Annotated in this window: 59 protein-coding genes (2 of these 59 cut by a window edge); 24 read left to right on the plus strand and 35 right to left on the minus strand. The window is 71.5% G+C overall.

Annotation, left to right across the window (positions count from 1 at the left end):
• The 4 genes from JYK18_RS28995 to JYK18_RS29010 form a co-directional block, all read left to right on the plus strand.
• Positions 1–1,152 carry the 3' portion of a serine/threonine-protein kinase gene (locus JYK18_RS28995; RefSeq protein WP_206806611.1) on the plus strand. Its footprint begins 129 nt before the window's first position, so the window shows 1,152 of its 1,281 coding nt (coding positions 130–1,281); its start codon lies off the left edge, out of view; its stop codon occupies positions 1,150–1,152.
• Between the two features lie 50 nt (positions 1,153–1,202).
• The gene (locus JYK18_RS29000; protein ID WP_206806612.1) at positions 1,203–1,634 is read left to right on the plus strand and encodes an Rrf2 family transcriptional regulator; all 432 of its coding nucleotides are present in this window, start codon (positions 1,203–1,205) and stop codon (positions 1,632–1,634) included.
• Between the two features lie 67 nt (positions 1,635–1,701).
• Positions 1,702–3,057 carry an MFS transporter gene (locus JYK18_RS29005; protein WP_206806613.1) on the plus strand — a complete coding sequence of 452 codons (1,356 nt, stop codon included), beginning with the start codon at positions 1,702–1,704 and terminating at the stop codon, positions 3,055–3,057.
• Between the two features lie 85 nt (positions 3,058–3,142).
• Positions 3,143–4,786 carry a choice-of-anchor A family protein gene (locus JYK18_RS29010; protein WP_206806614.1) on the plus strand — a complete coding sequence of 548 codons (1,644 nt, stop codon included), beginning with the start codon at positions 3,143–3,145 and terminating at the stop codon, positions 4,784–4,786.
• Between the two features lie 17 nt (positions 4,787–4,803).
• Here JYK18_RS29010 and JYK18_RS29015 read toward each other — a convergent pair whose 3' ends face one another.
• The gene (locus tag JYK18_RS29015) at positions 4,804–5,418 is read right to left on the minus strand and encodes a TetR/AcrR family transcriptional regulator (RefSeq protein ID WP_206806615.1); all 615 of its coding nucleotides are present in this window, start codon (positions 5,416–5,418) and stop codon (positions 4,804–4,806) included.
• 68 nt (positions 5,419–5,486) lie between these two features.
• Between JYK18_RS29015 and JYK18_RS29020 the strand changes: the two genes are divergently transcribed.
• From JYK18_RS29020 to JYK18_RS29055, 8 genes are all read left to right on the plus strand, one after another.
• Positions 5,487–6,062, plus strand: coding sequence for a DUF1453 domain-containing protein (locus JYK18_RS29020; RefSeq protein ID WP_206806616.1), 576 nt, complete (start codon positions 5,487–5,489; stop codon positions 6,060–6,062).
• A gap of 21 nt (positions 6,063–6,083) precedes the next feature.
• Positions 6,084–6,623, plus strand: a complete 540-nt coding sequence (locus tag JYK18_RS29025) for a MarR family transcriptional regulator (protein WP_307796113.1) — start codon at positions 6,084–6,086, stop codon at positions 6,621–6,623.
• A gap of 92 nt (positions 6,624–6,715) precedes the next feature.
• Positions 6,716–8,002, plus strand: a complete 1,287-nt coding sequence (locus JYK18_RS29030; protein WP_206806617.1) for an MFS transporter — start codon at positions 6,716–6,718, stop codon at positions 8,000–8,002.
• Between the two features lie 24 nt (positions 8,003–8,026).
• On the plus strand, positions 8,027–8,986 hold the full coding sequence (locus tag JYK18_RS29035) for an MBL fold metallo-hydrolase (protein WP_206806618.1): 960 nt from the start codon (positions 8,027–8,029) through the stop codon (positions 8,984–8,986).
• Between the two features lie 27 nt (positions 8,987–9,013).
• Complete coding sequence (locus JYK18_RS29040) at positions 9,014–10,588, plus strand: FAD-dependent monooxygenase (RefSeq protein WP_307796114.1); 1,575 nt, start codon at positions 9,014–9,016, stop codon at positions 10,586–10,588.
• Positions 10,585–11,445, plus strand: coding sequence for a hypothetical protein (locus JYK18_RS29045; protein ID WP_206806619.1), 861 nt, complete (start codon positions 10,585–10,587; stop codon positions 11,443–11,445). Before JYK18_RS29040 ends, JYK18_RS29045 begins: the two co-directional genes overlap by 4 nt.
• Entirely contained in the window at positions 11,442–12,617 is a 1,176-nt protein-coding gene (gene fahA / locus JYK18_RS29050) for a fumarylacetoacetase (RefSeq protein ID WP_206806620.1), read from the plus strand. The genes JYK18_RS29045 and fahA overlap by 4 nt, the downstream gene beginning before the upstream one ends.
• Before the next feature lie 2 nt (positions 12,618–12,619).
• Entirely contained in the window at positions 12,620–13,186 is a 567-nt protein-coding gene (locus JYK18_RS29055; protein WP_206806621.1) for an ester cyclase, read from the plus strand.
• On the opposite strand, the gene JYK18_RS29060 is transcribed toward JYK18_RS29055, so the two are convergent.
• The 7 genes from JYK18_RS29060 to JYK18_RS29090 all read right to left on the minus strand — a co-directional run bounded on the left by JYK18_RS29060 (position 13,170) and on the right by JYK18_RS29090 (position 19,396).
• On the minus strand, positions 13,170–14,075 hold the full coding sequence (locus tag JYK18_RS29060) for a short-chain dehydrogenase/reductase (protein ID WP_206806622.1): 906 nt from the start codon (positions 14,073–14,075) through the stop codon (positions 13,170–13,172). The genes JYK18_RS29055 and JYK18_RS29060 overlap by 17 nt on opposite strands.
• Positions 14,072–14,572: an SRPBCC family protein gene (locus JYK18_RS29065; RefSeq protein ID WP_206806623.1), complete on the minus strand. Its 501-nt coding sequence runs from the start codon at positions 14,570–14,572 to the stop codon at positions 14,072–14,074. Before JYK18_RS29065 ends, JYK18_RS29060 begins: the two co-directional genes overlap by 4 nt.
• Positions 14,573–14,592: 20 nt before the next feature.
• Entirely contained in the window at positions 14,593–15,624 is a 1,032-nt protein-coding gene (locus tag JYK18_RS29070; protein WP_206806624.1) for a PDR/VanB family oxidoreductase, read from the minus strand.
• Positions 15,624–16,535 carry a metal-dependent hydrolase gene (locus tag JYK18_RS29075; RefSeq protein WP_206806625.1) on the minus strand — a complete coding sequence of 304 codons (912 nt, stop codon included), beginning with the start codon at positions 16,533–16,535 and terminating at the stop codon, positions 15,624–15,626. The genes JYK18_RS29070 and JYK18_RS29075 overlap by 1 nt, the downstream gene beginning before the upstream one ends.
• Positions 16,532–17,992: an NAD(P)/FAD-dependent oxidoreductase gene (locus JYK18_RS29080; protein ID WP_206806626.1), complete on the minus strand. Its 1,461-nt coding sequence runs from the start codon at positions 17,990–17,992 to the stop codon at positions 16,532–16,534. Before JYK18_RS29080 ends, JYK18_RS29075 begins: the two co-directional genes overlap by 4 nt.
• A gap of 92 nt (positions 17,993–18,084) precedes the next feature.
• A complete protein-coding gene (locus tag JYK18_RS29085; protein ID WP_206806627.1) occupies positions 18,085–18,732 on the minus strand; it encodes a TetR/AcrR family transcriptional regulator in 648 nt (215 codons plus the stop codon).
• Between the two features lie 37 nt (positions 18,733–18,769).
• A complete protein-coding gene (locus tag JYK18_RS29090; RefSeq protein ID WP_206806628.1) occupies positions 18,770–19,396 on the minus strand; it encodes a DUF4232 domain-containing protein in 627 nt (208 codons plus the stop codon).
• A gap of 256 nt (positions 19,397–19,652) precedes the next feature.
• Between JYK18_RS29090 and JYK18_RS29095 the strand changes: the two genes are divergently transcribed.
• Positions 19,653–20,084 (plus strand): nuclear transport factor 2 family protein, encoded by a 432-nt coding sequence (locus tag JYK18_RS29095; RefSeq protein WP_242582194.1) that lies wholly within the window; start codon positions 19,653–19,655, stop codon positions 20,082–20,084.
• Here the strand turns inward: JYK18_RS29095 and JYK18_RS29100 are convergent.
• The 5 genes from JYK18_RS29100 to JYK18_RS29120 are packed head-to-tail and all read right to left on the minus strand — an operon-like array spanning position 20,068 to position 24,317.
• Positions 20,068–20,832: an SDR family oxidoreductase gene (locus JYK18_RS29100; RefSeq protein WP_206806629.1), complete on the minus strand. Its 765-nt coding sequence runs from the start codon at positions 20,830–20,832 to the stop codon at positions 20,068–20,070. The two genes, JYK18_RS29095 and JYK18_RS29100, sit on opposite strands and share 17 nt — an antisense overlap.
• Positions 20,829–21,527 carry an acetoacetate decarboxylase family protein gene (locus tag JYK18_RS29105; RefSeq protein WP_206806630.1) on the minus strand — a complete coding sequence of 233 codons (699 nt, stop codon included), beginning with the start codon at positions 21,525–21,527 and terminating at the stop codon, positions 20,829–20,831. The genes JYK18_RS29100 and JYK18_RS29105 overlap by 4 nt, the downstream gene beginning before the upstream one ends.
• Positions 21,524–22,396, minus strand: a complete 873-nt coding sequence (locus JYK18_RS29110) for an alpha/beta hydrolase (protein WP_206806631.1) — start codon at positions 22,394–22,396, stop codon at positions 21,524–21,526. Before JYK18_RS29110 ends, JYK18_RS29105 begins: the two co-directional genes overlap by 4 nt.
• On the minus strand, positions 22,393–23,010 hold the full coding sequence (locus JYK18_RS29115) for a TetR/AcrR family transcriptional regulator (protein WP_206806632.1): 618 nt from the start codon (positions 23,008–23,010) through the stop codon (positions 22,393–22,395). Before JYK18_RS29115 ends, JYK18_RS29110 begins: the two co-directional genes overlap by 4 nt.
• Positions 23,007–24,317, minus strand: a complete 1,311-nt coding sequence (locus JYK18_RS29120; RefSeq protein WP_206806633.1) for an NAD(P)/FAD-dependent oxidoreductase — start codon at positions 24,315–24,317, stop codon at positions 23,007–23,009. The genes JYK18_RS29115 and JYK18_RS29120 overlap by 4 nt, the downstream gene beginning before the upstream one ends.
• A 90-nt stretch (positions 24,318–24,407) precedes the next feature.
• Here JYK18_RS29120 and JYK18_RS29125 point away from each other — a divergent pair, with 90 nt between their 5' ends.
• Positions 24,408–26,036 (plus strand): class I adenylate-forming enzyme family protein, encoded by a 1,629-nt coding sequence (locus tag JYK18_RS29125; protein ID WP_206806634.1) that lies wholly within the window; start codon positions 24,408–24,410, stop codon positions 26,034–26,036.
• A gap of 160 nt (positions 26,037–26,196) precedes the next feature.
• Complete coding sequence (locus JYK18_RS29130; RefSeq protein WP_206806635.1) at positions 26,197–27,123, plus strand: ADP-ribosylglycohydrolase family protein; 927 nt, start codon at positions 26,197–26,199, stop codon at positions 27,121–27,123.
• Here the strand turns inward: JYK18_RS29130 and JYK18_RS29135 are convergent.
• Together JYK18_RS29135 and JYK18_RS29140 are read right to left on the minus strand one after the other, a co-directional pair.
• The gene (locus tag JYK18_RS29135; RefSeq protein ID WP_206806636.1) at positions 27,104–27,781 is read right to left on the minus strand and encodes a class I SAM-dependent methyltransferase; all 678 of its coding nucleotides are present in this window, start codon (positions 27,779–27,781) and stop codon (positions 27,104–27,106) included. The two genes, JYK18_RS29130 and JYK18_RS29135, sit on opposite strands and share 20 nt — an antisense overlap.
• Positions 27,782–27,808: 27 nt before the next feature.
• Positions 27,809–28,390, minus strand: a complete 582-nt coding sequence (locus JYK18_RS29140; RefSeq protein WP_206806637.1) for a TetR/AcrR family transcriptional regulator — start codon at positions 28,388–28,390, stop codon at positions 27,809–27,811.
• Between the two features lie 42 nt (positions 28,391–28,432).
• Between JYK18_RS29140 and JYK18_RS29145 the strand changes: the two genes are divergently transcribed.
• The gene (locus tag JYK18_RS29145) at positions 28,433–28,930 is read left to right on the plus strand and encodes a pyridoxamine 5'-phosphate oxidase family protein (RefSeq protein WP_206808194.1); all 498 of its coding nucleotides are present in this window, start codon (positions 28,433–28,435) and stop codon (positions 28,928–28,930) included.
• Here the strand turns inward: JYK18_RS29145 and JYK18_RS29150 are convergent.
• Positions 28,892–29,461: a hypothetical protein gene (locus JYK18_RS29150; RefSeq protein WP_206806638.1), complete on the minus strand. Its 570-nt coding sequence runs from the start codon at positions 29,459–29,461 to the stop codon at positions 28,892–28,894. The two genes, JYK18_RS29145 and JYK18_RS29150, sit on opposite strands and share 39 nt — an antisense overlap.
• A 203-nt stretch (positions 29,462–29,664) precedes the next feature.
• Here JYK18_RS29150 and helR point away from each other — a divergent pair, with 203 nt between their 5' ends.
• Positions 29,665–31,887: an RNA polymerase recycling motor ATPase HelR gene (gene helR / locus JYK18_RS29155; RefSeq protein ID WP_206806639.1), complete on the plus strand. Its 2,223-nt coding sequence runs from the start codon at positions 29,665–29,667 to the stop codon at positions 31,885–31,887.
• On the opposite strand, the gene JYK18_RS29160 is transcribed toward helR, so the two are convergent.
• From JYK18_RS29160 to JYK18_RS29170, 3 genes are read right to left on the minus strand one after another with little or no spacing between them, the layout of a single operon-like run.
• Positions 31,843–32,601, minus strand: a complete 759-nt coding sequence (locus tag JYK18_RS29160) for an ATP-binding cassette domain-containing protein (protein ID WP_206806640.1) — start codon at positions 32,599–32,601, stop codon at positions 31,843–31,845. The genes helR and JYK18_RS29160 overlap by 45 nt on opposite strands.
• On the minus strand, positions 32,598–33,584 hold the full coding sequence (locus JYK18_RS29165; RefSeq protein WP_206806641.1) for an ABC transporter permease: 987 nt from the start codon (positions 33,582–33,584) through the stop codon (positions 32,598–32,600). Before JYK18_RS29165 ends, JYK18_RS29160 begins: the two co-directional genes overlap by 4 nt.
• Positions 33,585–33,605: 21 nt before the next feature.
• Positions 33,606–34,712, minus strand: a complete 1,107-nt coding sequence (locus JYK18_RS29170) for a sugar ABC transporter substrate-binding protein (protein ID WP_307796115.1) — start codon at positions 34,710–34,712, stop codon at positions 33,606–33,608.
• A gap of 111 nt (positions 34,713–34,823) precedes the next feature.
• Here JYK18_RS29170 and JYK18_RS29175 point away from each other — a divergent pair, with 111 nt between their 5' ends.
• Positions 34,824–35,555, plus strand: coding sequence for a FadR/GntR family transcriptional regulator (locus JYK18_RS29175; protein WP_307796116.1), 732 nt, complete (start codon positions 34,824–34,826; stop codon positions 35,553–35,555).
• On the opposite strand, the gene JYK18_RS29180 is transcribed toward JYK18_RS29175, so the two are convergent.
• From JYK18_RS29180 to JYK18_RS29200, 5 genes are all read right to left on the minus strand, one after another.
• A complete protein-coding gene (locus JYK18_RS29180) occupies positions 35,539–36,957 on the minus strand; it encodes an NAD(P)/FAD-dependent oxidoreductase (protein ID WP_206806644.1) in 1,419 nt (472 codons plus the stop codon). The two genes, JYK18_RS29175 and JYK18_RS29180, sit on opposite strands and share 17 nt — an antisense overlap.
• A gap of 134 nt (positions 36,958–37,091) precedes the next feature.
• Complete coding sequence (locus tag JYK18_RS29185) at positions 37,092–38,021, minus strand: SMP-30/gluconolactonase/LRE family protein (RefSeq protein WP_206806645.1); 930 nt, start codon at positions 38,019–38,021, stop codon at positions 37,092–37,094.
• A 144-nt stretch (positions 38,022–38,165) separates the two neighbouring features.
• Complete coding sequence (locus tag JYK18_RS29190; RefSeq protein WP_206806646.1) at positions 38,166–39,044, minus strand: Asp23/Gls24 family envelope stress response protein; 879 nt, start codon at positions 39,042–39,044, stop codon at positions 38,166–38,168.
• A 214-nt stretch (positions 39,045–39,258) separates the two neighbouring features.
• Positions 39,259–41,847: a rifamycin-inactivating phosphotransferase gene (rph, locus tag JYK18_RS29195; RefSeq protein ID WP_307796224.1), complete on the minus strand. Its 2,589-nt coding sequence runs from the start codon at positions 41,845–41,847 to the stop codon at positions 39,259–39,261.
• Positions 41,848–41,968: 121 nt separating this feature from the next.
• Positions 41,969–42,367 carry a hypothetical protein gene (locus JYK18_RS29200; RefSeq protein WP_206806648.1) on the minus strand — a complete coding sequence of 133 codons (399 nt, stop codon included), beginning with the start codon at positions 42,365–42,367 and terminating at the stop codon, positions 41,969–41,971.
• A 441-nt stretch (positions 42,368–42,808) separates the two neighbouring features.
• On the opposite strand from JYK18_RS29200, the gene JYK18_RS29205 reads away from it, so the two are divergent.
• Both JYK18_RS29205 and JYK18_RS29210 read left to right on the plus strand, forming a co-directional pair.
• Positions 42,809–43,699 carry a LysR family transcriptional regulator gene (locus tag JYK18_RS29205; protein ID WP_206806649.1) on the plus strand — a complete coding sequence of 297 codons (891 nt, stop codon included), beginning with the start codon at positions 42,809–42,811 and terminating at the stop codon, positions 43,697–43,699.
• Positions 43,700–43,718: 19 nt separating this feature from the next.
• Positions 43,719–44,654 carry a cyclase family protein gene (locus tag JYK18_RS29210; RefSeq protein WP_206806650.1) on the plus strand — a complete coding sequence of 312 codons (936 nt, stop codon included), beginning with the start codon at positions 43,719–43,721 and terminating at the stop codon, positions 44,652–44,654.
• On the opposite strand, the gene JYK18_RS29215 is transcribed toward JYK18_RS29210, so the two are convergent.
• Positions 44,651–45,433 (minus strand): SDR family oxidoreductase, encoded by a 783-nt coding sequence (locus JYK18_RS29215; RefSeq protein ID WP_206806651.1) that lies wholly within the window; start codon positions 45,431–45,433, stop codon positions 44,651–44,653. The genes JYK18_RS29210 and JYK18_RS29215 overlap by 4 nt on opposite strands.
• A gap of 116 nt (positions 45,434–45,549) precedes the next feature.
• On the opposite strand from JYK18_RS29215, the gene JYK18_RS29220 reads away from it, so the two are divergent.
• Positions 45,550–45,939 (plus strand): MerR family transcriptional regulator, encoded by a 390-nt coding sequence (locus JYK18_RS29220; protein WP_206806652.1) that lies wholly within the window; start codon positions 45,550–45,552, stop codon positions 45,937–45,939.
• Here JYK18_RS29220 and JYK18_RS29225 read toward each other — a convergent pair.
• Both JYK18_RS29225 and JYK18_RS29230 read right to left on the minus strand, forming a co-directional pair.
• The gene (locus JYK18_RS29225) at positions 45,846–47,237 is read right to left on the minus strand and encodes an amidase (RefSeq protein WP_206806653.1); all 1,392 of its coding nucleotides are present in this window, start codon (positions 47,235–47,237) and stop codon (positions 45,846–45,848) included. The two genes, JYK18_RS29220 and JYK18_RS29225, sit on opposite strands and share 94 nt — an antisense overlap.
• Positions 47,238–47,280: 43 nt before the next feature.
• The gene (locus JYK18_RS29230; protein ID WP_206806654.1) at positions 47,281–47,928 is read right to left on the minus strand and encodes a TetR/AcrR family transcriptional regulator; all 648 of its coding nucleotides are present in this window, start codon (positions 47,926–47,928) and stop codon (positions 47,281–47,283) included.
• 183 nt (positions 47,929–48,111) lie between these two features.
• Here JYK18_RS29230 and JYK18_RS29235 point away from each other — a divergent pair, with 183 nt between their 5' ends.
• Positions 48,112–48,747 (plus strand): DsbA family oxidoreductase, encoded by a 636-nt coding sequence (locus tag JYK18_RS29235; RefSeq protein ID WP_206806655.1) that lies wholly within the window; start codon positions 48,112–48,114, stop codon positions 48,745–48,747.
• Position 48,748: 1 nt separating this feature from the next.
• Here the strand turns inward: JYK18_RS29235 and JYK18_RS29240 are convergent, their stop codons facing one another.
• From JYK18_RS29240 to JYK18_RS29275, 8 genes are all read right to left on the minus strand, one after another.
• Positions 48,749–49,399 carry a GvpL/GvpF family gas vesicle protein gene (locus tag JYK18_RS29240; RefSeq protein ID WP_206806656.1) on the minus strand — a complete coding sequence of 217 codons (651 nt, stop codon included), beginning with the start codon at positions 49,397–49,399 and terminating at the stop codon, positions 48,749–48,751.
• Positions 49,396–49,770 (minus strand): gas vesicle protein GvpJ, encoded by a 375-nt coding sequence (gene gvpJ, locus JYK18_RS29245; RefSeq protein WP_307796117.1) that lies wholly within the window; start codon positions 49,768–49,770, stop codon positions 49,396–49,398. The genes JYK18_RS29240 and gvpJ (JYK18_RS29245) overlap by 4 nt, the downstream gene beginning before the upstream one ends.
• Positions 49,767–50,003, minus strand: a complete 237-nt coding sequence (locus tag JYK18_RS47650) for a gas vesicle protein K (RefSeq protein ID WP_206806657.1) — start codon at positions 50,001–50,003, stop codon at positions 49,767–49,769. The genes gvpJ (JYK18_RS29245) and JYK18_RS47650 overlap by 4 nt, the downstream gene beginning before the upstream one ends.
• Entirely contained in the window at positions 50,000–50,176 is a 177-nt protein-coding gene (gene gvpJ / locus JYK18_RS29255; RefSeq protein WP_206806658.1) for a gas vesicle protein GvpJ, read from the minus strand. Before gvpJ (JYK18_RS29255) ends, JYK18_RS47650 begins: the two co-directional genes overlap by 4 nt.
• The gene (locus JYK18_RS29260; protein ID WP_206806659.1) at positions 50,169–50,879 is read right to left on the minus strand and encodes a GvpL/GvpF family gas vesicle protein; all 711 of its coding nucleotides are present in this window, start codon (positions 50,877–50,879) and stop codon (positions 50,169–50,171) included. Before JYK18_RS29260 ends, gvpJ (JYK18_RS29255) begins: the two co-directional genes overlap by 8 nt.
• Positions 50,876–51,172, minus strand: coding sequence for a gas vesicle protein (locus tag JYK18_RS29265; RefSeq protein WP_206806660.1), 297 nt, complete (start codon positions 51,170–51,172; stop codon positions 50,876–50,878). The genes JYK18_RS29260 and JYK18_RS29265 overlap by 4 nt, the downstream gene beginning before the upstream one ends.
• Before the next feature lie 12 nt (positions 51,173–51,184).
• Positions 51,185–51,439: a gas vesicle protein GvpO gene (gvpO, locus tag JYK18_RS29270; protein ID WP_206806661.1), complete on the minus strand. Its 255-nt coding sequence runs from the start codon at positions 51,437–51,439 to the stop codon at positions 51,185–51,187.
• A 262-nt stretch (positions 51,440–51,701) separates the two neighbouring features.
• Positions 51,702–53,048 carry an MFS transporter gene (locus JYK18_RS29275; protein ID WP_206806662.1) on the minus strand — a complete coding sequence of 449 codons (1,347 nt, stop codon included), beginning with the start codon at positions 53,046–53,048 and terminating at the stop codon, positions 51,702–51,704.
• Positions 53,049–53,234: 186 nt separating this feature from the next.
• On the opposite strand from JYK18_RS29275, the gene JYK18_RS29280 reads away from it, so the two are divergent.
• Together JYK18_RS29280 and JYK18_RS29285 are read left to right on the plus strand one after the other, a co-directional pair.
• Entirely contained in the window at positions 53,235–54,056 is an 822-nt protein-coding gene (locus tag JYK18_RS29280) for a sugar phosphate isomerase/epimerase (RefSeq protein ID WP_206806663.1), read from the plus strand.
• Positions 54,057–54,082: 26 nt separating this feature from the next.
• Positions 54,083–54,771 carry the 5' portion of an SDR family NAD(P)-dependent oxidoreductase gene (locus tag JYK18_RS29285; RefSeq protein ID WP_206806664.1) on the plus strand. It continues 85 nt past the right edge of the window, so 689 of the gene's 774 nt are visible here — the first part of the coding sequence; the start codon lies at positions 54,083–54,085; its stop codon lies off the right edge, out of view.

Below are 54,771 nucleotides of genomic sequence, written 5' to 3' on the forward strand. Positions count from 1 at the left end.
GTGGACGGCGAGGACGCGGTCGCGCGGGCGCTGCGCGAGGGCCGCAACGCCGGGCGCCTGCGTCATCCCCACGCGGTCGCGGTGTTCGACGTCGCCGAGCACGACGGCAGGCCGTGCCTGGTCATGGAGTACCTGCCGTCGACGAGCCTGGCCGCCACCGCAGGACTGCGTCCGCGCGAGGTGGCCGCGATCGGCGCGCAGCTGGCCTCCGCGCTCGCCGCGGCGCACGCGGCCGGCATCGTGCACCGCGACATCAAGCCGGACAACGTCCTGATCGCGGTGGACGGCACGGCGAAGATCACCGACTTCGGCATCTCCCGCGCCGAGGGCGAGGCCGCGGTGACCGCGACCGGCGTGCTGGCCGGCACGCCCGCGTACCTGGCGCCGGAGGTGGCCCGCGGCCGCGAAGCCGACAAGCGGTCCGACGTGTTCTCGCTCGGCGCCACGCTTTACGCCGTGCTCGAAGGAACTCCGCCGTTCGGCGTCGAGGACAACGCGATCGCGATGCTGCACAAGGTCGCCGGTGGCACGATCACCCCGCCCCGGCGGTCCGGGGAGCTGGCCGGTGCGTTGCGCTGGCTGCTGCACGAGGACCCGGCGGCACGGCCGTCGATGGCCGCCGCCCAGGAGGCGCTGGCCGCGGCCGCCGAGGGCCGGGAGATGGCGCCGCCGTCACCGACGCTCCTGCTGCCCACCCGGCGCGGGCCCTCCCGCCGGACGATCCTGGTGGGGGCGGGCGGCGCGGTACTGGTGGCGGCCGGGGTGCTGGCCGGCTCGCTGCTCACCAGCCCGGACTCCACCGGATCGGCGGCCCCACCGGCGACTTCCTCCTCGGCGGCGGAACCGCCGGCCTGCACCGCGCGGTTCACCGTCGGCGGTTCCTGGCCGGACGGCTACCAGTCGGCGGTGACCGTCCGGAACGAGGGGACCCGCACCATCACCGGCTGGCAGCTGAGCTGGACGATGCCCGACGGGCACCGGGTCGCGAACCTGTGGGGCGGCCAGTTCACCCAGACCGGCTCGGCGGTGGCGGTGACCAACGCCGACTACAACGTCACGATCCCCGCGGGCGGGTCGGTGGAGGTGGGCATGACCGTGGCCGCCTCGACCGAGACCCGCGACGCGCCCGAGGTCCGCTGCACCGAGGATTGACAGCGCCCTCGAACTGAAACTAGGTTGGTTACAGTTCGAAGGGAGTGCGGGTGGGACTCAGCAGCCGGAGCGCGGTCGCGATCCACGCGCTGACGTTCCTCGCGCGCTGGGAAGACCGCTCGATGACCTCGGCGGAGATCGCGGAGAGCCTGGCGGGGAACGCGGTGCTGGTGCGCCGCATCCTCGGCGGCCTGCGTGACGCCGGGCTGGTGGTGGCCACGGAAGGGCGTGGCGGCGGCTGGACCCTGGCGCGCCCGCCGCGGCAGATCACGCTCTACGACGCCTATGCCGCCGTCGAGGGCGGTCCGGTGCTGTCGCGGCACGCGCATCCGCCGAGCGACGCCTGCGAGGTCGGACGGCACATGCAGGCACTGGTGGACACGGAGTTCCAGAACGCGGAGCGCGCGATGGAGGAGCGGCTCGGCCGGACCACCATCGCGGACCTGGTCCAGCAGGTGGTCGCGATCGAGCGCGCGCGGTAACGCCTTTTTTATTTACCCAAACTGTCACCGTCGTGGTTGCAGTTTCAACCTGGGAGGAATCCTCGTCATGACAGCCATTCCGGCCGCGGCCGGTACGCGAAGCCTGCTGGCGGTGCTGCTGCCGTCGATGCTCGTCACGGTCATCGCCAGCGACATGGTCAACCTCGTGCTGCCGTCGATCGGCGCGGAGTTCGGCGCCTCGGAGGCCGAGTTGGCCTGGGTGGTCACCGGGTTCCTGCTGGTGTTCGCGGTCGGGATCCCGTTCTACGGCCGGATTTCCGACCGGATCGGCCTGCGGCGCCTGTTCGCCTTCGCGCTGCTGACCTACGCGGTGGGGAGTGCGCTCAGCGCGCTCGCCCCGGATCTGCTGGTCCTGGTGCTGGGGCGGGTGGTGATGGGAACGGGCGCGGCCGCGATCCCGGTGCTCTCGATCGTCGCGGTGACCAGGCTGATGCCCGCCGACCGGCGGGGGACGGGCATCGGCGTGGTCTCCGCGGCGGCCGGGATCGGCACCGCGGCCGGACCGGCGCTCGGCGGCGGGATCGGGCAACTGCTCGGCTGGCCCGCGTTGTTCTGGCTGATGGCCGGGGCGGCGGTGGTCCTGCTGCCCGCGGCCTGGCGGGTCCTGCCGGACGACGTGCCGCCGGGCGCGGAACCGTTCGACCTGCTCGGGGGTGTCCTGCTGGGACTGGGCGCCGGTGCCGTCCTGCTGGGCATCACGCAGGCGCAGGTGGCCGGGTTCGGCGCGGTGCTGGGGTGCCTCGCGGTGGCGGTGCCGGCGCTGGTGCTCTTCGGGTGGCGCACGGTTCGCGTGCCGCGGCCGTTCGTGCCACCGGCGTTGTTCGGCAACCGCGTTTACCGGGTCGCGGTGGTGGTCGCGTTCCTGGCGATGGTGGTGAATCTGGGCGGGCTGGTCTTCGTGCCGCTGCTCGTGGTCGAGGTCGAGGGGCTGACGCCGGGGGAGGGCGCGCTGGTGATGGTTCCGGCCGGGCTCGCGGTGGCCGCGCTGTCGCCGGTGATCGGCCGCCTCGCCGACCGGATCGGCACCCGGCCGCTGGTGTTGTCCGGGCTGGCGGTGATGGGGTTGTTCGCGGTGTTCCTGGCGGTTTTCGCGAATTCGGTGGTGCTCGCCGGCGTGGGCGTGCTCGGGCTCGGCGCGGGGTTCATTTTTGTGCTGACCCCGATCATCAGCGCCGCGGCGAGTGCTTTGCCCGCCGAGCAGACCGGGATCGGCCTGGGAATTCTGCAGGGCGCGCAATTCCTCGGCGCGGGCACCGGTCCGGCGTTGTTCGGCGCGCTGGTGACGGCGAATGGTGGTGGCCGTGCCGCGTACTCGGTGGCGTTCGCGGTGATGGCGGCGGTCGTGGCGCTCGCTTTTGCCTTCGCCTGGCGAATGCGGGCCGGTCTCCCCGGATCGGGGTAGGGAAATTGCGCGGATCTCGCCCGGTCGGGGGTATTTCCCTCATTCGATTGCGTGCCGGCGGCTCGCCGGGCCGATGATCGTGATCATGCGTGTTCGGCGTTTTGCCTCGATTTCCGCCGGTGCGGCCGCCGCGGTTTGTGTGGTGGCGGCCGTGGTGGTCGCCCCCGGTGCGATCGCGGCACCGTTGCCCGGCGGGCTCGGGCCCTGTGTGGGGGACGCCTGTCCCGGGAAGTACCCGCCGGTCAACAACGGCGGGTTCGCCGGGCGCGACAACGGGATCAACGTCTACGTCGGCGGCGGGTTCCAGGTGCGCGGCTCGGCGGCGGAGGCCGAGGGCCGGGTGGTCGTGCTCGGGGACTTCGACCAGGCGAAGGCGGCCGGAGCGTCCTCTGTGTACAACGTCGGCATCGCCGGGGTGGGGTCCAGGGTGCCGCCGCCGGACGGCGCGGACTTCCTGACCACCGGTGGTGGCGTGAGCGTGGCCGCGGGCCAGCGGTTGCTCGCCGACGGCGGGGTGGTCCGGCACGCGGGCGCGCTGACCGGCACGGTGACCGGGCGGCTGGAGCAGGACCCGGACGCGGCCAAGCCGTACCTCGGCCTGCGGGCGGACCTGGCGGCGGCGAGCCAGTGCTACGCCCACGCGGAACCCGACCCTCGGCCCGCCACCGGCACCGCGCGGAACCAGGGGTACCGCACGCTGTTCACCGGGGACGGGCAGTCGGCGCTGCAGGTGTTCACTGTGGACTTCGACCTGACCGCGGCCGGTGGCGGGATGCAGGGGATCGAGTTCGAAGGCATCCCGGCCGGGGCGACCGTGCTGGTCAACCTGCTCGGCGGGGCCAGGACGATCAACACCTACACCGGTGACCTCGATGACCGGGATCCGCTGAACCAGCTGCGGGAGCGGCTGCTGTGGAACTTCCCGGACGCCACGCAGGTGAAGATCGCCGGGGGCGCGCAGTTCCAGGGGAGCGTGCTGGTCGGGAATCCGGAGAGCCTGACCACGGTCACGGCGTCCGGGGTGAACGGCCGCTTCTTCACCACCGGCTCGCTCCTGCACACTTCCGAGGCGACGGGCGGGGGTGGTCAGGAGTTCCATGCCTACCCCTTCACCGGCGACCTCCCCGACTGCGACCCCACCGAGCCCCCCACCACCACGACCGACCCCACGACCACCACAACCGACCCGACCACGACCGACCCCACCACGACCACTGACCCCACCACGACGACCACCGACCCGACGACCACCACCGACCCGACGACGACCACCACCGACCCGACGACCACCACCACCGACCCGACCACGACGACCACCGAGCCGACCACGACGACCGAACCCACCACGACCACCACGGACCCGACCACCACAACCACCGAGCCCACGACCACCACCACGGACCCGACGACCACGACCACCGAGCCCACCACCACCGACCCCACGACCACCGAGCCGACCACCACCACGGGCCCCACGACGACGGACCCGACCACCCCCACCAGCATCGGGCCGACCACGACCAAACCGACCGGCCCCACCACCCACCCGACCGGCACCGTGACCACCAAGCCGGTCACCTCGAGCAAAACCCCCGCCGCGGTCCATTCCAACGGCCCCCTGGCGTCCACCGGCATCGACGTCCGTGCCCCACTACTCCTCGGCGCGGGCCTGCTCCTGGCGGGCATCGTGCTGGTGACCATCGCGATCCGCCGCAAGCGGAACGGGTGATGCGGCGTGAACGATCCTCAGTGATCCGCGAGGCTCCGGAGGTGCGCGCGCAGCACGGCGTGCATCAGCTCCGGCGTCATCCGGTCCGGCTGGACCACTCCGTCGGTGAGCAGGCCGTCGATGAGCGCGCCGAGCCGTTCGACCTCCAGGTCCAGGTCGAGGCCGTCGCGCAGGCCGCCGTGCCGGGCGGAGCCTTCGAGCACGCGGCGCATCAGCCACCGCGTGCCGTCGTAGAGCTTGCGCAGCTGCGGGCGCAGGCGCGGGCTCGTCCGCGCGGCGTCGGCGAAGGCGAGCCAGACGACGGCCTCGGTGTGCCGCTCCTCGTCCGCGGGCAGTAGTTCGGCGAGCAGGTCCTCGACCGCGGCCAGGCGCGCTTCGGGGGAGGGCGCGCTCTTGGCCAGATCGACCTTGGCCAGCACACGGGCGGAGATCCGCTCGATGAAGACCTCCAGCGCGAACTCGATCATCTCCTCGCTGCCGGTGAAGTAGTGCCGGACCGAGCCGGTGGCGAGCCCGGCCTGGGCGGCGACGTTGCGCAGGGAGGCCTGGGGCAGTCCGCGCGCGGCGACCACCCGGAACACCGCTTCGGCGACGGCGGTCCGCCGGGTTTCGGCATCGACGATCTTCGGCACGGTTGCCTTTGTAGCACACCCTTGCTAATTTAAATGGCACAGCTGAGCTAAAAAACAAGGGGGGCACCTTGCCTGGATGGCTGACCGTCGTACTGGTGGTCGCGGGAATCGGCTACACCATCGCCCGGCGCGCGATCGGCGAACCGCTCGCCGCGCGCGACCTGTTCGCCGCGCCGCTGATCCTGGTGGCGCTCGGCGTGCACCGGGTCGCCGAGCACGGGCACCTCGCCGTCGCCGACTGGTTCTGGCTCGCCTGCACCACCGCGGTGGGCCTCGCCTTCGGCGTGCTGCGCGGCACGACGGTGCGGTTGCTGGTCAAGGACGGCGTGCTCTGGCAGCGCTACCCCGCGAAGGCGTACCTGGTCTGGGTGCTGTCGCTGGCGGGCAACGGCGCGCTCGGTTTCGTGGCGCTGTCCGCCGGGATGGCGGGCGACCTCCGGTCGGTTCCGTTGTCCATGGGTGTCGGCCTGCTGGGGGAGGCGCTGGCGATCGGCGCGCGGGGGCTGGCCGCCGGCGTGCCGTTCGCGCCCAGCGGCACCGGTCATCCCGGGCTGCTGGCGGCCCGCGCCTCGCGACCGGCCGAACTGCCCGACGCGCCCACCCTGCGGCGGTCGTTGGTGACCCTGTCCGGTGGGGCGCGCTGATCCCGCGCCTACCATCGACGCGTGGCAGAGCCCGCCGAACCCAGGTCAGCCGACTTCCTGTCCTTTGTGGAGGTCGCACTCGACCGGACGCAGGAACGGCTGCCCGGCACCGACCGGGCGGCGATGGCCATGGTGCTGCTGACCCACCGGGTGGCGAACGCGCTCGTCTACGACCTGGAGTCGACCGTGCACCGCCCGGCCGGGTGGAGCTGGTCGGCCTTCCGGCTGCTGTTCACGCTGTGGGTGTCCGGGCCGCAGGAACCCAGCCGCGCCGCCGAGCTGACCGGGATGAGCCGGGCCGCGGTGTCCAGCCTCGCCAAGACGCTTACCGCCTCCGGCCTGCTCGACCGCGTACCCGGCGAGCGTGACCGGCGGGCTGTGCTGCTCGGCCTCACCGACGTCGGCCGGGAGCGGCTGGAAGAGGCCTTTCAGCGGCACAACCACCGCGAGACCTCCTGGGCCGGGCTGCTCGAACCCGCCGAGCTGGAGGCGCTGAACCGCATCCTCACCAAGCTCGCCACGGCCGCGCACAGCGAGGACTGGGTCAACCTGCGCTTCTGAACCTGTGACCCGGCTCACCCTGGTGCCCGTGGTCCTGGTCACGTACGTTCCCGGTTAATCAAACCTTTGATTATCTGCCGGGAGGGGTTGCGATGACGCAACTGCGGCGCGTGGTCGGCGCGAGCCTGGTCGGCACCACCATCGAGTGGTACGACTTCTTCATCTACGCCTCGGCCGCCGGGCTGGTGTTCGGCACGCAGTTCTTCCCCGCGCTGGACGACACGGCGGCACTGCTGGCCTCGTTCGCCACGCTCGGCGTGAGCTTCGTGGCGCGGCCGATCGGCGGGGTCGTCGCCGGGCACCTCGGCGACCGCTACGGGCGCAAGGCCGTGCTGGTGGCCACGCTGCTGCTGATGGGCGTGTCCACGGTCGGCGTCGGGCTGCTGCCGCCGTACGGTTCGATCGGCGTGGCCGCGCCCGTGCTGCTGGTCGTTCTCCGCCTGCTGCAAGGACTTTCCGCCGGTGGGGAATGGGGCGGGGCCGCGCTGATGTCGGTGGAGCACGCGCCGCCGGGGCGCCGCGGGTTCTTCGGCTCGTTCCCGCAGATCGGCGTGCCGATCGGGCTGCTGCTGGCGAACCTGGTGTTCTTCGCGGTGTCCTCGTTCACCACCGCCGAGCAGTTCCAGGCATGGGGCTGGCGCATCCCGTTCCTGCTCTCGGTGGTGCTGATCGCGGTCGGGTTCTTCGTGCGCGCCAGGGTTTCCGAGAGCCCGGTGTTCACCGAACTGCGGGACCGGCGGCAGCGGCGGTCGGCGCCGCTGCCGGAGTTGTTCCGCACGAACCGGCGTGAGCTGGTCGTCGCGATCGGGCTGTTCATCGCCAACAACATGGTCGGCTACATCCTGATCGCGTTCATCAACTCCTACGGCACGCGCACGCTGGGCCTGCCGAGCTCGTCGATGCTGCTGGTCGGCATGGTGGGCGCGGTAGCGTGGGGCGTGTTCACCCTGCTCGCCGGACGGTGGTCCGACACCTGGGGCCGCCGCCGCACCTACCTCGTCGGCACGCTCGCGATGGCGGCGTGGACCTTCCCGTTCTTCCTGCTCTTCGACACCCGGTCGATGCCGCTGATGCTGCTTTCGGTGGTCGTGCTCGCGTTCGGGCTCGGGCTGACCTACGGCCCGCAGGCCGCCACCTACGCCGAACTGTTCCCGGCTTCCGTGCGCTACAGCGGGGTTTCCTTCGCCTACGCGTTCGGTGCCATCCTCGGCGGCGGCTTCGCGCCGCTGGTCGGAACCTGGCTGATCGGCGTCACCGGCACTTCTTTGTCGGTGTCGGGGTACATGCTGCTCGCGTGCCTGATCACCTTCGCCGCCGTACTCGCCCTGCGCGAGCGCCCCGCCCCCGAGCGCGAGGCGTTCGTGCTGGCGACCGGCTGAACCCGCACCACGAAAGGGACGACCATGGCCAAGCCGTTCGCATCCTCCGCCGACACCACCGCCAAGGAGCAGACCCTGGAGGTGCTCGCCGACGGGGTCTACGCCCTGACCGCCGAGGGCGACCCGAACATCGGGGCGATCGAGGGCGAGGACTTCCTCGTCTGCTTCGAAGCACTCGCCACGCCCGTCGCCGCGCGCAAGTGGCTGGCGAAACTGCGCGAGCACACCGACAAGCCGGTGCGCTACCTGGTCCTTTCGCACTACCACGCGGTGCGCGTACTGGGCGCCAGCGCGTTCGACGCCGAGACGATCGTCGCGCACGAGACCACCGCCGCGCTCATCGCCGAACGCGGGAAACAGGACTGGGAAAGCGAATTCGCCCGCATGCCGCGGCTGGCCGAGGCCGCCGAGTCGGTGCCCGGCCTCACCTGGCCCACGCTCACCTTCGCCGACCGCCTCACCATCGACCTCGGTGGCGACCGCGGCGAGCTGGTGCTGCGGTGGCATGGGCGAGGGCACACCGAGGGCGACATCACCGCCTGGCTGCCGCGGCGGAAGATCCTGTTCGCCGGCGACCTCGTGGAGGCCGAGGCGGCGCTGTACACGGGTGACGCCTTCCACCGCGACTGGGCCACCGGCACGCTGGACGCGGTGAAGGCACTCGGCGCGGAGCAACTGGTCGGCGGGCGCGGCGCGGTCAGCCGCGGCCGCGAGGCCGTGGACGCCGCGATCGAGCAGACCCGCGGCTTCCTGGAGGTGATGATCCGCGAGGTCGGTGCCGTGCAAGAGCGCGGTGGCACGCTCAAGGAGGCCTTCGAAGCCACGCACGCGGCGCTGGTGGACGACTACGGCCACTGGCCGATCTTCGAGCACTGCCTGCCGTTCGACGTCTCGCGTCTGTGGGACGAGCTGTCCGGTATCGAGCGGCCGGTCATCTGGACCGCCGAACGGGACCGGGAGGTGTGGGCGCAACTGCAGGGCTGAGCCACCGAACCGAATGAGGGGAGTCCCGTGGCCGGACCGTGGCCGCTGGAGCCGGTTCTCGTCGTGGGCGCGGGACCGGTCGGCCAGACCACCGCCCTGCTGCTCGCGCGGTGGGGTGTGCCCTCGATCGTGCTCGACCGGCGCGCCGCCCGGGACGCGGTCGGCTCCAAGGCGATTTGCCAGCAGCGCGACGTGCTCGACATCTGGGAGGCGGTCGGCGCGGGCCGCCGGATCGCCGCCGAGGGCCTCACCTGGACCACTGCGCGCACCTTCCACGGCGAGGCCGAGCTGTTCAGCTACACCTTCGCCGAGCCGGGCGCGCCGGTGTTCCCGCCGTTCGTAAACCTGTCGCAGACCCGGACCGAGGAGATCCTCGACGAGCGGATCGCCGAGGAGCCGCTGGTGGACCTGCGCTGGGGCCACGAGGTCACCGGCATCCGCCAGGACGACGGCGGGGTGACCGTGCGGGTGGGGGGCCGCGAGCTGCGCGGGTCCTACCTGGTCGTGTGCGCCGGGGCCCGTGGTGACGAACTGCGCCGCCAGCTCGGGGTGCGCTTCGAGGGGCAGTCCTTCGACGACCGGTTCCTGATCTGCGACATCCGCGCCGACCTGCCCGGCTGGGCCACCGAACGGCGGTTCTACTTCGACCCCGCGTGGAACCCCGGCCGCCAGGTGCTCATCCACCCGTGCCCGGAGTCGACCTTCCGCATCGACTGGCAGGTCCCGGCGGACTACGACCTCGAAGCCGAGGCGGGCTCCGGCGCGCTGGACGCGCGGATCCGGCAGATCATCGGTGACCGCGACTACGAGATCGTCTGGAAATCGGTCTACCGCTTCCACTCCCGGGTGGCCGACCGCCTGCGCCGCGGCCGGGTACTGCTCGCCGGGGACGCGGCGCACCTGGTCTCGCCGTTCGGCGCGCGCGGCCTGAACTCCGGGGTCGGCGACGCGGAGAACGCGGCGTGGAAGCTCGCCTACGCCGGCCGCGGCTGGGCCACGGAGGACCTGCTGGAGACCTACCACGACGAACGGCACGCGGCAGCACGCGAGAACATCGAGGTCACCACAGCGACCATGGATTTCCTGGTGCCACCGGACGAAACCCGGGCGCGGCGGCGGAGCGCGGTGCTGGCGCGGGCGGCCGCCGACCCGGAAGCGCGGGCGCAGGTGGATTCCGGACGGCTGGCCGAGCCGTTCTGGTACGTCGATTCCCCGTTGACCACACCGGATCCACGACGCCCCTTCGACGGCCGTCCACCCCGCGGCGGGGTGCCGCGGGCCGGGCCGGGCGTGTTGCTGCCGGACGCGCCGGTGGTCGTGCCCGGAGCCGGGCCGACGCGGGCACGGGCGCTCGCGCGGGACGGTTTCCTGGTGCTGACCACCGTCGAGGTGGACAGCCCGGTGCGCGTGCTCAAGCTCGCCGAAATCGATCCGGACGGTGCGCTGACGGCCGCGCTCGGCGCCCGGCCGGGGGAAATCTGGCTGGTCCGGCCGGACGCGCACATCGCCGCGGTGCTCACCGACCCGGCGGAGCTCACGGTGGCGCTGGACCGCGCCACCTGCCGATACAGTGGACCCGTGTCCAGGACGGAGCCGGTATGAGAATCCCTGCTGTGGTAAGGAATTTGTGCGACGACGCGGCGGTGTTTCCCCCGGGGCTCGCGCCGCTGCCGGACGCCGTCCGGGCCTACCTCGACCGGGCGGGTGCCTGGTACGAGGACCTGGTCGGCCCGCTCGTGCTCGCGGCGAAGGCCCTCCCCGAACTCGGCGCGCTGCTGCCGGACGACGGCAGGCGGCTGCCCCTGTCGCTGACCCTGCCGGACGGGCCCGCCGGGCTGCCCGGTGCGCTGGCCGAGCTGGCGCCGCTCCCGGTCGACCTGCGGTCGATCGAGGTCGCCGTGCCCGCCGAACTGGGCAGCCGCGAGTTCCTGACCCAGCTCGACGGCGCGCCCGACGTCGACGTCTACGTCGAGATCCCGCGAGACGACCGGCGTCCTGAGCTCCTCGACGGGATCGCGGGCCGCTACCGCGCCAAGTTCCGCACCGGCGGGGTGCGGGCGGAGATGTACCCGGACGAAGCCGAGCTGGCCGCCGCGGTCGCCGCCGTGGTGGCGGCGGGCATCCCGTTCAAGGCCACCGCCGGGCTGCACCACGCGGTGCGCAACACCGACCCGGAAACCGGCTTCGAGCAGCACGGCTTCCTCAACCTCCTGCTCGCGACGGACAGCCTGCTCGCCGGTGGCTCCACCGAGAACGCGGCCGTCCTGCTGGCCGAACGCGACGGCGCGAAGATCGCCGGTACGCTCGCGGCGCTCGGACCGGAGCGCGTCGCCGCGGCACGTGCGGCGTTCACCTCGTTCGGCACCTGCAGCATCACCGACCCGCTCACCGAACTGGTGGAGCTGGGACTGGTCACCGCGCCGCGATCCGGCGCCGGTACGGAAGGGACGACCGCATGACCGTCATCGAGATCCCGCACGGCTCGCCGTTCGGCCGCGACAACCTGCCGTACGGGGTGTTCTCCCGCCCCGGCGAAGCGGCCAGGGTCGGCGTCCGGCTCGGCGATTCCGTGGTGGACCTCGCGATCCTGCTCGGTGACGAGCTGTTCGCCGCTCCTTCGCTGAACCCGTTCCTCGCCCAGGGCCGCGCCCGGTGGGACGAGGTGCGTGCCCGGATCGGTGAACTGCTGGCCGGTGACGTGCCCGCCGAGGCCGTGCACCCGGTCGGCGAGGTCCGGCTGCACCTGCCGTTCGAGGTCGGCGACTACGTGGACTTCTACGCTTCCGAGCACCACGCGTCCAACCTCGGCAGGCTGTTCCGGCCGGACTCCGAGCCGCTCACGCCGAACTGGAAGCACCTGCCCGTCGGTTACCACGGCCGCTCCGGGACCGTGGTGGTCTCCGGCACCGACGTGGTGCGGCCGTGTGGCCAGCGCAAGGCACCCGACGAGGCCGCGCCCACCTACGGCCCGAGCCGCCGCCTGGACATCGAGGCCGAACTGGGCTTCGTGGTGGGCGCCGGTTCGCCGCTGGGCGGGCGCATCGGCGTGGCGGAGTTCGCCGACCACGTCTTCGGCGCGGTGCTGGTCAACGACTGGTCCGCCCGTGACCTCCAGGCCTGGGAGTATGTCCCGCTCGGCCCGCACCTGGGCAAGAGCTTCGCCACCTCGGTCTCGCCGTGGGTGGTGCCGATGGCCGCGCTCGAAGCCGCCCGCGTGCCGCTGCCCGGCCAGGACCCGGAGCCGCTGCCGTACCTGCGCGGGGCGGACTGGGGGCTGGACATCGACCTGGCCGTGGTGTGGAACGGCGAGACCGTGGCCCGGCCGCCCTACCGCGAGATGTACTGGTCGCCCGCGCAGATGCTGGCGCACCTGACGGTCAACGGCGCGTCGACGCGCACCGGTGACCTGTTCGCCTCCGGGACGATCTCCGGCCCGGAGAAGGAGCAGCGCGGCGCGTTCATCGAACTCAGCTGGGGCGGGCGCGAGCCGATCACCGTCAAGGGCGAGGAGCGCACCTTCCTGGTCGACGGCGACGAGGTGACCATCACCGCCACCGCGCCCGGCCCTGACGGTGCGCGGATCGGCTTCGGCGAGGTCACCGGCACCATCCGCCCGGCCGTGGAGGGCTGAGCATGAGCGAGTTCGACATCCCCGCCGCCGAGGTGCTCGAAGCCAGGCAGAAGCTGGTGCTCGACCACTTCCGCGACGAGGTCGCGCAGGACTGGGACGCCACCCTGTCGACCTTCCCGCACCCGCACTACGAAGTGATCGCGACGATGACCGTGCACGACGGCGACAGCGCCGTCCGCGGTTACTACCACGACACCCGCACCGCGTTCCCCGACCAGCACCACGAGCTGATCGCGCTGCGGCACAGCGCGGACGCGGTGATCGTGGAGTTCTGGCTGAAGGGCACGCACCTCGGCCCGTTCGGCAAGCTCCCGGCGACGGGGTCGAAGTTCCGGGTGCGCATGACCGCGTACTTCGTCTTCGACGCCGAGGAGAAGCTGGTCTGCGAGCGCATCTACTTCGATTCGCTGTCGATGCTCAAGCAGCTCGCTGGCGGGATCGACAAGCGCAAGCCGAAGAACTGGCCGGTGCTGGTCAAGCTGGTGCGGGGGCTGCTCGCCATGTCCGGCGAGCAGCCGGACCGGCGCCTGGTCGAAACCACCGAGCCGACGCTCAGCGCCCGTTCTTGACCGCGGACCGCTTTTCCAGGTCGCGGATGAGGGAGTGGATGCCGCGGTCCGCGGCCAGGTAGCTGTCGGCGAAGACGTTGACCACGCCGCGCAGCAGCGCCCACGGTTGCCAGGCGGCGGGCGCGAGCGTGCGCCCCGCCCGCCGGGCGATCGCGTCGGCGAGGACGACCGCGGCCTGCTCGGCGGTGATCCGCCGGCGCAACGGTTTGGGCAGCCGGGTTTCCAGCGCCCGCCCCAGCGGGTCATCGTCCAAAGTGGTCCGTGCCAGCTGCGTGTCCACCACGCCGAAGTACGCGACGCCCACGCTCACGCCGTGCGCGGCGAGTTCCAGGCGCAGCGCACGGCCCAGTTGTTCGGCGCCCGCCTTGCTGATCATGTACGCCGCCCCGCCCGGGCCGGGGGTGAACGCCGCCGCCGACGAGACCACCACGATGTGCCCATGCCGGGTGATCACGTCCCCGATCGCTGGCCGGACCGAGTTGAACACCCCGGTCACGTTGATGTCGAGCACGCGGTCGAACTCGGCTTCGTCGATCTGGCGCAGCGTCGCCGGGGGAGGCGTGACGCCCGCGTTCGCCACGACCACGTCGAGCCCGTGCGCGCGCTGGGAAAGCTCGCGCACCGCGGCGGCCGTCGCCTCGCGGTCGCGGACGTCCGCGACCGCGCAGAACACGCGCGATCCCAGCGCCGCGGCGGCCTTGGCGAGCGCATCGGCGTCGCGGTCCAGCAGTGCGACGACGGCACCGCGGGCGTGCAGTTCGTGCGCCAGCGCCAGCCCGATCCCGGCGCCCCCGCCGGTGACCAGCACGGCCTTGCCGGTGACGTCGAACTTCCGCCCGCCGGGCAGCGGGAGGCCCAGGTCTCGCAGCGTCGAGGCGACGGCGTTCATCGGCGGATCTCCTTCTCCACTCGGGAAGCCACCCCGGCGGTCCACCCGCCGGTGACCCGGTGCAGCACGAACCGGGACGAGGACAGCACCGGTACCAGCCACGGCGCGGCGTCCACCGCGAAGGTCCAGCACAACCGCGTCCGGCCGGCGTCGGGGGTCAGGGTGAGGTCCTCGGCGAAACGGCGGAAGCCCGGCTGGCTCGCGGCCTCCGCACTGAACGTCATCCGCTCGCCTTCGTCCCACCGGTAGAACCGCTCGCGCAGCGCGGCCACCCCGCCGACGGTGACCGTCCGGGTGGTCCCGACACCGAACGGCCGGGGCGAGGTCCACTCCGCCCCGGTGATCAGCTTCGACCACGACACGAGCGCGTCGTCGGCGGTCAGCACCTGCCACACGCGCTCGCGCGGCGCGGGGATGCCGACCACGTGCCGGAACAGGAACCGGGCGGTCCGGAAGACGTCGTCGTCGCTCTCGGCGAGCGGGTACCACCGCGCCACGGTGTCCCCTTTCTGTCGGTTCAGAGGTCGATGACCAGCGAGGATGAGGTCGAACGGGAGACGCAGACGAGCATCGAGTCCGCGCGCTCGCGGTCGGTCAGCGTCCGGTCGCGGTGGTCCACCTCGCCGTCGAGCACGCGCACCCGGCAGGTTCCGCAGAAACCCTGCTGGCACGAGTACGCGACACCGGGCAGCTCACGCCGGATCGCGGCCAGCGCGCTCTCGTCGGCGCCCACGCGCACTGTGGCACCACTGCGGGCCAGCCGCACGTCGAAGGGTTCGCCGCCGGTCACCGGCAGCGGGCTGAACCGTTCGGTGTGCAGTGAGGCGTCCGGGTTGATCTCCCGCAACATCCCGCGCGCCCCTTCGCCGAGCGCCGGCGGTCCGCACAGGTAAACCGCGGCGCCACGCGAAGCGAGCGGGAGGATGTCGGCGATGTCCGGCAAGCCGTACTCGTCGTCGGGCCGGATGTCCGCCTCACCGAGGGAGTCCAGGAACGGCATGCTCGCCCGCGACCGTCCCAAGTAGACAAGCCGCCAGGAGGCCCCGCGACGGCGGCACGCCTGGACCATCGGCAGGATCGGCGTGATCCCGATGCCACCGGCGACGAACAGGTACGAGTCGGCGCAGACCAGTGGGAACGCGTTGCGCGGACCACGCACGCGCACCACCTGGCCGCGTTCCAGACCGTGGACCTCGCGGGAACCGTCGCCGATCCGGCGGACCGCGATCCGGTAGGTCCGGCGGTCGGCGGGGTCGCCGCAGAGCGAGTACTGGCGCTGCCTGCCCGAAGTCAGGAACAGGTCGAGGTGCGCGCCGGGGATCCACGAGGGCAGGTCGGCACCGGACGGGCCGGCCAGCGTCACGCCGACCACGTCCTCGGCTTCCGGCTCCACCCGTTCGACCGTCAGATCGAGGTCGAAACCGGTGTGCCGCACCGGGTTCGGGCGCGAGAGCAGCGGCGCGACCCGGCTGGTGGCGAACACCCGCCGGTACCCGCTGCTCGCCGCCGCGACCAGCCGCAGCGTCCGCGACGGGGTGAAGGTGGTCATCAGCGCGCGGGGTTGGCGGCCGGGGACTGGGCGAGGTACCGCACCGCCTTGTCCATGCTGCCGAGCTGCGACGGGTGGAACCGCGGCCGGAGGTACTTCGGGATCTCGGTGACGAAGATCGTCGCGTTCGGGATCACCTTGCGCCGGGTCGCGCCGAGCAGCTGCCACAGCCAGAACCGGCCCTTGCCCGGCGTCGGGTCCTTGCGGTACAGGTGGCCCGCGGTGGTCAGGAACAACACGGCGAGGGTGAAGCTGGCCAGCAGCGCGGTGCGCACGCGCCGCGCGTAGCTGCCGTCGACGTGCATGAAGGCGTCGAAGGCGACGTTGCGGTGTTCGACCTCCTCCGCGCCGTGCCAGCGGATCAGGTCCAGCATCGTCGGGTGCATGCCGAGGCGTTCCAGCTGGTCGGCGTTGAGCAGCCATTCACCGACCACCGCGGTGTAGTGCTCCATCGCGGCGAACAGGCCCAGCCGCTCGCACAACCACGCGTGCCCGGCCTTCCCGGTCAGGCCCCGGTTGCCGAGCACCTTGTCCACCAGCCATTCCATCTTGCGCGCCATCGGCTCGACGTCCAGCCCGAGCTTGGCCAGGTGGTCCCTGGCGCCCTCGTGCGACGCGGCGTGCGTGGCCTCCTGGCCGATGAAGCCGACCACCTCCTCCCGCAGCCGGGGGTCGGTGATCAGCGGCAGCGCCTCGGCGAGCGTGTTCGACATCGCGCGCTCGCCCTCGGGCAGCACCAGGTGCATCACGTTGATCACGTGCGTGGCCATCGGCTCGCCGGGGATGTAGTGCATCGGCACGCCGTCCCAGGAGAAGTGCACGTCGCGCGCGGCGATCGCGTGCGCCTGCCCGGTGTAGCGCCGCGCGCCGCGCGGGTCGACCACCGGGTTCCGGCCGAATCCCCGTTTCATGCGATCCTCGCTCCCTGCTCGGTGCGGTGGTAGTCGGCCAGGTCCACGGCCGCGGTGCGGCGGCGGAACTGGCGGTTGAACCCGGGGTAGAACACGAAGTTGCGCCCGGAGTCGTCGAGGTAGTAGCTGCGGCAGCCGCCGGTGTTCCACACCGAGCCCCGCAGGCCGTGGTCCACTTCGCGCACCCAGGCGTCCTGGGCCGCCTGGGTGACCTCCAAAGTGGACAGACCGTGCCGGTCGAGTGCGCGCAGGCAGCTGAGCACGTAGGCGACCTGCGCCTCGATGGTCACCACCTGCGAGGTGTAGACCACCGAATTCGGGCCCAGCAACAGGAAGAAGTTCGGGAAGCCGGCCACCGTGGTGCCGAGGTAGGCGCGCGGACTTCCGTTCCACGCCTCGCCGAGGGTACGGCCGCCCCGGCCGCGGATCCGGCCGAACCCCGGGTGGTCGGTCATCCGGAACCCAGTGCCGAAGACGATCGTGTCGACCTCGTGCTCGACGCCGTCGGCGGTAACGATGCCGGACGGCCGCACCTCGCGGATCCCTTCGGTGACCACGTCGGTGTTCGGCTGGGTCAGCGCGGGGTAGTAGGCGTTGGAGAACGTCGGGCGCTTGCAACCGAACGCGTAGGACGGGGTGAGCCTGGCGCGCAGCAGGGGATCGCGCACCTGGCGGCGCAGGTGCGCGCGGCTGACGAGTTCCATGCCCTTGAGCAACGCGGGTCGCCGCACGAGTCCGGGCACCAGCGCCTCCTGCACCAGGTCCAGTCCGGTCCTGGCGAGGCGCTGCGCGGCGGGGAAGCGCTCGAACAGCCGTCCGGTGATCGGCCGGTCGGGGTGCGGCATGATCCAGGTCGGCGTGCGCTGGAAGACGGTGAGCCGCGCGGCCGCCGGCTGTAGGCGCGGCACGATCTGCACGGCCGAGGCGCCGGTGCCGATCACCGCGATCCGGCGCCCGGCCAGCTCGTGCTCGTGGTCCCATGCGGACGAGTGGAACGTGGTGCCGCCGAAGGTGTCCAGGCCGGGAAGGTCCGGTGTGGACGGTTCGCTGAACGGCCCGATCGCGCCCACCAGCACGTCGGCCTCGAACTCGCCGCGATCGGTGCGCACGCGCCAGAACCGGGCGGACTCGTCCCAGGTCGCGTCCAGCACTTCGTGGCGCAGCCGCAGGTGGGGCCCGATCCCGAAGTCATCGGCGCAGCGGCGCAGGTAGTCGTGGATCTCCGGCTGCAGCGGGTAGAGCCGCGTCCAGCGCGGGTTCGGCGCGAAGGAGAACGAGTACAGGATGGACGGGATGTCGCACTGGGCACCCGGGTAGTCGTTGACCTGCCAGGTGCCGCCCACCTCGGCGGCGCGCTCCAGCACCACGAAGTCGTCGACCCCGGACCGCTTGAGCGCGATCGCGGTGCCGAGACCGCCGAACCCGGCGCCCACGATGGCGACGCGAACTCTGGACATGGGGCGACCGTAGAAGCTGACATCAGCCAATGTCAACATCAGGCGATGTCAGCTTCGCGGAAGCAAATGCCAGGTTCTCGCCCGGAGAGTTTTCAGGAGCCCGCTTGGGCGATCTGTTCGATGACGCGGACCGCGTGCCGCACGAAGCGGTCGCGGCCGACCGGTACGCGGTCGTTCAACCAGGCCTGGTACAGCCAGGCCAGCGCGCCGAACACGGCTTGGGCGTTGAGCTCGACGTCCTGCTCGTCGGCGTTTTCCCCGGCCAGCACCGGACTGCGCAGGCCGAGCGCGATGGTCGCGGTGAACTCCTCGACCAGTTGCGTGCCCCGGCTGGCCAGTTCCGGCGCGGCCAGCGACTCGACGAAGAGCACCCGGCCCCGGCGCGGATCGGCGGTGACGAACTCGGTGAACGCGGCGACCGCGTGGCGGACCAGGCCGGGACTGTCCGGTGGGGACTGTTCCAGCGCCGCCACCAGGACGTCCCGCGCCTGCCGCGCCACCATCTCCAGCACCGCGATCAGCAGTTCCTCGCGGCCGCGGAAGCTCTCGTAGAAGTACCGCTCGGTCAGCTTCGCCTCGCGGCAGACGCCCCGCATGGTCACCGCCGCCACGCCCTGCGTGCCCATGATCGAGAAGCACGCGTCGAGCAGCTGGTCCCGGCGCCGCGCCTGCCGCTCTTCGGCGGCCACGCCGCGCCAGGGTCGGTGCACCCCGGTCTCGGGGTCGGGATGGGCGGCCATGCCGTTCATCCTGCCAGGCGCCCGCCGCGAACCGGCGTCACGCCGGGTCGGCGAGGATGCCGTTCACCCAGGAGCCGGGGCGGGTGGCCCCGTCCTGGCGCAGCACCGGCAGGTCGGCGGGCCAGTCGAGGACGAAGGACTCGGTCGAGCCCGGCGGAATGGTTTCGAGGTGGCTCGGCGTCCAGCCGGGGTCGTCGCTCTCGCCCGGGGCCAGCACGGTGATGCTCGCGGTCGCGGTCTGGCCGGGCGCCACCTGGTTGACCGGCGCGCCGTTGTCGATGCGCGGCAGGCTGTAGGTGGTGCCCATGGCGTGCTCCGGCCCGAGCAGGTCCGCCCCCGGCACGCCGTAAAGCTGGCAGTCTCGCCCGGAGATGTTGGTGTAGACCAAGGGCAGTTCGTACTGACCGGCGGCGTCGCCCACCGGCTCCGGGGCGCCCAGCTCGGCCGACAGGTCGTCGGTGGTGCACCGCGGCGTCTCCTGGGCGCTGACCGGGTTGGCCGCGCCACCGCCCCCGGCGGCCACCGCGCTGCCCGCGCCGGCCTGGCCCGGCTGCTGCGGCTGGCCTGCCGCGGTCGAACCGGACGAACCGCAGGCCGCGAGCGCGAACACCCCCGCCACCGCGGTGGTGCCGAGCGCGATCCGCTTCCTCTGGCTGCCGAACATGGTTTCTCCCTGTGGTTGGCTGTCTAGACAGTCCACTTCGGACGATGATCGCCGCCGGTGGACTCTCCCCGTGTCTGTCGTTCGCCTTGCGTAGAGAGGATGTTCGGCACCGGGGTGACGATGCTCGGGTGTGGGATTGGTCCCCCGTACGCAACCTTCCGCGCCGCCGCACGTCAGAAGGAACGGAAACTGGGTGTACCGGTCCCAGGACGCGTGCGGCCTCCTCACCCGCATTTCGGTTGGGGAAGCTGGAGGCATGACCGACGAAGAGATGGTGGCGAACGCGCACGAGCGGTGGTTGTTCGGCTGGGACCGCGAACCCGGGGCGGCACCGTTCGACTTCCGCGCCGTGCAAGGCGAGTTCTACGACTGGCAGGCCGACGACCTGCTGCTCTACGACGACGCCGATCCCGCGCACCGCGTGGCGCGCAGCGCGGAGGAGTATCGATCGTGGTGGGAGCCGGTTTTCACCGGGCTGGCCGCGGCCGGGCACGAACTGGCGGACGGGCCGCACGTGCTGGTGTCCGGCGACCTGGCCGCGTCGAGGCTGATCTTCCTGGCCAGGCTGGTCGCGGCCGACGGGACCGAAAGCCGGTTGCGTGCCACGAGTTCCCTCCTCTGGCGGCGCACCGCCGACGGCTGGCGGATCGCCTGGGACCACACGTCGTCGGTCAGCGAGCCGGTTTGACGTACCGGGTCACGGCCCGCCGCAGCAGGTTCGGCGCGAACCGGCGGGCGCGCCAGAGCTGACGCGTGCCGAAGCCCGGGAAGAAGAACAGCGGCGCGTCCGGATCGGCGAGGGCGCGGTCGATCGCGTCCAGCACGTCCGCCGGGTCGGCCCCGGTCCGCTTGCCGAGCACCCCGGGATCGGCGGCGCGCACGCCGTCGGCCAGCGGGGTTTCGACGTGGTCGGGACACGCGCACAGCACGCGCACCCCGGTTCCCGTGGTCTCCATGGCGAGCACTTCGCAGTAGGCGTGCACCGCGCCCTTCGACGCCGCGTAGGCGGCCAGCCGCGGCGAGGGCAGCCAGCCGGCCAGCGAACCGAACACCACGACGGTGCCGCCGCCCGCCTCGATCATCGGCGGTACCGTCGCGCGGGTCAGGTGCACCGTGCCGAGGTAGTTGGTCTCGTGGACCCGCCGCAGTTCGGCGGCGGGCTGGTCCAGCGCCCGGCCGATCCGGCAGACCCCGGCCGCGTGCACGACGAGATCGATCGGGCCGAGGTCGTCCACCGCCATGGCGACCGCGTTCCGCACGGCGGTTTCGTCGGCGACATCGCAGGGGTACGCGCGCATGGCGGGCGAACGCCACGCCGTGGCGGTGAGGTTGCCCGCGTCGAGGTCGAGCGCGGCCACCGGTGTGCCCGCGGCGGCCAGGCGCAGAGCGGCCAGCCTGCCCAGGCCGCTGGCCGCGCCCGTCACCAGAGCGGTCACCGCACGACCTCGGCTTCGCCGAAGGTCATCCGCATCCGCCCGATGACGCTGGTGAACAACGCGCGCCGGGGCAGGCCGAGCCGGCGCAGTTCGTCGGCGATCGGGTGGTCGCCGAGCCGGACCTCGGCGCCGCCGGGGCGGCCGCGCACCCCGCTCGCGCGCAGGTCCCACGGCGTGCGGCGGAGCGTGCCGTCCAGGCAGGTGTAGGCGTCGATGGAGGTGGCCGCGGCGCCGCTGGGCACCGGGAGTCCGGGCCTGGCCAGCAGACCGGCCACGAACCGCCCGTCCACCCGGACCGCGCAACTGCTCGTCCGACCGGAAAACCCCAGTTCGATGTCGGCCATCTCCTTGGGAAAGCCCCAGATGGTGCGGCCCGCTTCGAGGGTGAACGGCTGGTTGACCGGCAGCCAGTGGATGAACGCCCCGACGCCGCGGCCGGTGGGGGAGCGGATCAGGAAGGCCACGCCGAATTCGTGGTACGGCCCCAGATCCCCGTCCAGGTAGCGGACGAAGACCAGCGAGCACAGCGCGCGGCCGGGCAGCGGTTCGACCAGCTCCACCCCGGCGTAGTCCAGCACCGAGCGGGCGGCGGGGGCGCGCACGGCGAAGTTCGCCGCGCAGGCGGTGGCGTCGCGGATCTCGACCGGCATCGCGACCCGCTGCCCCTGGATCAGATGTCCACTGTGGAGGTTCATGCGATCTCCCGTAGGTGCCTGCGGAGGAACAACAGCTGGTGCTTGACCGCCTGCTCGAACCAGGGGTTGCCGGGGAAGACGTCGAAGTGGTCGCAGGGGTAGTGGCGCACCTCGGCGCGGGCGGCCACGGCGGCCTTCGCGGCGGCCTGCGGCGGGCTCATCCGGTCGAGGTCGGCGATCTGGACCAGCACCGGGCCGCGCACCCCGCGTGCCTGCCGCACCGGCCGGTACCGGGTGATCTCGAACAGGGCACGCGGGTCGATCTCGTTGCGCCAGCTCGGCCCGGCCATCGCGGTGTAGGCCTCGAACTGGCCGGGCAGGGCCAGCACCGCGCCGGATCCCGGTGGTCCGACCAGTCGCACGGCCCCGCCCTTGGCGGCGGTGAGCGCCGACTTCGCCAGCACGCCGGACCGGTGGTGCCCGGCCGCGTGCCGGGCGGCGGCGAGGCCGTCGACCATCGGCACGAGCGACACGGTGGCGGCCACCGCCTGGTCGCGGGCCGCGGTGACCAGCACGTGCCCACCGGCCAGGGACGCGCCCCACAGCACGATCCTCCCGGGATCCACGCCGTCGAGGCCGCGTGCCGTGGTGACCGCCGCGCGGTAGTCGGCGAGCTGGCGGGCGATGGACACCGACTGCCGGGGCACCCCGCCGCTTTCGCCGAAACCCCGGTAGTCGAAGGCGAGCACGTCCATCCCGGCACGAGCGAACTCGCGGGCGAAGGCGCCGAGGCCGCAGTCGCGGGTCGCGCCGAACCCGTGGGCCATGACCACGCAAGGCACGCCGCTCTTGGAGCGCAGGTCGTCGCATTCGGCCCGGAACCGGCTTGCCGCGCAGGTGGCGCCGTCGACGGCGAAGGTGACGGTCATGGGCAGCTGCCGTAGATCGTCCGCAGCCACACCGTGACCAGCGTGTCCATCAGCGCGTCGGTGGGTACGGAACTGCCGCGGGAGAGCCGTTCCAGCGCGCGGTCGTTGAGTTCGAGCAGGACGGTGGCGAGCAACGCGGCGTCGGGTCCCTCGGGCGCGTGACCCGCCGCGCGTTCCTGGTCGATCATCTTCGCCACCTGGGGCACGAACGATTCCCGGTCCCGGTCCCAGAGTTCGCGTACCGTCCGGTCGGCGTCACGGGCGTCGAGCATGGCGCGGAAGACGTGGCGGTGCTTGCTCCACGCCTCGAAGAGACCGGCCGTGGTGCGGCGGATCCGCTCCTCGGGCGTGCCCTCGGCGGACAGCAGCGCGGTGCCCGCGGTGAACGCCTCCTGGTACATCTCGTCGCACAGCGCGGCGACCGCGATCGCCTTGTTCTCGAAGTAGAAGTAGAACGCGGAGCGCGTGACCTCGGCGCGCTGCGCGATGTCGCGCACGTTGATCGCGGCGAAGGTGTCTTCGCGCAGCAGTTCGTCGAGCGCGCCGAGCAGGGCCTTCCGGCGCTGGTCACCCCGGTTCGGGCCGCGGCGGTCGAGTACTTCCCTGGCGGTCATGTGGTTTTCCCTCGTGCGAGCCCCGCGGGCAGTTCCCGGGTGCGGATGTCGTGTTCGTAGATGAAGTAGTCGACCTGCTGCGTGTGGCGCGGCCGGTCGGCGAAGTGCGCGACGAACCGCCGCTCGTCCTCGGCGAGAACCCGCCACATCTCCGCCTCGCTGGGAAGGCGATAGGTCCCGGCGAGCCAGGCCGCGAGCAGGCGCGCCTGGCATTCGACGAACGGGAACAGCGTCGGCGTCGCCTGCGCGAAACCGACGAACGCGAGGTCGTCGATGCCCGGCTTGAACATCCTTTTGTAGAGCGGGAAGCGGTTGTCCGGCGCGCTGAGGAACTCGGGGTCGAAGAACGGGAAGGTGATGTTGTAGCCGGTCGCGTGGATGATCACGTCGAAGTCGGCGGAGGTGCCGTCGGTGAAGTGCACGCGGGTGCCGTCGAGGCGGCTGATGTCGGGTTTCGCGGTGACGTCGCCGGAGCCGAACCGCAGTGGGAGTTCCTGGGACTGGGTGGGGTGCGCTTCGAGGAAGTGGTGGTTCGGGGTGGGCAGGCCGAAGCGCTCCGGGCGGCCGGTGAGCAGGCGCGGTCCGTTGCGCGCGAGCCGCCGCTGCCAGGACAGCGGCAGGTGCGGACTGGTCGCGATGAGCCGGTCGGCGGGCACGCCCGCGATGTACTTCGGCACGATCCACGCGCCGGAGCGGGTCGAGAGGACCACGGTGTTGCCGAGCGCGCGCTGGGAGAGTTCGACGGTGATGTCGGCGGCGCTGTTGCCGATGCCGACCACGAGGATCCGTTTCCCCTTGAGGTGCAGGGGTTCTTCCGGATCGATGTAGTGGTGCGAATGCAGGACCTCGCCGGTGAACTCGCCGGGGAAGTCGGGGGAGCGCGGATCCCAGTGGTGGCCGTTCGCCACGACGAGGTGGTCGAAGTGCCGCGTTTCGCCGTCACCGGTGCGGATCTCCCAGCCGCCGCCGGGCAGTCTCCCGGCGTGTTCGACCGGCGTCTCGAAGTGGATGTTCTCCTTGAGCGCGAACGCTTCCGCGTAGCTCTCCAGGTATTCCTTGATCTGCGAGTGGTGCGGGAAGTCCGGGAAGTGCTCCGGGATCGGGAAGTCCAAGAAGGATAGACGGTGCTTGGAGGAGTCGATGTGCAGCGAGCGGTACGCGCTGGAGTGGCCGTTCGGGTTGCCGAAGGCCCAGTTGCCGCCGATCCGGTCGGAGGACTCGAAGCACTCGTACGGCACGCCGTAGTCCGAGAGCATCTTCCCGGCGCAGAGCCCGCTCAGTCCCGCCCCGATCAGGCAAGTGGTCATGCCCGGCCACGCTACGAGCCGATTTGACGCGTGTCAATTGTGCTGGACACCTGTCGACATCTGCCCGCCCGGCGGCTAGCGTGATGGTGCATGAACCGCAACGGCGCTGACCTGCAGCAAGCCGTCGCCGCGCTGACCGGGCCCGGTGGCGAGTTCGAGATCGCCGAGCAGGAGGTGCTCGGGGCGAAGGTGCCGGTGTTCACGCGGCGGGCGCCGAACCTGGGCGCGCTGCTGGCCGGGGCGCCGGCGCCGGGGGAGCGGGAGTACCTGGTCACCGCGCGCCGCAGGCTGACCTACGCCGAGCACGCCGAGCTGAGCGGGGCGTTCGCCGGGGTGCTGGCGCGGGAATACGGCGTCGGCAAAGGGGATCGTGTCGCCGTGCTGGCCGCGAACTGTCCGGAGTGGATAGTCGCGTTCTGGGCCACCGCGCGGATCGGTGCGGTTTGTGCTGCCTTCAACGCGTGGTGGACGACGCCGGAGATCGGGTACGCCCTCGGCCGCGCGCGGCCGTCGGTGCTGCTGGTCGACGCCGAACGGGCCGCGAAGCTGCCGCCGGATCTCGGCATTCCGGTGCTGCGGCTGGAAGATCTGCCGTCGCACGGGTCGGCACCGCCGGAGGTGGCGGTGGACGAGGACGATCCGGCCGCGATCGTCTACACCAGCGGGACGTCCGGGAAGCCCAAGGGCGTCACGCATTCGCATCGGAACATCGTGGCCACGGCGATCTACCACCGGCTGATGAAGGCGATGTCGGCGGCGATGGACCCGCGGCAGGCGGAGCCGGGGCGGTGGCTGCTCAGCCTGCCGTTGTTCCACATCGCGAGCCTGCACAACGTGGCGGTGCCGCGGCTGGCCACCGGGGAGACGGTGGTGCTGACCGAGGGCGCCTTCGACGCGCGCCGGACGCTGGAGCTGGTGTCGCGGGAGCGGGTGACCAACTGGACCGTGGTGCCGACCATGGCGAGCCGACTCGCGGCGGTGGACGTCGGGAGTTACGACCTGTCGGCGTTGAAGGCATTCGGCCTCGCGTCGGCGCCTTCGTCGCCGGGGTTGCAGGCACGGCTGCGCGAACTGATCCCGGCGGCGCGGTTGAGCCTGGTCACCAGCTACGGCCTGACCGAATCCTGCACCGGCGCGACGGTCACCAACCCGGCCGCGCTGGCGGCGAACCCGGGGACCTCGGGCGCTCCGATCCCGACGGTTTCGGTGCAGGTGCGCGACGACGCCGGCGCGGTGGTAGAGGACGGGGTGGAGGGGGAGATCTGGCTGCGCAGCCAGTTCAACATGATCGGCTACTGGGACGACCCGGCGGCGACGGCGGCGGTCTTCGACGCCGACCGCTGGATGCGCACCGGTGACATCGGCTGCCTGCGCGAGGGGTTGCTGTACCTGACCACGCGCCGCAGCGACCTCATCCTGCGGGGCGGGGAGAACGTCTACCCGGTCGAGGTCGAGCGCTGCCTGGACGACCACCCGTCGGTGATCGAGTCGGCGGTGGTCGGCCTGGAGCACGGGGACCTGGGGCAGGAGGTGGGGGCCATCGTGGTGCTCGCTTCGCCCGTCTCCGTGGCCGCTTTGAGGGCTTTCGCGGGGGAGTCACTGGCGTACTACAAGGTCCCCTCCCGCTGGCACACCATGACCACCCCCCTACCCCGCAACGCGACGGGGAAGGTGAGCCGAGCTGCCTTGGCCGCCTATTTCGACGAAGAACCCGCCTGAGGCCGATACCCCCGTCGGCTCGCCTGGTTCGCTCCGGTTCAACGGAACGGCGTCGAGGCTGGAGCGGGTGTTCGACCTGGAGCCGCGTGAGATCAGGGAGTCGTTCGACAAGGGGGCCAATCGCTACCGGTTCGCTTGGGGTGGCGGCTAATCTGGCCCCATGCTGAGGGGTGAGCGGGTGGTGGGGGCGGTAGTGGGGTCAGCCGTGGGTGATGCGCTCGGGGCGCCCTTCGAGTTCGGGCCCGCGGGGGCGTTGACCAAGGCGGGCCCCGACCGCGAGATGCGCGGCGGCGGCATCTGGGAACCCGGTGAGGCCACCGACGACACCCAGATGGCCGTCCACCTCGCCCACTCCCTGATCGAGCGCGGGAACCTCGACCTCCCCGACATCTTCGACCGGTTCCAGCGATGGGCCCGGAGCCGGCCCAAGGACATCGGCCTGCAGACGTCGGCCGTGCTCTTCAGCGGCGATCCGTGGGATCGCGCCGCCGCGTTGCACTTCCAGGCCCACCGCCACGCGGCGGGCAACGGGGCGCTGATGCGCGCGACCACCTCCGCGGTGTACTTCGCCGGGCAGGGCCGCGAGGCCACGATGATCGCGGCGCGCCAGATCTCCGCGCTCACCCACGGCGACGCGGCGGCCTGGGAGGGCACGGCGATCTTCCACGACCTCCTCCGCCTGGCCTTCACCGGCGCCGAACCGCTCGCGTCCCTCCCGGACATCCTGACCGTCGTCGAGCCGCAGCACCGCCCCCGCTACGCCACGGTGCTGGCACCCGAGTGGCAACCCGAGACCCCCAACGGCGCCGTCTGGCCGTGCCTCGGCTCCGCGGTCTGGGCGGTGCGCACCACCTCCACCTTCGAGGACGCCGTGCGCGCCGCGGTCGATCTTGGTGACGACACCGACACCGTCGCGGCGGTGACCGGCGGTCTCGCGGGCGCCATCTACGGCTTCGCCGCGATTCCGCCCGCGTGGACCGAGAACCTCCACGTTCCCTTGCCCGGTACCGACCAGACCCTGCACCTGGGCGACCTGGTCGCCCTCGCGGAACGACTGGACCAGGGCCCTAACCCGGCAGGCTGCTGATCTCCCACAGCGCCAGCGCCTTGTCGGTGTACGCGCCGCCCTCCTCGGTACACCCCTCCAGCAGCACGGCCAGCGGTTCCGGGAACGAGAACGGCGCCAGGCACAGGTTCAGCGGCCGCCAGTCGCCGGTGGAGATGTCGGTGTTCGCGGTGGTGTCCCCGAAGTGCGTGGTCAGCAGGTACCGCGACCCGCTGCGGCGCAGGTTGGCGATCGCCAGCCGGATGTCGTCGTCGCTCAGGTGGACCAGGCAGTCGCGGCACAGCACGGCGTCCGCCATGGGCAGGTCGTCGGTGGTCAGGTCGAGCACGCGAAATTCCCGATCCCGCCCGTACCGCGCGGTGTTCCGCGCGACGAGGTCCTCGACGATGTCGGCGCCGATGTACCGCTCGACGCCCAGCTCGACCTCGCTCAGCCAGCCGAAGTCCCCGCACGGCAGGTCGAGCAGCGTCCGCACCTCGAACCGGGCCAGCAGCCCGGGCAGTCCGGCCCGCAGCCCGGCGGTCTGGTCGGCTTCGGAACCGGGCCCCGACACCGAGTCCGACGCCCACAGGTTCGACTCGAAGATGTAGGTGAAGCGCTCCTGGTTGCCCATGCGCTCCAGCTCGTCGGCATGCCGGCGGAAGTTGCGCTGCGCCACCGTGATCGGCCTGTCGTCCATGACGCCACGGTACCCAGGAAAACCGCCCTATTCCACGGTGATCGCGTCGAGCGTGCGCGAGATCAGGTGCGGTAGCGAACCGCCCTCGCTGACCCAGTCGTTGAGGCAGATGCGGATGGCGCCCATGGCCAGCACGGCGAGCAGCCGCGGTCTCGGGTCGCCGTCGGGGAAGCGCGGCGCGAGCAACCCCGCGATGGCGTGCTCGTAGCGGTGGTAGGTCTGCATGGTCCAGGCGTTGAGCGTCGGCGACGAGCGGGTGAGCCGCGCCAGCTCCCAGATCTCGTCGCGGTGGGCGGGGAACTCGTGGGCGAGTTCGGCGAACGCCGCGACCAGCGCCGCCTTGGCGGGCAGGTGCGACGGCTGGCGGGCGATCGCGTCGGTGACCATGGTGAGCCACGGGCAGGTGATGCCCTCGGCGATGGCGCTCTCCTTGGTCTCGTAGTAGCGGAAGAAGGTCGCCCTGGCGACCTCGGCGTCGGCCGCGATCCGGTCCACCGTGGTGCCCGCGACCCCGTGCTCGCCGGCGAGCCGCGCCGCGGAGGCGGCGATGCGGGCGTTCGTCGCCCGCCTCTTGCGGGCGGCGAGCCCGTCGGGTTCACTGCGAGACATAGTCTCATTTTGGACCATGTCTCAGTGGAGGGCCAGACCGCCGTGGGCGAGAACCAGCGCAAGCAGATCGTCATGTCCGACGCCGAGATCGCCGCGTTCCTCCAGGAGCAGCGCGTGGCCACGCTCGCCACGGTCGGCCCGTCGGGCCAGCCGCACCTGGTGGCGATGTGGTACGCCGTGCTCGACGGCGTGCTCTGGTTCGAGACCAAGGCGAAGTCGCAGAAGGCGGTGAACCTGCGCCGCGACGGCCGGGCGACGGTGATGGTCGAGACCGGGCACACCTACGACGCGCTGCGGGGCGTGGCGATGGAGGGCCGGGCGGAGATCGTCGACGACCCGGACGCGCTGTGGGCGGTCGGGGTCAGCGTGTGGGAGCGGTACAACGGGCCCTACAGCGAGGAGGTGAAGCCGATGGTCGAGTTCATGCTCACCAAGCGCGTGGCCGTCCGGTTCGACGCCGAGCGGATCCGGTCGTGGGACCACCGCAAGCTCGGCCTGCCTTCACTGGAGGTCGGGGGCAGCACCGCCGCCTACCTCTGAGAACCAGGGGACCGCGCGAGGGGCGCGGCCCAGCACCCGGCGGACCGCCTCGTACTGCCCGGCCCGCCCGAGATCCTTCTGCCGCGGCCGCGCGGGCAGCCGGTCGAGCACGGCCTCCGGCGCGCACACCTGGACCGGGACACCGGCGAGGCGCACCTGGGTCGCGTCGCGGAGGAGCTCGGTGTAGGTGCCGGTGAGCGACGGCGGGACGTCGACCATTCCGGCCGTGGTCACGAACAGGTGGTCCAGCCGCTCGGCCGTGGGCGGCTCCGGGGTCCAGGCGAGGCACTTCTCCAGCGGCATCGACGGGTGGTGCGCGGGTACCGCTTCCAGTTCGAGCAGCACGTCCGCGAGCCTGCGCAGGTTGGCGGGCTCCAGCGAGGGGACCACGTCGAGATCGTTCGGCCGGAGGTCGGCGCCGTAGAGCAGGAGGACCGCCGAACCGCTGAGCACCCAGTCGACACCGTGCTCGTGCAGGGTGTGCAGCAGGGGAGCGGGTCGCGGATTCGGGCGGGATCGCGGGTCGAGCATTTCCCTGCCCTCTTCAACATATAGCGCACCAGGGGGCTTGCGGCAAGACCCGGGTCGTGCCGCAGAATCACTCGCCGAAGCAAAACCCGCGGAAAGCACGCGGGCGATTTGACAACGGGTGGACAATAAAAAATCGGCGTGCCCTCCAAAACCACTGGAGAGCCCGCCGCATCTACGATTAGTTTAACCGCTGTGAGGGGCATGTGTCAAATCAGGGGTACGAAGACGAATTGCGGTCCGAGCGCGAGTACATCGCCGGGCTGTACGGGCGCCTCGACGCCGAGCGCGCGCGGGTGAAGCGCGAGTACCAGGCGTCACTGGGCGGGAACGGTGCGGGTGCGATGGAGCGCGACGTCAGCGTGCGCGCGCTCGCCAGGGAGGTGAAACGGCTCGACGTGGTCGACAACGGCCTGTGCTTCGGCCGCTTGGACACCGTTTCGGGTGAACATTCCTACATCGGCCGGATCGGGCTTTTCGACGAGGAGAACGAGTACGAACCGGTGCTGCTCGATTGGCGGGCGCCGGCTTCGCGCGCGTTCTACGTGGCCACCGCCGTGACCCCGGAGAACATGCGCCGCCGACGTCAGTTCCACACGCGAGGGCGCCGGGTCCTCGATTTCACCGACGAGGTCTTCGGCCGCCCCGGCGGGGAGGAGCGGGGTGACGCCGCCCTGCTCGCGGCGGTCAACGCGCCTCGCGGCGACGGCATGGGCGACATCGTCGCGACCATCCAGGCCGAGCAGGACGACATCATCCGCCTCGACCACCCCGGCGTGCTGGTGATCGAGGGCGGACCCGGCACCGGGAAGACCGTGGTGGCCCTGCACCGCGTCGCGTACCTGCTCTACACGCAGCGTGAGCGCATGGAACGCCACGGCGTCCTGGTGGTCGGCCCCAACTCGGCGTTCCTGAACCACATCGGCCGCGTGCTCCCGTCACTGGGCGAGTCCGACGTGGTGTTCATGACCTCGGGCGACTTCGTGCCGGGACTGCACGTCACCGCCGAGGACGAGCCGGAAGCCGCGCGGCTCAAGGGGTCGCTGAAGATGCTGGACGTGCTCGCCGCGGCGATCGCGGACCGGCAGCGGCTGCCCGAGGAGCCGCTGTCGATCCCGCTGGCCGACATCACCGTCCGCATCGACGCGGCGACCGCGGAATGGGCGCGGGAGGAGGCTCGCACCAGCGGCAAACCGCACAACGAGGCCCGCGCGGTGTTCACCGAGATCGTCACCTACGTGCTCACCGAACGCGCGATCGGCCGGATCGGCAAGGGCTGGCTGTCCCGATCGGACCGGGAGGCCTGGGAGGACCTGCGCGCGGACCTGCTCAAGGAACTCGCCGAGAGCGAGCAGTTCGCCGCCGCGCTCGACGAGCTCTGGCCGATCCTGACCCCGCAGACGCTGCTCGGTCCGCTGTACGCGTCACGTGAGCGGTTGCGAGCGGCCGGTGCCGACGAGGTGCTGTGGCGGGAGGACGGCGAGGCCTGGACCACTTCGGACACCCCGCTGCTCGACGAACTGGTCGACCTGCTCGGCCAAGACACGATGGCGGAGAAGGCCGCGGAGCAGGCGGTCCGGCGGGAGCAGCAGGCCGAGGCGGAGTACGCCGCCGGGGTGATGGAGGTGATGAAGCTGGACCGGGAGGAGATGGACGAGGACATCATGCTCTCGGCCGAGAACCTGCTCTACGCCGAGGACCTGGCGGACCGCTTCGTCGAGCACGACACCCGCGACCTGGTCGAACGCGCTTCGGCGGACCGCGAGTGGACCTACCGCCACGTGGTCGTCGACGAGGCCCAGGAACTGTCCGAAATGGACTGGCGGGTGCTGATGCGGCGGTGCCCCAGCCGGTCGTTCACCGTGGTGGGCGACCTCGCCCAGCGCCGGTCGGCGGCCGGGGCGCGGGCCTGGGGCGACATGCTGGAGCGGTACGTGCCCGGGCGCTGGGTGTACCGGCCATTGTCGGTGAACTACCGGACCCCGGCGGAGATCATGGCGGTGGCCGGGGCACTGCTCGCCGAGTTCGCACCAGGGGTCCAACCGCCGGAGTCGGTGCGCGCGTGCGGGGTCCGGCCGTGGTCGAGGCGGGTCACCGAGGACGAACTCGCCGCGGTGGTCGAGGAGTTCGTCCGGGACGAGGCCGGTCGTGCGGGCACCAGCGTGGTGATCGGGCCGCCGGGCGTGCCGGGTGCGGTGCCGGCCTCGGAAACCAAGGGCCTGGAGTTCGACGCGGTCCTGGTGGTCGACCCGGACCACATCCTCGCCGGTCCGCGGGGGGCCGCCGAGCTGTACGTGGCGCTGACCAGGGCCACGCAACGCCTCGGCGTGCTGCACCGGGGCCCGCTGCCGTCGGCGCTGTCCGGCCTCGAGCCGGTGGAGCGGTCAGCCCCGGTTGAGGCGGTAGTCGGCGTGCACGAGTTCCAGTAGCTCGGTCACCGAGGTCTCCGCCGACGGGCGGTCGAAGGTGATTTCGCCGTGCTGCAGGAGGTTGACCCGGTCGCAGACGTCGACGATCTGGCCGTAGTTGTGCGCGATGAGGATGATCGCGAGATCACCGCGTTGCTTCAGCTCGGCCAGCAGGCGCAGGATCAGGCCGCTCTCCTTCGCCCCCATCGCGGCCAGCGGCTCGTCGAGCAGCAGCAGTTTCGCGTTCGAGTGCACCGAGCGCGCGACCGCGATCGCCTGCCGCTGGCCGCCGGAGAGCAGGCCGACCTCGGCGGTCACCGAGGGGATGTCGATGCCGATCGAGTCGAGCGCCTCCCTCGCCCGGCGTCGCATCTCCTTGCGCTTCAGGAACGGGAACGGTCTGTGCACCAGTTCCTTGTTCAGGTGCAGGTTCAGGTACACCGGCAGTTCGTTGACCATCGCGAGGTCCTGGAAGACCGTCTCGATGCCCAGCGACCGGGCGTGCACCACGGACTTGAACGCGACCTCCTCGCCGTCGAACAGCAGCCGCCCGCCGTCCGGCTGGTGGTACCCGGTGAGGATCTTGAGCAAAGTGGACTTGCCGGCGCCGTTGTCCCCGATGAGCCCGAGGATCTCGCCCCGGCGCACGTGGAGGTTGACGTCGGTGAGCGCGCTGACCGGGCCGAAGCGCTTGCTGACGTGCTCGGCCCGGATCACCGCCGGTTCGTCGGTCATGACAGCTCCCGTGAGCCGATCCGGTTCCGCAGCAGCAACAGCGAAACGTTGAGCACCATGGCGATCAGGATGGCCGCGCCGAGCACCACGTTGAACGCGTTGGCGCTGACCCCGGTCAGGTTGAACCCGTCGAACACGATGCCGAGCAGCAGCTCGCCGAGGAACGCGCCGAGGACCGTGCCCGAACCGCCGAGCAGCGCGGTGCCGCCGATGACCGCCGACGCCACCGCGAAGAACATCATGGTGAACCCGCCGTTGGTCGGGTCGTACGAGCCGACCCGGGTGCCCTGCAGGATGCCGGCCAGCCCGGCCAGCGTGCTGATCACCGCGAAGTTGATGATCTTGATCCGGTTGACCGGGATACCGGATTCCGCCGCCCCGACCGGGTTCCCGCCGGCCGCCTGGGTGTGGATGCCGAACCGGGTCGCCGACAGCAGCAGCTGCATCAGCGCCACGATCACCACCGCCCAGGCGAACTCCGACCAGCGCGCGCCGCCGAACACCTCGACCAGCCAGCCCTCGGACGGCGCGCTGACCGGGCGGGCGTCGGAGATGATCAGCACCAGTCCCTGGAGCAGGAAGGCCATGCCCAGCGTGGTGATGAACGACGGGATGTTCAGCACGGTCCGGATCAGCCCGTTGACCACGCCGATCGCGGTGCTCACCAGCACCGCGCCGAGCAGCGCGAGCCACAGCGGCGCGCCGTTGACCGAGAACAGCGTCAGGGTGAACGGCGCCAGGGTGAACACGAACCCGGCGGACAGGTCGATCTCCCCGCAGATCAGCAGCATCACCTGACCGGCGGCGATGATCGCCCACGGGGCCACGTACTGCGCGATCGTCTGGTAGTTCTCCGCGGAGTTGAACGCGTCGCTGGTCGCGGTGAAGTAGCCCGCCGCGGCGATGGTGACCAGCAGGATGCTGAGTTCCTTCACCCGCAGCACGCCGAGCAGGAAGGACCGCCCGGTGACCGGTTCCGGCATCAGTGCACTCCTCGGCCGCGCTCAGCGGGTCAGGGTCGACGGCGGCGGCAGCGGGATCGACGGCGGCATGGGCACCAGCGCGTTGTTCGGGCCGCCTTCGAACTTGCTGCCCGCTGTGGCGTACGGCCCGGCGTTCTCCTTGGTCACGAAGGTCAGCCCGGTGTCGGTGACCGGTGGCGCGACCAGCGTGCCGGAGAGCCGGTACAGGTAGAGGTAGAGCACGGACAGGAAGCCCTGCAGGTACGGCGACTGGTCGATGGTGAAGTCCAGTGCGCCGGAGGACACGCCCTGGATGGTGTCGTCGAGCAGGTCGAACCCGCCGCCGCTGACCTTGCCCTGCAGGCCGCGGTCGGTGATCAGCTTCGCGCAGGCCGCGGTACTGCCCGCGTCGACCGCGTAGATGCCCTGCACGCCGGGGTTCCCGGTGTGGGCGGCGGTCATCGCGTTCAGCTCGCCCGCCTGTTCGGCGCCGGTGTTGACCGAGCGCACGGTCACCCCGGGCGCGGCCTGCTTGAGCGCGTCGGTGATGCCGTCGAGGCGCGGCTGCACGTTGTTGCCGCCGGGCTGGGAGATGCCGACCAGGATCTCGCCGGAGGTGACCTTGGTGGCGATGCGCTGGCCCATCAGGAAACCGGACAGGTACAGGTCCTGGCCCACGTAGGCGAGCGCGTGGTTGCCCGCGGCGTTGGCGTTGTAGGCGATCACCGGGATGCCCGCGGCCAGCGCCCGCTTGGTCGGCTCGACGAAGGCGTTGTTGTCGGTCAGCGCGACCGCGATGCCGTCGACCTTGCTGTTGAGCGCGGTCTCCATCGCGCTGGCCATCTGCGCGACGTTGCCGTTCTCCGAACCGGTCCACTGCGGTTCGGGCAGGCCGAGCAGGGCTGCGGCGTCGGCCATGCCGGTGCGCGTCGGCACGAAGAAGGAGTTCGTGGTGACGTGGTTGACGAAGACGAACCGCCAGTCCGGGGTGTCCGGGAAGGTGCCCGCCCCGCCACCGCCGTTCTGTCCTTCCTGCACACCGGTGCACGCGGTCAGCAGCGCGCTCGCGGCGAGGGCGCCACCACCGGCACCCAGGTAGCTCAGCGCGGTTCGGCGGGAAGTGGTGCTTTCGGACTTCGCGAACCTCACTGTTCGACCCCGCATCCGTCTCGGCGGCAATGCTTGAATCATTCGATGATTCCGGCACGGAGTCAAGGGCGCCGGTTTGACACCGGGGGGTGCCGCGCCGATGATCCGACGGTGGAGAGCAGCAGTTCAGCGGCCGGGCCGCTCGGCAGGCACCGGACCATTCACGGCCAGGTCGTGGAGTGGATCGGGCGGCGCATCGTGTCCGGGGAGCTGTCGTACGGGAGTCGGCTGCCGAACGAGGCGGAGCTGGCGGCGCAGCTGAAGGTCAGCCGCGGTGGCGTGCGGGAAGCGGTCAAAGCGTTGGCGGCCAAGGGAATGGTCGACGCGCGACCCCGGCTCGGCACCCGGGTGCGGCCGCGCAACGAGTGGAACCTGATGGACCGCGAGGTGATCGACTGGCACGGTCAGGTCGCCGCGCCCGAGTTCCTCAACGACCTGCTGGAGCTGCGCCTGATGGTGGAGCCGGGTGCGGCGCAGTTGGCGGCCGAGCGGGCCACGCCGGAGCAGGTCGCCACGCTGGAGGCCGCCTACGCCGGCATGGCCGAGCACGCGCCGCGGCTGCCCGAACAGGAGCAGTCCTTTGTGGACGCGGACCTGACGTTCCACCTGACCCTGTTGCGTGCCAGCGGGAACCAGCTGATCGAGCAGCTGGGCCGGTTGCTGGAAACCAGCCTGCGTCACGGTTTGGCGGCCAGTTCGCACGCGCCCGGCGGGGTGGAGGCCACGCTGCCGTTGCACCACGCGGTACTGGTGGCGGTGCGCGGGCACCGGCCGGTCGCCGCGGCCCGGGCCATGCGGCGGCTGATCGAGACCACCACGAGCGCGGTCAGCCGGCTCGATTGAGGCGGTAGCGGTGGGCGACCCCGCCGGGGAGCAGGTGCTCGGCCAGCGGGTTGCCGGTGCGGTGTGCCGGCAGGCCCATGTCGTGCATGAGTTCGTCGGCGCAGTGGATGTCGTAGGGGCCGAAGTCGTAGCCGTTCGAGCCGGGGAGGACGCGTTCCTGCCACGCCAGGCGTGCGTCGACGGCGGCCTCCATCGCCGGTGCACCGGGTGACGTGGCCAGCGTGCCCCGGAAGTGGCGGGCCAGCCACTGCGCGGTGAGTTCCACGCCCATGATGTTGTTGAACACCTGCCGGAAACCGACGAACCCCAGCCGGTCGGCGCCGGGCGGCACGATGCCCCGGTAGAGCCGGATCCGCCCGGCGGCATCGTGGACGCGCACCGCGGGGTCCAGGAACGGGAAGACCTTGCGGTGCCCGGTGGCGAACACGACGACGTCGGCCGGGATCTCCTCACCGGTGGCCAGTCGCACCCCTTCGCCGGTGAACGCCTCGGCCTCGCTGATCTTGACGTCGACCAGACCACGGCGGACGGCCCGCACGTATCCCCGCGGCATCACCCCGGCGTGCGCGAGGTGGAAGGGCAGCGCGGTGTCCGGGCGCAGGCGCTTCGGCAGGCGGTACAGCCCGGCGGACAACAGCATGTCGCGGGTGATCAGCCACCACAGCACGCGTTTGACGCGGGCGTCGACGCGGTCGAGGGGGCGGACGCAGGCGGGATCGTGGTAGCGGGGGAGGAGCGCCTCACCGGCTCGGGTCATCAGGATCCACTTGTAGCCGACCGTGCCGAACAGGAGCCGTTGCGGGATCATCCAGTTCACCTTGCGCTGCACCAGCGTGACCGCCTTGGCCAGACGAGCGGCGTGGGTGACCAGGTCGAGCGCCGACTTGCCACCACCCACCACCACGACCCGGCGGCCGGTGAACATCCCGGCGCGCACGTCGTTGGAGTGCACCACGGTTCCGTCGAACTGCCCGGGCAGGTCGGGGACGTGCCCGTGGTGGTGGGCTCCGCTGGCGATGGCCAGGTAGTCGAACTCCTCGGCTGTCTCGTGTTCGACGATCCAGCCGTGGGCGCCCGGCCGGCCGGTGCCGTCGACCGGCCTGACCGAAACCACCTCGGTGTTGTGGTGAACGCGGTCGAGCACGCCGAACGTCCTGGCGTAGTGCTCCAGGTAGCGCTGGCTTTCCGCCGCGGTGGCGTAGTGCAGGCGGTTGGGCAGTTCGGCGAACTCGAACAACCGGCGGGAGGACTGGTTGGCCAGGCCGGGGTAGCAGCCCTCCTGGGCCCAGATCCCGCCGACGCGGGGGTACTTGTCGTACACGGTGACGTCGAAGCCGTGCTCCAGCAACACCTTCGCGGTGACGATCCCCGCGGGTCCGGCCCCGACCACACACGCTCGCATCGCCACCCCCGGGAAAGCCTTGAGTATAGGCCGCACCGGGCCGAAACCACTCCTCCCTGATCGGCGGCAGCGAAGCCGAACGTGACCGCTCCTCGAGCCGGGTCGCCTTCGCCAGGTGTGGTCGCCCTGCTGTCCTAGGCCTTCGGGATGGCGACCGCGTTGTACGGCGTGGTCGGGGTGGGCGGCGTGGTGAACCGGGCGTTGGGCAGGTAGAGGCGGTTGCCGTAGGCGGCGACCGTGGTGGGCACGTCGAACCGCGGGTCGGTGATCCGCTCGCGCAGCTCGCCGCGGCTGCCGTCCTTGGCCAGGGTGAACACGGCGACGGCATTGGACCGGTTCTGCACCACGTACAGCGTGCGCCCCTTGACCAGCAGGCCGTCGCCGTTGGTCACCGCCTCGCCGCCGAGGTCGACCAGTTCGGCCCCCCCGGTCTTCTTGTCCACCAGGTGCAACTGCGCGGTGTTGCTCTGCACGACCAGCAGCGCCCGGCCGTCGGGGGTTTCGGCGATGCCGTTGGCGTTGATCACGCCCGGCGTCACCACGAACGAGCCGGACAGGGGGAGCGCGGTGTGGGTGTCCGGCAGCTTCCCGTGCTTGCCGAAAGCGACGCGGTAGAGCACGGCCTTGCGGGAGTCGGTGAAGTACGCGGCCTCGTCGGTGATCACCACGTCGTTGACGAAGGTGTCCGCGTCGGCGGCGAACTTGTAGGTCTTGAGCAGCTCGCCGGTTTTGGCGTCCACCACGCGCGCGTCACCGCCGACACCACCGGCGACGAAGAGCCGGTTGCGCTTGTCGGCCTTCAGCCCGACCGACGGGGTGCCGGGGCCCTGGCTGAACACCTCGCCCTTGCCGGTGCGGAGGTCGACGCGGAACAGGTCGCCGTCGGCGCGGGAGCCGAAGTAGGCGGTGGGGGCGTGCCCGATCGCGATGCCCTCGGGCAGGAACCCGTCGGGCAGCGGGAATTCGGTGGGGTACGGGTGCGACGGCGCGGCGACGGCCGGTGCGGTGGTCACGAGTGAAACGCCGAGGATCACGGCGGCGAGCGCGCCGAAGGTGCGGGACATGCTTCTCCTCAGGGGTCCGAGCCTGCTGGCAGGGAGAAGTCTTCCGCGTCGGCGAGACCGGCGAAATGGATCAACCGGATGAACCGGAAGCGCTGTTCGGCGGCCGTGGTCCCGGGTGGGGGGCCCGGGACCACGGCACTCCGGTCAGCCTGCGACGGGCAGGTGGATGTCGGAGACGCGCACGTCCACCGCCGCCACGTCCAGCCCGAGGAACTGCTCGACGGCCTCGATCACGTCGACGCGCAACTGCTCGGCGACCGCCTTGACCGCGTGCCCGAACACGATCACCAGCGAGAGCTTGATCGTCGCGACGTCGCCCTCGATGGCGACGGAGGCGACCTCGCCGAGGTCGTGCACACCGTCGGCCTTGCGGGCCACCATGTCCACCACCTTCGAGACGACCTCGTCGTCGACGGAGGTGTTCCCGCGGGTGGCCGCGGCGGCACGCGCCGGGACGGCCGCCCCGGCGGTGATCACCTCGGGCTCGGCGGCGACGGCCTCGATGCCGTCCTCGTCTTCCTCTTCTTCGGCCTCGGCGACGAGATCGGCCTCGCTGTCGGGCGTCTCGTCGGCGTCGGCTTCGCTGTCGAGGGCTTCGTCGGTGTCGAGGTCAGCTTCGCCGTCGGGAGTCTCGGCGGCGGCGTCGCTGTCGAGGGTCTCTTCGGTGTCGACGTCGGTTTCACCGTCGGGGGTCTCGTCGGTGTCGAGGTCGGCGTCGCCGTCGAGGGTGTCGGTCTCGTCGGTTTCTTCTTCGGTCTCTTCGGTGTTCTCGTCCTCGTCGAGGTCGTCGGCTTCGGCGGTGTCCTCGGTTTCTTCGGTGTCGTCGACGGCCACGTCCTCGGCGCCTTCGTCCACGTCTTCGCCGGTGCCGGTGTCGGTGCTGTCGGCGGCGTCGACGGTTTCGGTGCTGTCGTCCGGGATCGTTTCGGTGGCAACGGTTTCGGGCGCGGCGGTGGTGGTACCAGCGGTGTACTCCTCGGACCGGGACGTGCGGCCGAAGATGCTGTTGATGACCTCGGACATAGTGACCCCTTCTCGGGCGCGACGACGACTTGTGGCGGGCGCGAACTCGGTTCCGCCACCGGGAATCCCTTGTCCCCAGCGGGGTTCAGCTCGCCGACCGGCCATGCCCCCGCAGTGGTATGGCCTGGGCGCCACCGCCGTCAAGAGCTTCACCCGAACTTCGGCCCGCTGACATCGAACCGCAACCGACCGGCACTGATCTGTCCTCTTTTTGTCAGCTGAGGAACTCCACATACCCTTCGGTCCCGTGGACGCGGATCCGCTGCCCGTCCTCGATCAGCCGCGTCGCCTGGTCCACGCCGACGACCGCGGGCAGGCCGTACTCCCTGGCGACCACCGCGCCGTGCGTCATCAGCCCGCCGACTTCGGTCACCAGGCCCGCGATCGCCACGAACAGCGGCGTCCAGCTGGGATCGGTGTAGGCGGTGACCAGGATGTCGCCCGGTTCGAGTTCGGCGTCGGCCATGTCCAGCACGACCCGGGCCCGGCCCTCGACCGTGCCGCCCGACACCGCCATCCCCGCCAGCGCGCCGTCCGGGACGTCGTCGCGCCGGTACTCGCCGGTGAGCGCTTCGCCGTCCGAGGTGAGGACCCGGGGCGGCGTGAGCGTCCCGTACGACTGGAACGCCTGCCGCCGTTCCAGGATGAGCTCGTGGTCCACCTCCTTGGTGCGCACGACCTCGTGGAACTCCTGGAGCCGCAGGTAAAAGACGTCGTCCGGGTCACGCAGCACTCCGGCCTCGACGAGCCGCCCGGCTTCCCGCAGCAGTGCCTGCTTGTAACTGAAGTAGCGGCAGACCATGCCGTACTTGGGGTACTCGCGGAAACCGGCGAAGGTGCGGAGGCGGTCGATCATCCGCTTGGTCTCCGCTGCCTTGTGCTCACCGTCGTGCAGGGCCCGCAACCGGGTCAGCAGTTCGTGCTCTTTCCGTTGTGCCTCTTGGAATCCCTGCTCGAACCGCTGCTTCCCGGCGCCCGGCTCGAAGTTCCTGATGTTGCCGAGGATCGCGGGCACGAGCATGGCCGGGCGTTCGCTCCAGCGCGTCCTGGTGATGTCGATCTCGCCCGCGCAGCGCATGCCGTAGTCGTCGAGGTAACCCTGGATGGCGTCCCGGGCGGCTCGCCCGCCGTCGAGTCCGGCCAGGTCGCCGAGGAAGTCCTCGCGACCCTCGTCCACCACCTGCTGCAGGAACGCCACGACTTCGGCGTGCGGCCGGATCGCGTCCGCGACGTCGAGCAGGGCCAGGCCCATCTCCGAGGTGATGTTGTGGGGCACGGACTGGGAAAGGACGTCGACGGCGTTCTTCTCGCCCAGCCAGTCGGCCAGGTTCTCGTTGAGCCAGTTCGTCGCCTCCACCACCGCGACGATCACCTGGCTGCTCCGCGGGGAGAACAGGACCCGCCGCAGTTCCCCGATGTCGGCCAGGATGAAGTCGATCAGCTCCGTGCCGGACCGGGTTTCGATCTCGCGGCGCAGGGTGGCCACGGAGGCCTGGGTTTCCGCGATCAACTCGGTGACCACGGCCGGATCGGTCTCGACGGCTTCGGTGGTCTGCCCACCGGCGGGCCCGGTGTTCTCGTCCGGGCGGGAGGGGATGAAGTCGCCGCGGTCGAGCACGGTCTGCAGGGCGTCGCCCATCAGCGGGTCGGACCCGCCCAAGCCGCCGAGGACGATGGCGCGGCCGGTGGGCGTCGCCAGCATCGGGGCGACGTCGACGAACAGCCGCCCGCCCGCCTCGTGCATCTCCCGCGGGGTGGTCAGCTGCCACAGGGACAGGCCCAGCGGCCTCATCGGGTCGGTCATCATCTGCTGGTGCCCGACCGAGACGTAGACGTGGTTGTCCTGGTCCCCGGTTTCGGGCAGGGGGAACAGGGTGGTGATCGGGCGGCTCTGGACGATGTGGAACTCGCCGCCGGCCAGGCACCACTCGATGTCCTGCGGGCGGCCGAAGTGCTGTTCGAGGTTCCGGCCCAGCCGGACGAGTTCGAGCACCTGCGCCTCGGTCAGCGTCGGCTGGGTCTGCTGGTCCGGGGCGATCTCCGTGTCGCGGGTGCCGCCGTCCGGTGACACGTGGACGGCGAGTCGCTTGGTGGCGATCGCGGAGGTGAGGACCTGGTCGTCGCGCACGGTGAAGACGTCCGCGTTCACCAGTCCGGAGACGAGCGCTTCGCCGAGTCCCCAGCTCGCCTCGACGGTGGCGACCTTCCGGTTCGAGGTGATGGGGTCCGCGGTGAACAGGATCCCGGCCACCTCCGGGAACACCATTCGCTGCACCACCACGGCCATCAGCACGTCCCGGTGGTCGAACCGGTGGTGCAGCCGGTAGGTCACGGCGCGGTCGGTGAACAGCGAGGCCCAGCACCGCCGGATGTGGCGGAGGATCTCGTCGGGGCCGGTGATGTTGAGGTACGAGTCCTGCTGACCGGCGAAGGACGCGGTCGGCAGGTCCTCGGCGGTCGCGCTGGAGCGGACCGCGCAGGGGGTCTGGTCACCGAGGCGGGCGAGTGCTTCGCCGATCTCCGCCACCAGTTCGGCGGGCATGGTGACGTCCTCGATGACCCCGCGGATCTCCGCGCTCAGCGCGCTGATGGCGGTGTGGTCGTCCGGTTCGAGGGCGGACAGCCGGTCGAGTCGCTCGTCGATCGACGGCACCGAGGCGAGGATCCGCCGGTAGGCGTCGGTCGTCACGCAGAACCCGGCCGGGACGCGGACACCCCCGGTACGGGAGAGCTCGCCGAGGTGTGCCCCCTTGCCGCCGACCTCGGCGACGGTCGTCCGGTCGATCTGCTCGAAGCCCAGCACGTAGCGCAATTCCGTGGCCCCATCTTTTCGTCGTTCCCACTGGCGACGGGCAGTATGGAGCAAATTCGCGGACCGCATGAGGCGGCGGAATCTGCTATAACCTGAAAGGGGCGGGGGTCGTTCAGCGCGGTGGGTTCAGGTAGCGCTTGGTCGGCGGGATGAGGGCGAGCACCAGCGTCGCGATGGGTGGGGCGCCGACCAGGAGGAAGCCCGCGATGATCCCGCCGTACGCCATTCCCGTGATCGTGCCGCCGGTGGTCGTCACCCCGAGCGCGCCGACGATGATGCCCGCCACGTAGGACAGCAGCACCAGGATCGAGCCGATGACGACCAGGAGCCGTCCGGCGGGTTTCTTGCGGAACAGCATGATGCCGCCGGCGAGCAGGAGCGCGGTCTCGGCGGTCAGGACCAGCGTCATGCTGTAGTTCCAGATGGGCAGGGGTGCTTCGCCGCGCACGAGCAGGACGATGGTGTTGATCAGCAGGAACAGCGTCCAGAGCCCGCCGAGCACTGCCAGCACCCCGGCGGCGATCGCGGTCCCGCTACTCGGCGGTTTCGGGGGCGGGGTGTAGGCGGGATGCCCGGGCGGACCGGCCGGATAGGACGGTGCCGGGTAGGGCTGGGCCGGGTGGATTTGGCCCGGATGCTGGGCCGGGTAGGGCTGGGCCGGGTGGATTTGGCCCGGGTATGGCTGGATTGGGCCGGAGTGCGCCGGATTCGGCTGGTCCGGCGAAGGCTGCCCGGGATAGTGCTGGCCTGGACCGGATTGTGCCGGGTGGGACTGCGCGGGATACGGCTGTGCTGCACCGGATTGTGCGGGGTGGGACTGTCCTGGGTACGGCTGTGCCGGGTGGCCGCCGGTTGGTGGTGGGGGTTGCGTCACGTCGAAGGCTCCGTTCGCGGTCTCGGTGATCACGCGGCCCCGCGGAGTAAAGGGGCCGCTCCCCGGGTTGTAGCAGCCATGAGCCTTCGCCAGTACGAATATGCCCTGGCTGTTGCCGAAGAGGGATCGGTGACCGCCGCGGCCGAAACGCTGCGGGTGGCCCAGCCTTCGGTGTCGCAGCAGATTCGCGGGTTGGAGCGCGAACTCGGCGTGCGGCTGTTCGATCGCACGCCGACCGGCCTGGTGCCCACCGCCGTCGGCCGGGCGTTCCTGCGGGAGGCCCAGGTCGCGGTGAGCGCCGCCCGGCGAGCCAGGGCGACGGCCCGCGCCGGGGCCGGCGACCTCGTCGGCGAACTCGTGGTCGCCGTGCAACTCGGCTTCGGCACGCGGCAACTCCCCGGCGCGCTGGCCGTGCTGCGCCGCCGTTTCCCGCGGCTGGAGGTCACCGTCTTCGAGGAACCGAGCGCCACCGAGATGGACCGCCTCGGCCGCCGGAACGTCCTGGACCTCGCCCTGATGGCGAAATGCGACCGGACCCCCGCCGAAGCCCACCACCTCGGCGACGAGGAATTCGTCGTGGTGCTGGCCGACGGGCACCGCCTGCTCGACACCGACCGCGTCGAACTGCAAGAGCTGGTGAAAGAACCGTGGGTGCGCTTCGACCGCGACAGCGCGCTCGACGCCGTGCTGCAGTCCGTCTTGCCGGACAACCAGGACCACGCCCCGCCCACCGCCGCCCGTGTGTCGCAGACAGCGACGGCCGCGCGGTGGGCCGCCCACGGACTGGGCGTGACGCTCGTCCCGGCCTCCGCGGTGCCTCACGGGTACGAGCACCTCGCGCGGCCGGTGTTCCCCGCCGTGTCCCAGCCCGTCGTCGCGGTGATCCGCCAAGCCGCGGGCCCGGCCGAGACGGCCCTGCTCGACCTGCTGCGCCAGCAGACCTGGCACCACGGATACGCTGCCTCCTGACCGGAGGAGTGATCGCCCCATGCCCACCCAGGACGACGTGCTCGGCTACTTCGAGACGCTGTCGAACTGGGGACGCTGGGGCGAGGACGACGAACTCGGCACGCTGAACCACATCACCGACGACGTCCGGCTCGCGGCCGCGCGGGCCGTGCGCCACGGCCGGAGCGTGTCGTGCGCGTGGGAGGTCGCGGTACCGGAGGACGCGGAGCGTGCGACCACGACGTGCCCGTGCGCGGCCGAGATGCCGGGCGCCGAGCACATGCCCGACCCCTTCCACCACGACCGGCGCTGGGGCTACTCCTCCGAGCGCATCGGCCTCACCTTCCACGGCAACACCCTCACCCACGTCGACTCGCCGTGCCATCTCTACTGGGACGGCAAGATGTACAACGGCCGCCCGCATTCGCTGGTCGACGCCGCGACGGGCTCGGCGTGGGCGGCCGTCACGGCGGCGGCCGACGGGATCGTCACCCGGGGCGTCCTGCTGGACGTCGCGAAGGTCCGCGACGTGCCGTGGCTGGAACCCGGGGAGGGCGTGTTCCCCGCCGACCTCGAAGAAGCCGAACGCCGCCAGGGCGTCCGGGTGCGCCCCGGCGACGCGGTGCTCCTGCGGACCGGCTACGGCCGCGCCCGGCACGAGTCCGGGCCGTCCGGCGGGTTCACCCAGGCGGGCTGGCACGCGTCCTGCCTGCCGTGGCTGCACGAGCGGGAGGTCGCGCTGATCGGCGCCGACACGCCCCAGGACGTGCAGCCGTCGGGCTACGAAGCCGTGCTGATGCCGGTGCACGCCGTGGGCCTGGTGGCGATGGGCCTGTGGCTGCTCGACAACTGCGACCTGGAGGCGTGCGCGGCCACGGCCGCCGAACTCGGCCAGTGGGACTTCCAGCTCGCCGTCGCGCCGGTCCGCTTCGCCGGGACGTCCGGCAGCCCGGTCAACCCGATCGCCACGTTCTAGCCCATCGGGAACTCGCCGCCGTCGACGATGAGGTTCCGGCCGGTCAGCCAGCTCGCCCGGCCGGACGCGAGGAACAGCACGGCGTTCGCGATGTCGTCGGGCCTGCCGTCGCGCCCCAGTGGCGTGGTTGCTCCCGCACCCAGCTCCGGGGGCACGCCCATGCGCGCGGCCACCTCGGCCCACCGCTCCCGCGTCGCCTCACCGCCGGGCGTGGTGACCCGGCCCGGGGAGACGGCGTTGACCCGGACGCCGAACGGCGCCAGCTCCGCGGCCAGGCCGCGGCTGTAGCTCTCCAGTGCCGCCTTGGCCGCCACGTAGTGCAGGAACGGCGAAAACTCCGGGGTGAGGACCGCGGCCGAGGAAATGTGCACGATCGCTCCTTCGCCACGTTCGCGCATTCCCGGTACCAGCAAGGAGTCCAGCCGGACCGACGCGAGGTAGTTCAAGTCCAATGCGTCCTGCCATTCTTCGTCCGGAATGGCGGAACTGCCTTCGTGTGGGCGCGCGCCGCCCGCGTTGTGGACCACGATGTCCACGCCGCCGAGCTGCTCCCGCACGGCCGCGGCGATTGTCTCCGCACCGGCTTTGGTTCGCACGTCGGCCTGCACGAAGGTGGCGCCTTCGGGCGGGGTGCTCGCCGTCGAACTGGCGGTGGTGAGCACTTCGGCACCCGCGTCCAGGAGCTGGCGCACCACGGCCGCGCCGATCCCGCGGGAGCCGCCGGTGACCAGTGCCCGCTTTCCCTTGAATTCGAGCGAGCCGTTTTCGAGCGTGGTCATTCCCTTTTTCCTTCCGATTTCGTGGAGCTGTTTCCACGGTAGGACCGGTGAAGAAGGAAAGGCAAAGACGAAATGACAGCGGACGCCATAGGGAACGCCTATGGCACACTGGTTTCATGCCCGCCCCGCTGCCCATTCGTGAGACCGCCCGCCGGTTCGGCCTGGCCATCTCGACGTTGCACTACTGGGAGCGGCGCGGGCTGATCAGCCCGGCCCGCCGGTCGGGACAGCGGTACTACGACACCCGGCAGCTGCACCGGATCGCGCTGGTGAAGCTGTGGCGGGAGACCGGGCTGATCAGCCTGCGCAAGATCACCGAACTGCTCGCCGCCGGACCTGGCTGGCAGCGGGTGGTCCGCGCCCAGCTCGCCGAGCTGGAGCACGAACGGGCGAAACTGGACGCGGCCCGCGACTACCTGCGTGGCCTGCTCGACTGCCCGCACGAGGACGGGCTGGAGGACTGCCCCGCCTTCCACGCCCGCGCCGGTCTGCACGCCCGCTGGTAGGCGTCCGCGGTCCGCAGCAGAAGTTCCTCCGCGAACAGGTCGCCGGCGAGTTGCAACGACAACGGCAGGCCGTCGGCGGTGGTGCCCATCGGGACGGCGAGCACCGGGTTGCCGACGCCGTTCCAGTACGGCGTGTTGACCTTGCCGAACACCGCCGGGTTCTGCTGACCGGCTTCGTCGGAGACCTCGTCGAGGTACGGCGCGCCGATCGAGGCCGTCGGGCCGGCGACCACGTCGACCTCCTCGAACAGCTCGGCCAGCGCCCGCCGCGCGACTTCTCGCACGCGCTGCGCCCGCACGTAACCGGCACCGGACACCATCGCCCCGCCCGCGAGGAACCCCCTGGTGGACCGGTGGAAGTCGGCCCAGCGCGCGAGGAGGTCGTCCTGGTGTTCAGCGAACCCTTCGCAGCAGGCGGTCAGCAGCACGGCGCCGGACAGTTCCGCCCACTGCGGCAAGCGGACCTCGGTCAGCGCGGCACCGAGGTCGGCCAGCACGGCCAGCGCGGTCTCGAAAACGTCGGGCAACGCGGGGTCGGCGTCGTCGGGGAAGTGGTGTTCGCGCACCACGCCGATCCGCAGACCGGTCAGGTCCGGTGTTTCCGGCAGGGCCAGGGGAGTGCCGGTGAGCACTTCGAACACGAGCGCGCAGTCGCGGGCGGTCCGGGCGAGCGGCCCGATCCGGTCGAGGCTGCGAGCCAGCGGCAGGCAGCCGTCGGCGGGAACTCGGCCGTAGGTGGGCATCAGGCCGGTGATCCCGCAGAACGCGGCGGGCATGCGGATGCTGCCCGCGGTGTCCGTGCCCAATCCGGCGGGGAACATCCCGGCGGCCACCCCGGCGGCGGTGCCGGAACTCGACCCGCCTGCCCAGCGATCGGGGTCCCACGGGTTGCGGGGTGCCGGGAACGGCTTGGCCGGATCGGGCACGCCGCAGCCGAACTCCATGGTCGAGGTCTTCCCGATGATCACCGCCCCCGCCGCCTTCAGCCGGGTGACCGCGGTGGCGTCGATCCCGGTGCCCCAGCCGTCGCCGAGCACCAGGCTCTGCGCGGTGGTCGGTCCTTCCGCGACCGCGATCAGGTCCTTCACCCCGAACGGAATCCCGTGCAGCGGCCCGCGATCCCGCCCGATGGCCAGTTCCGCGTCCGCCCGCCGGGCCGCCGCGAGCGCGCTTTCCGGGAACCGCGTGCGGTACACCCCGAGTTCGTCCTCCACGGCGAGCGCTTCCGTCACCAGCGCGACACTGCTCGTCTCGCCTTGCCGCAACGCCGTCGCGGCGTCCGTCACATCGCTGTTCACCGGGCCAGCGTGTCGGCTGAACCGCGGTTGAGCGCAACCCCGGCTACAGCGGGCCGGACTCGCCGAGGCGGCGCATGACGTTGTCCACCTGGGTGCGGGTGAGGGGGTCGGTGGCGAGCGGGTGGGCGGCGTCCGCGCGCAGGCCGTCGAGCAGGAAGCCGATGCTGCGCCGCCAGGCGTCCGGGGCGGTGGAGGCGGTGTGGCGCACCAGCATGGCGTTGGACCAGAACACGAAGATCATGTCCTCGCGGGTGAAATCGGCGCGGAGGGCGCCCGCTTCCTGCGCCCGTGCGATGATCTCGCGCTCGCGTTCCTCGGTGACCCGGCAGACCACGGCGAGCTGCTCGGCGGCGTACCGCCGTGAGATCACGTCGTTGAGCGCGGGGTCGCACGCCTGGATGCGGGAGACGTCCTCGACGTACCCGGCGAACCCCTCCCACGCGTCCTCGCAGGCCAGCGCCCGTTCCGCCACCTCACCCAGCGCGGAGACGGCGAGGTCCGGCATCACCGCGTCGATCAGCCCTTCGCGGGAGCCGAACCGGTGGTACACCGTGCCCTTGCTCACCCCGGCGCGCTCGGTGATCTCCGCCAGCGGCGCGTGCAGCCCCTTCTCGCGGAACACCTCGACGGCCGCGGCCTTGAGCTTTTCCACGTTGCGGCGGGCGTCGGCACGCAGTTCGGGCTCGGGCATCGGACCTCCGGCTAACTTGACCCTGGTCTCAAGTTTAGTGCTACGCTGCCACGGTAGAACTTGGGGCATGGGTCAAGATAGGTGGTGGGTCCGGTGGGCGACCCGGAAGAGCGGCAAACCGAACTGGTGATCATCGAGGCCGAGGGTGACTCCTGCGGCATCGACGGGTGCTGAGGAGCGCAAGTGAAGATCGAAGTGTGGTCCGACATCGTCTGCCCGTGGTGCTACATCGGCCAGCGGCGGCTGGCGAAGGCGCTCGACCGGTTCGATGGCGAGACCGAGGTCGTCTGGCGCAGCTTCCAGCTCGACCCCACCCAGCGCCGCGGCGAGAACCTTCCCACCGTCGACATGATCTCGCGCAAGTACGGGGTCAGCCCGGCCGAGGCCGCGGCGATGAACGACCGCGTCACCGGGCTGGCCGCCGAGGAGGGGCTGACCTACCGGCTGGACAAGGCCCTCACCGCCAACACCTTCGACGCGCACCGCCTCGCCCACTTCGCCGCGACGCACGAACTGGGCAACGCGATGCACGAACGGCTGTTGCGCGCGGCGCTGACCGAGGGCGAAGCCGTCGACCACACGGACACGCTCGTCCGCCTGGCCACCGAGGTCGGCCTGCCCGCCGACGAGGCCAGGACCGTGCTGGACGGTGACGACTTCGCCGAGGGCGTGCGCGCCGACATCGCCGACGCGCAGGCGCTCGGTGCGCGCGGCGTGCCGTTCTACGTCATCGACCGCGCCTACGGGGTCTCCGGGGCCCAGCCGGTCGAAACCCTGCTCGACGTCCTCCGGCAGGCATCGTCCACAGTGGCCTCCTGACTCACCAGCCCCACCGGGACGCCGGAGCGGTGGGTTCGGCGAGGAAGGTGAACGCGGGCAGGGGAGCCACGCAGTCGCCGTCGATGGCGGTGACGAGCTTGCGCGCGGCCTCGATCTTGGCCAGTGGCACGAGAAAGGCCCGGCGGTCCTCGGTCGGTTCGGCGTCCGGCAGCGGTGCCTCGGCCCTGGCCAGCGCGGACACCGGCGCCAGCAGGGTGTCCGCCCTGGCCCGGCGCCAGGCCACCAGCAGGTGCGCGATCCGCTCGCCCGCGCGGATGCGGGCGGCCAGGTCCGGGCCGTCGCCCAGCCGCAGGCCCGGGTTCTCCTCGTGCACCGCGCGCAACGCCGTGTCCTCGTCGAACCGCAGGTAGGCGTGGAGTTCGGCGACGCCGTCGAGCCGGTCGAGGTGGCCGCGCAGGCTGTGGGCGGAGCGGGCGAGCACCTCGGTCCGCACCACCTCCTCGTCCACCGCGGTGGTGCCGAACCGCAGCGGCACCACCGGCCCGTGCGGCACCAGTCCGGACAGGATTTCCAAGTGCCGCAAGGCATCCGGCTCGGCCTCGGTGACCACCACCGCCAGCTCCGCGCGGACCACGAGTCGGCGGTCGGTCGGGTGGCCGGCTCGCACCACGCCGTGCAGGTTCAGCGTCACGACTCGTCGTGGCCCGGCGGGATCGCCGAGGCCGCAGGGGCCGGTGCGGGCGTGCCCACCGGCATCGGGGTGGAGAGCAGCCCGTAGGTCCCCGCCAGGCCCTGGCTGGCGAACGCCGGAACCGGCGCGGGGACCGGGTTCGTGCCGCTGTTCAGCGCGCGGCGCTGCACTTCGAGCCGCTGCATCGCCTCCAGGTAGCGGATGTAGGTGTCCACGCTGGCAAGCACGACCCGGACCTCGATGGTCAGCAGCTCGATGCCGATCACCGTGACGCGGATCGTCGCGTCGATGACCAGTCCCTTGTCCAGCAGGATGTTCAGTGCCTCGGCCAGGCCGCCGCCTGCCGGGGCGGGCACGATCGGTGCGCTCACGGTGGGGGAGTCCTTTCGGGTGCGGAGAGTGCTTCGCGCAGTTCGGCGAACTGGCGGTCCAGTGCGATCAGCGCCTGGCCGAGCCGTTCCACCTCCTCCGGGGACAGCGAGCCGTGCTCGACCCGGCGCAGGGCCTGGCGTTCCAGCAGATCGCGCAGGATCTCCAGGACCGCGACCACCACCTGGCCGAGTCCCTGCCCGGCGTCAGCGTGGATCCGGCGCGGGGGCGTCACCGCCGCGCCTCGTCGATCGAGCAGAGCAGCAGCCGCAGGTCGAGCCGGATCAGGTCGATGCCGGCCAGCGAGATGAGCACGTCGCCGCTGATCACCGCGCCGCGGCCGATCACCCGGTCCAGCAGGTCGGCCAGGCCTTCGGTGGTCGGGTCGAGCGCGTACTCCTCAGGCATCGGCGGCCGCCGACCTGGCGAACGAGTACGGCGGCCACGGACCGGTGATGTCCACGAGCACCTCACCGCGCACGCGCTCGATTTCGGCGTGGAACTCGGTCTCGCGGTCGGCGTGCACGAGGTACGCGGTGTCGAGCAGCAGGCCGGGGGAGCACTTGGGCGCGCAGTCGGTTGCCAGGCGCAGCAACGCTTCGTGCAGTCCGGCGGCGGCACCGGCGCCACGGCGGCGGGTGCGCTCGGCCGCGGCCAGGCGGCGGCGCCGCATCGCGAGGTACTCCGTTCCGGACAGATCGCCCGCCGGTTCCCGCTCCCCGGTGTCGGGAACGGACCGTGCCCGGACACCCCATTCGCGGTGCCCGGCCACCCGGTCGAGCGCCTCCCCGGCCGGGGTGTGGCGCTCGGTGAGCAGGCGGACCGCGGCCGCCCGGTCACGCAGGATCGTGCCGAAGCGGAACGGCAGCACCGGCTGGTGCTCGAACACCGCGCGCACCACGGCGTCGTGCCGTCGCGCCAGGATGACCAGCGGATCGTGCTCGCTGGGTTCGTCCACCCAGGCCGCCGGATCGGTGTCGAGCTCGGCGAACGCGGCCAGGTCCGTCTCCGCCACCACCAGGGCGAGGCCGCGGTGGGTGATCAGCCGGGTGTCCGCTGGTGGCCGGGCGGTGTCGCGCGTGATCGCGTACGCGCACAGGCCGCGGGTCACCGGCGGGACTCCCGTTCCAGCGCCTGCTCCAGTTCGAGCACCCGGTCGCGCAGCGCGGTGTTCTGCTCCTCCAGCGCCGGGGCGGTGGCGCTGCCGGGGGCGAAGAACGGGTCGCCGGTCCACCAGTCCATGCCCATCTCCTTGGCGGTCTGCGCGGAGGCGATGAACAGCCGGAGCTTCAGCGTGAGCAGTTCGATGTCGACCACGCTGACCGAGATGTCGCCGACGATGACCACCCCCTTGTCCAGCACCCGTTCCAGCACGTCGGCCAGCGAGTTCGAGCTACCGTCCACAGTGGATAAACCTCACAGGTCGGTGGTGCCACGGGTGTAGCGGCGCAACCGCTCGCAGGCGAGCAGTTCCCCGGCCGGGTCGACGTCGACCCGGTAGGTGGCCAGCACCGTGGTGGTCGCCGGGATCCGTTCCAGCTCGACCACGTCGACCAGGACGGACCAGCCGCCCTCCGGTGTTTTCCGCACCCCGGTGACGCCATCGGGTTCCCGGCTGGTCAGCGCCTGGAACTGGGCGAGGGCGGCGCGGATCGCGTGCGCGGCCGTCATCGGTGCCGCCGGCTCGGGTGCGCCGGAGGGCGGGTGCGGTGGCTCGTGCGACGAACTTCCCATCTCAGCGGCGAGATCGAACCCGGCGGGATTTCGTTACGGGACAGGGGGTGGGACATCGGCGGCCGGGACGTACCGTCCACGATGGCCGGTAGGCGGATCAGCGCAGCCGCGCCCTGCGGCCGGGGGAATGATCACCCCGCCAGCGGGCCCCAGGAAAATTCATCGCGGAATTTCGCCGGGTCCGTGATCACGGCGGCCGTCACCGGCTGGGGGCGGGGACCGGGAGCGGGGTGTCCGCCGTGGCGCGTGCGGCGGCCTCGCGTTCGGAAGCGCCCCACGTCTCGCGTGTCACGAGCGCGGTCACCAGCCCCAGCACCGAGTACGCCAGGAACAGCAGCGCCGGCCCGAGCCAGCCCAGCCACAGGAACAGCAGGGTGGTCACGAACGGCGTGACCCCGGAGATCATCGCGGAGATCTGGTACGCCAGCGAAGCACCCGAGGATCGGGTCTGGGCCTGGAAGAGCTCGGGGAACCACGCGCCCTGCGCCCCGGCGAGCGCGTTCTGGCAGACCGCGTACGACACCACGATGGTGACCACGATGGCGATCAGCGAGGCGGTGTTGACCAGCAGGAACATCGGGATCGCCCAGAGTGCGGCGAACAGCGTGACCCAGACGTAGACCGGGCGCCGCCCGATGCGGTCGGTCAGGCTCCCCCAGGCGATCGTCGCCCCGACGCCGATCGCCGACGCGATGCACAGCGCCATGATCGTTTCGCCGCTGCTGGCCAGGTTCTCCGACTTCAGGTACGAGATCAGGTAGGTGATGGCGACCGCGTACCCGGCCGTCTCGGCGATCCGCAGCCCGATGCCGCGCAGCACGTTGCGCCAGTCCTCGCGCAGCACCTGGGCGATCGGCGCCTTCACCAGGTCACCGCGATCGCGCACGTCCTCGAACACCGGGGACTCGGGCACCTTCGCGCGCACCACCAGCCCGACGATCACCAGGATCAGGCTGGCCAGGAACGGCACCCGCCACGCCCAGTCGCCGGCCAGGTTCACCGACACCAGGAACACCAGGTTCGCCAGCAGCAGCCCGATCGGGAACCCGGCCTGCACCACCCCGGTGAACCTGCCCTTGCGGCGCCACGGCGCGTGCTCGTAGGTCATCAGGATCGCGCCGCCCCATTCGGCGCCGTAGGCCACGCCCTGGATGATCCGCACGGTGACCAGCAGCGCCGGGGCGAGCACGCCCGCCGTCGCGTAGGTCGGCAGCAGCCCGATGGCGAAGGTGGCCAGCCCCATCACGATCAGCGACGCGACCAGCACCGGCTTGCGGCCGATCCGGTCGCCGAGGTGGCCGCCGATGATGCCGCCGACCGGGCGGGCGACGAACCCGACGCCGAGCGTGGCGAACGCCGACAGGGTGCCGACGACCGGCGACGCCTGGGGGAAGAAGGCGGGTCCGAAGTAGAGCGCCGCAGCCGTGCCGAACCCGATGAAGTCGTAGCTCTCGATCACGGCGCCCGCGGTGGAGCCCCAGGCGACGCGCCGCGCGTCGGCCGTGCCGTGCACCGGGCCGCGCGGGGTGAGCGCTTCGTTGCGCATGTCGATTGCCTCTCTGCCAGGGGCGGTCTCCACGGTAGGCCGTGTCCGCCAGCCTGTTAACAATGGTGGCCATCGTGCGACTCGGAGCATCCTCTGTCAACAGCGATATCCGGACAAAGTGCATCTGTAACTGCGATATCCAGCGAAACCTTGTCTGTCGACAGTTCTCTGTTAACATTGCCCACCATGGACCGAACCGGATGGCCGGGCTGCTCGACGATCAGCTTCCGGCACCTGCCGGTCGAGGCGGCGCTGTCCGTCATCGGCGAGTGCGGTTTCGCCGAGGTCGACCTCGGTGCGCTGCCGGGCGTGTGCGACCACGTCCCGTACGACCTGACCGACGACGCCGTGCGCGAGGTCGCCGCGGTGGTCGGTGGCTCGGGGCTGCGGGTCCGCTCGGTCAACGGCGACATCGGCGATCTCAACCGCCCCTTGGACCAAGCCGGGCGGCGCGCCAGGGACACCCACCTGCGGCGCCTGCTCGACCTGACCGCGGCCTGCGGTGCGGAGGCGCTGGTCCTGCCGTGCGGGGCGCTGTCGCACGAGCCGATCGTGACCCTGGAGTCCGATGTGGACCTCGTCGCCGCCCAGCTGCACCGGGCCGCGGCGACCGCGGCCGGGCACGGCGTGGCGATCTGGGTCGAGGCACCGCACTTCTTCCGCCTGTGCTGGAACACCGACCTGGCCGCGAAGCTGGCCGACCGGCTGGACCCGGCGGTCGGCCTGGTGCTCGACACCAGCCACATCGTCGCCTCCGGCGGTGATCCGGCGGCCTACGCCGAACGGTTCGCGGGCCGCGTCGCGCACGTCCACCTGCGTGACGCGAAGGCAGGCCGGATCAACCACAGCATCGGCAACGGCGTGGTCGACTTCCCGGCCACCTTCGCCGCCCTCCGCGCTACCGGCTACCAGGGGCGGTGCTCGCTGGAGCTGGAGACGCGGGACGTCGCCGACCACGAACGACCGGCGGCCGCGATGCGGGCCGCGGCCTACATCGCCGGCCTGTGAAACCGAGAACCAAGGAGACGACAAGGATGTCCGACACCCAGCGCACGGCCGTGATCACCGGGGCCGGTGCCCCGCGCGGCATCGGCAAGGCCACCGCCGCCCGGCTCGCCCGCGACGGCTGGGCCGTGGCCGTGCTCGACCTCGACGAGCCCGCCGCGCGGGAGGTCGCCCGCGAGATCGCCGCGGGGACCGGTGCCCCGGCCTTCGCCCACCGGGTGGACGTGGCCGACGAGCCGTCCGTGCTCGCCGCCCACCAGGCCGTGCGGGCCGAGGTCGAGGCCGGGCGGCTGCCCGCGGTCGGCGCGGTGGTCAACATCGCCGGGATCACCTCGCCGGTGCCGTTCCTGGAGACCACGCTCGAACTGTGGAACAAAGTGATGGCGGTCAACGCGACCGGCACCTACCTGGTCACCAAGGCGTTCCTGCCGGAGCTGATCGAGGCGGGCTGGGGCCGGATCGTGAACATGTCCTCGGTCTCGGCCCAGCAGGGCGGCGGGGTCTTCGGCCGCACCCCCTACAGCTCGGCCAAGGCGGCCATCCTCGGCTTCACTAAGGCGCTCGCCCGTGAACTGGGCGACGCCGGGGTGACCGTCAACGCGGTCGCGCCGGGCGCGGTCGACACCGACATCCGCGTCGGCACCACCGACGAGCTGGAGGCGGCGATCCTCCGCGGCATCCCGCTGGGCCGCCAGGCCACGGTGGCCGACGTGGCCGG

The sequence above is a fragment of the Amycolatopsis sp. 195334CR genome (genome assembly GCF_017309385.1).
Lineage (GTDB): Bacteria > Actinomycetota > Actinomycetes > Mycobacteriales > Pseudonocardiaceae > Amycolatopsis.

Bases quoted from the DNA above. Each gene is read 5' to 3' on its own strand.
- JYK18_RS29005 (WP_206806613.1), top strand. From the start codon at position 1,702: ATGACAGCCATTCCGGCCGCGGCCGGTACGCGAAGCCTGCTGGCGGTG.
- JYK18_RS29030 (WP_206806617.1), top strand. From the start codon at position 6,716: ATGACGCAACTGCGGCGCGTGGTCGGCGCGAGCCTGGTCGGCACCACC.
- JYK18_RS29055 (WP_206806621.1), top strand. From the start codon at position 12,620: ATGAGCGAGTTCGACATCCCCGCCGCCGAGGTGCTCGAAGCCAGGCAG.
- JYK18_RS29085 (WP_206806627.1), bottom strand. From the start codon at position 18,732: ATGGCCGCCCATCCCGACCCCGAGACCGGGGTGCACCGACCCTGGCGC.
- JYK18_RS29160 (WP_206806640.1), bottom strand. From the start codon at position 32,601: ATGACCGACGAACCGGCGGTGATCCGGGCCGAGCACGTCAGCAAGCGC.
- JYK18_RS29230 (WP_206806654.1), bottom strand. From the start codon at position 47,928: ATGCCCGAGCCCGAACTGCGTGCCGACGCCCGCCGCAACGTGGAAAAG.
- gvpO (WP_206806661.1), bottom strand. From the start codon at position 51,439: ATGACGGCCGCGCACGCGATCCGCGCCGCCCTCGCCCAGTTCCAGGCG.
- JYK18_RS29180 (WP_206806644.1), bottom strand. From the start codon at position 36,957: ATGCGAGCGTGTGTGGTCGGGGCCGGACCCGCGGGGATCGTCACCGCG.
- JYK18_RS29045 (WP_206806619.1), top strand. From the start codon at position 10,585: ATGAGAATCCCTGCTGTGGTAAGGAATTTGTGCGACGACGCGGCGGTG.
- JYK18_RS29120 (WP_206806633.1), bottom strand. From the start codon at position 24,317: ATGACCACTTGCCTGATCGGGGCGGGACTGAGCGGGCTCTGCGCCGGG.
- JYK18_RS29075 (WP_206806625.1), bottom strand. From the start codon at position 16,535: ATGAAACGGGGATTCGGCCGGAACCCGGTGGTCGACCCGCGCGGCGCG.
- gvpJ (WP_206806658.1), bottom strand. From the start codon at position 50,176: ATGCCTGAGGAGTACGCGCTCGACCCGACCACCGAAGGCCTGGCCGAC.
- JYK18_RS29110 (WP_206806631.1), bottom strand. From the start codon at position 22,396: ATGACCGTCACCTTCGCCGTCGACGGCGCCACCTGCGCGGCAAGCCGG.
- JYK18_RS29115 (WP_206806632.1), bottom strand. From the start codon at position 23,010: ATGACCGCCAGGGAAGTACTCGACCGCCGCGGCCCGAACCGGGGTGAC.
- JYK18_RS29070 (WP_206806624.1), bottom strand. From the start codon at position 15,624: ATGACCACCTTCACCCCGTCGCGGACGCTGCGGCTGGTCGCGGCGGCG.
- JYK18_RS29060 (WP_206806622.1), bottom strand. From the start codon at position 14,075: ATGAACGCCGTCGCCTCGACGCTGCGAGACCTGGGCCTCCCGCTGCCC.
- JYK18_RS29210 (WP_206806650.1), top strand. From the start codon at position 43,719: ATGCCCACCCAGGACGACGTGCTCGGCTACTTCGAGACGCTGTCGAAC.
- JYK18_RS29280 (WP_206806663.1), top strand. From the start codon at position 53,235: ATGGACCGAACCGGATGGCCGGGCTGCTCGACGATCAGCTTCCGGCAC.
- JYK18_RS29185 (WP_206806645.1), bottom strand. From the start codon at position 38,021: ATGTCCCGCACCTTCGGCGCGCTCGCCGCCGTGATCCTCGGCGTTTCA.
- JYK18_RS29105 (WP_206806630.1), bottom strand. From the start codon at position 21,527: ATGAACCTCCACAGTGGACATCTGATCCAGGGGCAGCGGGTCGCGATG.
- JYK18_RS29080 (WP_206806626.1), bottom strand. From the start codon at position 17,992: ATGTCCAGAGTTCGCGTCGCCATCGTGGGCGCCGGGTTCGGCGGTCTC.
- JYK18_RS29035 (WP_206806618.1), top strand. From the start codon at position 8,027: ATGGCCAAGCCGTTCGCATCCTCCGCCGACACCACCGCCAAGGAGCAG.
- JYK18_RS29215 (WP_206806651.1), bottom strand. From the start codon at position 45,433: ATGACCACGCTCGAAAACGGCTCGCTCGAATTCAAGGGAAAGCGGGCA.
- JYK18_RS29165 (WP_206806641.1), bottom strand. From the start codon at position 33,584: ATGCCGGAACCGGTCACCGGGCGGTCCTTCCTGCTCGGCGTGCTGCGG.
- JYK18_RS29150 (WP_206806638.1), bottom strand. From the start codon at position 29,461: ATGCTCGACCCGCGATCCCGCCCGAATCCGCGACCCGCTCCCCTGCTG.
- JYK18_RS29130 (WP_206806635.1), top strand. From the start codon at position 26,197: ATGCTGAGGGGTGAGCGGGTGGTGGGGGCGGTAGTGGGGTCAGCCGTG.
- JYK18_RS29275 (WP_206806662.1), bottom strand. From the start codon at position 53,048: ATGCGCAACGAAGCGCTCACCCCGCGCGGCCCGGTGCACGGCACGGCC.
- JYK18_RS29140 (WP_206806637.1), bottom strand. From the start codon at position 28,390: ATGTCTCGCAGTGAACCCGACGGGCTCGCCGCCCGCAAGAGGCGGGCG.
- JYK18_RS29125 (WP_206806634.1), top strand. From the start codon at position 24,408: ATGAACCGCAACGGCGCTGACCTGCAGCAAGCCGTCGCCGCGCTGACC.
- JYK18_RS29095 (WP_242582194.1), top strand. From the start codon at position 19,653: ATGACCGACGAAGAGATGGTGGCGAACGCGCACGAGCGGTGGTTGTTC.
- JYK18_RS29090 (WP_206806628.1), bottom strand. From the start codon at position 19,396: ATGTTCGGCAGCCAGAGGAAGCGGATCGCGCTCGGCACCACCGCGGTG.
- JYK18_RS29205 (WP_206806649.1), top strand. From the start codon at position 42,809: ATGAGCCTTCGCCAGTACGAATATGCCCTGGCTGTTGCCGAAGAGGGA.
- JYK18_RS29010 (WP_206806614.1), top strand. From the start codon at position 3,143: ATGCGTGTTCGGCGTTTTGCCTCGATTTCCGCCGGTGCGGCCGCCGCG.
- JYK18_RS29190 (WP_206806646.1), bottom strand. From the start codon at position 39,044: ATGTCCGAGGTCATCAACAGCATCTTCGGCCGCACGTCCCGGTCCGAG.
- fahA (WP_206806620.1), top strand. From the start codon at position 11,442: ATGACCGTCATCGAGATCCCGCACGGCTCGCCGTTCGGCCGCGACAAC.
- JYK18_RS29220 (WP_206806652.1), top strand. From the start codon at position 45,550: ATGCCCGCCCCGCTGCCCATTCGTGAGACCGCCCGCCGGTTCGGCCTG.
- JYK18_RS29135 (WP_206806636.1), bottom strand. From the start codon at position 27,781: ATGGACGACAGGCCGATCACGGTGGCGCAGCGCAACTTCCGCCGGCAT.